We start from the raw sequence: 56,039 nt of genomic DNA, 5'->3' as shown, positions 1-56,039 counted from the left end.
GTTTACCTCGATGGCGCCAACATGAACGCCCAGGTCGGGATCACCACTCCAGGCTTTATCGGCGCGGACGTATCTCACCTGAACCTGCACAAAACCTTCTGCATTCCGCACGGCGGTGGCGGCCCGGGCATGGGCCCGATTGGTGTGAAAGCGCACCTGGCGCCGTTCGTACCGGGTCACAGCGTGGTGCAGATTGAAGGCATGCTCACCCGCCAGGGCGCAGTCTCTGCAGCACCGTTCGGCAGTGCCTCCATTTTGCCAATCAGCTGGATGTATATCCGCATGATGGGCGCAGAAGGGCTGAAGCAGGCAAGCCAGGTGGCGATCCTGAATGCCAACTATATCGCAACGCGTCTGAAGTCTGCCTATCCGGTGCTCTATACCGGCCGTGATGGCCGTGTGGCGCACGAGTGTATTCTGGATATTCGTCCGCTGAAAGAACAGACCGGCATCAGCGAGCTGGATATCGCTAAACGCCTGATCGACTACGGCTTCCACGCGCCGACCATGTCGTTCCCGGTGGCGGGTACGCTGATGGTGGAACCAACCGAGTCCGAAAGCAAAGCCGAACTGGACCGCTTTATCGACGCGATGCTGGCGATCCGCATGGAGATCGATCGCGTTCAGGATGGTGAATGGACGCTGGAAGATAACCCGCTGGTGAACGCGCCGCACACCCAGCACGAACTGGTGGCAGAGTGGAATCACGGTTACTCCCGCGAGCTGGCTGTCTTCCCGGCGGGTGTCGCTAACAAGTACTGGCCGACCGTGAAGCGTCTTGATGACGTTTATGGCGACCGCAATCTGTTCTGCTCCTGCGTGCCGATGAGCGAATACCAGTAATCCTTCTGCCATACTGTAGGCCGGGTAAGCGCAAGCGTCACCCGGCTTTTTTTTATCCGGAGGTAGTTAATGGCAATAGCATTAGTGACCGGCGCCAGCCGTGGGATCGGCAAAGCGACCGCGCTGCAGCTGGCGCGTGATGGTTACACCGTGGCGGTGAATTATCACCACAACATTAAAGCCGCAACCGATGTGATCAATCAGATTGTAGAAGAGGGCGGCAGAGCCTTTGCTGTACGCGCTGACATCAGCGACGAAGCACAGGTCATGGCGATGTTCGACAGCCTCGATCGCGAAGGCGAGCCCCTTACCGCACTGGTTAACAATGCCGGGATCCTGTTTGAGCAGAGTACCATCGAGAATCTCTCTGCCGAACGTATCAACCGCGTCCTGGCCACTAACGTGACCGGGTATTTCCTCTGCTGCCGCGAAGCGGTGAAACGTATGGCGCTGAAGCATGGCGGAAAAGGCGGAGCGATTGTGAATGTTTCGTCAGCGGCTTCGCGACTCGGCGCGCCGGGGGAGTATGTAGATTACGCGGCATCGAAAGGGGCGGTGGACTCTCTCACCACCGGGCTATCGCTGGAAGTGGCGGCGCAGGGTATTCGGGTGAACTGCGTACGCCCGGGGCTGATTTATACCGAAATTCATGCCTCCGGCGGTGAACCAGGACGGGTGGAACGGGTGAAGTCGATGCTGCCGATGCAGCGCGGCGGTCAGCCGGAAGAGGTGGCGCAGGCGATTGTCTGGCTGCTGAGCGAGAAAGCCTCGTACGTGACGGGCAGTTTTATTGAGTTAGCGGGCGGGAAGTAAGGCCCCCTCACCCCAGCCCTCTCCCCATAGGGGAGAGGGTGAAAAGACCGCACCGTGCCATCCCCTCTCCCCACAGGGGAGAGGGTGAAAAGACCGCACCGTGCCATCTCCTCTCCCCACAGGGGAGAGGGTGAAAAGACCGCACCGTGCCATCTCCTCTCCCCACAGGGGAGAGGGTGAAAAGACCGCACCGTGCCATCCCCTCTCCCCTGTGGGGAGAGGGTTAGGGTGAGGGGAAAATTACAGCGTCTCGCCGTTGCTGGCGATCACCGCTTTGTACCACTCAAAGCTCTTCTTGCGTGAACGGGACATGTCGCCGGTGCCGTCGTCGTGCTTGTTCACGTAGATAAAGCCGTAGCGTTTGCTGTACTGACCGGTAGTGAACGACACGCAGTCGATGCAGCCCCACGGGGTATAGCCCATCAGATCCACGCCGTCGTAAGTGACCGCTTTCATCATCTCTTCCACGTGTGCACGCAGGTAGTCGATGCGGTAGTCATCGTTGATGCTGCCGTCCTCTTCCACTTTGTCGTAGGCACCAAAGCCGTTTTCTACTATAAACAGCGGTTTCTGGTAGCGCTCATACAGCTCGCACAGGGAGTAACGCAGGCCCACCGGGTCAATCTGCCAGCCCCAGTCCGAGGCTTTAACGTGTGGGTTTGGCACGCTGCCTTCAAAGCCGGAGATGGCATCGCCGGTGCCGCCTTCGGCTTTCACTGCGTTGGTCATGTAATAGCTGAAGCCCAGATAATCGCAGGTGCCTTCGCGCAGGATCTGCTCGTCGCCCGCTTCCATCTTGATGGTGAATCCGCGGCGCTCCCACTCGTTCAGCACGTAGGACGGGTAGTAGCCCCGCAGCTGTACGTCGGTAAACACATAACGCTCACGCATCGATTCCTGGGCAAACATCACGTCTTCTGGTTTGCAGGAGAAAGGATAGAGCGCCACCATCGCCAGCATGCAGCCGACTTTCATCTCCGGATTAATACGACGGGCGGCTTTCACCGCCAGCGCGCTGGCCACGAACTGGTGATGCAGCACCTGGTACATGGTCTCTTCCGGATTCTGATGCTCGGTATAGACTACGCCAGAGCAGCAGTAGCCGAACAGCGGCGCGCGCCAGTTACGCTGGTTGTTGATTTCGTTGAAGGTCATCCAGTATTTGACTTTGCTCTTGTAGCGCTCAAACACCACTTCGGCGAAGTTAACGAAGAAATCCACCACCTTGCGGTTGGTCCAGCCGCCGTACTCCTGCACCAGGTGCAGCGGCATTTCGAAGTGGGAGAGGGTAATCACCGGCTCGATGTTGTACTTCAGCAGCTCATCGAACATATCGTCGTAGAATTTCAGCCCCTCTTCGTTAGGCTGGGTTTCATCCCCTTTAGGGAAGATACGGGTCCAGGCGATGGAGGTGCGGAAGCATTTGAAGCCCATCTCGGCAAACAGCCTGATGTCTTCTTTATAGTGGCCGTGGAAGTCGATGGCCTCGTGGTTCGGGTAGTATTTGCCGTCAACCACTTCCTGGGTGATTTCACGCGGTACACCGTGTGCGCCGCCCGTCAGCACGTCACAAATGCTCGGGCCTTTGCCGCCTTTGTTCCAGCCGCCTTCAACCTGATGCGCCGCAACCGCGCCGCCCCATAAAAAATCTTTTGGTAAGGTGAGTTTTTTCATCTTTGCTAATCTCATTTATTGCTACTGTATTTGAGTCTAACAAAGGGCAATAAAAAGTCACGATATAACAATTCTTGATAATTGTAATATGTCACAGCGAAAAAACAGGGTGTTTTATTCCGTTAATTTCTTCGCCAGTTTACGCCCCAGAGATTCAAGAATATAAATAACCGGGATTTGAGTGGTAATATCGTAAACGCCGCCAATGCGCGTTTGCGGTACGTGCCAGGAGAGATTAAAGTCCGCTAATTTAGCCAGCCGCGAATGCTCGTGACTGGTGATAGAGAGTACCTTGCAGTGGTGCAGGCTGAACTGGCTGGCGAAGCGCAGGATCTCTTCGGTCTCCCCCGAGACGGATAGCACAATAGCCAGTGCGTTTTTCGCCATATCATTGGTAACCGGAAAATAAGGGTCGTCGATATGGTTGCTGAATTTGCCAATATTTGAAAAGAAACGCGCGCCGTATTTTGCCAGCGAACCTGAAGTGCCCGCGCCGACAAATATAATGCGCTCTGAGGATAATATAATTTCTACCGCGTTATTTAGCAGTGCGTCGAATTCGTCGTTATTTACACTTTTGAAAAAACTGATAATCTCACTGGCGCCAAAATTAGCCTGCTGGGGTTCGTTTTGCTCAAGATATAATTTAAAACGCACGCGGAACTCCGAATAGCCATCGCAGTTCAGCTTGCGGCAAAAGCGCAGCACGGTAGTGGTAGAAACTCCAGCCGCATCCGCCAGTTCGCGAATGGTCATGTACATCACCCGATCGCGGTTTTTAATGACGGTGTTGTAGACCATCATCTCCAGGTTATTGAGACTGGCAATGGCGGAATGGGAGAACATGCTCACAGTGGCTAAACTCACTCATCAGACTTCATCTTCAGGGAATAATAACATGCAGCCAAACGACATTACTTTTTTTCAGCGTTTTCAGGATGACATTCTGGCCGGACGTAAAACCATCACCATCCGCGATGCAAGCGAAGCCCATTTCAGCGCTGGCGACGTTCTGCGGGTAGGGCGCTATGAGGACGACGGCTATTTTTGCACTATTGAGGTGACAGGAACCTCGACGGTAACGCTCGACACGCTGACTGAACAGCACGCCTGTCAGGAAAACATGACTCTCGACGAACTGAAGCGGGTGATTACCGAAATTTACCCTGGCCAGCACGAGTTTTATGTGATTGATTTTAAATGTCTTTAATTTTAACCGTGTACATCCGTTAGCTGAAAATATCATTTAATTATATGATTGTATTAAATAAATATTTATATGATATTTATTTTGGCTAACATGTGTTCACTGGAATCATTCTCAGTTAGCATAGTCAGCGAGGCATTATTCACTTTTGTTTTCCCGGAGTTCTCTATGGTTAGCAAGCCATTAACCACACAGGGATATTCGCTGGCTGAGGAAATAGCCAACAGTATTAGTCACGGAGTCGGCCTGGTATTTGGCATCGTCGGGCTGGTGTTGCTGCTGGTGCAGGCCGTCGACACCAACGCCAGCGCGCTGGCGATCACCAGTTACAGCCTGTACGGCGGAAGCATGATTTTGCTGTTCCTGGCGTCCACCCTGTACCACGCCATTCCGCATCAGCGGGCCAAGATCTGGCTGAAGAAATTTGACCACTGCGCGATCTATCTGCTGATTGCCGGCACCTATACGCCATTTTTGCTGGTCGGGCTGGATTCGCCGCTGGCGCGGGGGTTGATGATTGTTATCTGGAGCCTGGCCCTGCTGGGGATCCTGTTTAAACTGACCATCGCACACCGTTTTAAGATGCTGTCGCTGGTTACCTATCTGACGATGGGCTGGCTGTCGCTGATTGTGGTCTATCAGCTGGCGGTAAAACTGGCGGCGGGTGGCGTCACATTGCTGGCGGTCGGAGGCGTGGTCTATTCGCTGGGTGTCATTTTTTACGTCTGCAAGCGCATCCCCTATAACCACGCAATCTGGCACGGGTTTGTGCTGGGCGGCAGCCTGTGCCATTTCCTGGCGATTTATTTGTACGTTGGGCAGGTTTGATTAAGACTGGCGGAGGGATGTGCGGCCTGATGCTCTCACCCCGATCCTCTCCCACCGGGAGAGGGCACAAACACTAAAAACGGTAACCCCAGGGTTACCGTTTTGCTTTTACCTCCGCCACCCGGCATCCGGCACTAACAGCATTACTCTTCCAGCGAATACGGCAGCGGCTCGATGCTTAAGGTATTCGCATCCTCGCGCACGCGGAAAACGCTGTCTGGCTCCATATCGTTATTCATAACGGCCTGAACCAGCAGGCGGCCATCATCAAGCTGAACGGCAGCCAGCACGGTGCCGGTACGGCGCCAGTTGTCACCCATTTTCAGCTCCAGATCTTCACCGGCTGCGGGGACGCGGCTGGCTTTACCCGCCAGATACCACAGGGCGCGTTTGTTGGCGCCGCGGAACTTCGCACGGGCCACCATCTCCTGGCCGGTGTAACAGCCTTTTTTAAAGCTGATGCCGCCGAGCGCCTGCAGGTTGGTCGCCTGCGGAATAAACTGCCCGCTGTTAGCGGCGTCGATAACCGGGATGCCTGCTTCAATGTTCAGGGACAGCCACTGCTGGCTGTTATTCAGCTGCGCTTCGCCACGCAGGGCCTGAGTCACGCGTTCTGCGGTAGCGGCATCGGTTACCAGTAAGAAACGTTCCGCCGGATGTTCAAACCACAACAGCGAGGTAGCCCCGTCGTTTGTCACCTGCTTTTCAGCATCAGGCAGTTCGCTGAACAGATTTTTCAGCGCGGCCCGCGCCTGGAAGCCCGCCACACCCAGCAGCACCAGGTTGTCATCGGCCGCGATGGTTACTTTAGAGAACACCGCATACTTTTTCAGTTCGGTAAGCTGTGCGTCACGCAGGCTGCGGCGTTCGATCAGGGCAAAACCGTCCTGACGACGGAAGAGGCGCAGGTTGCTCCACATCTTGCCTTTCGGATCGCAGTGCGCAGCCAGCAGGTGCTGATGTTCGGTCATCTGACTGACATCAGCGGTCACCTGACCTTGCAGGTATTTTTCGCTGTCCACGCCGACGAGAGTTGCCAGCGCCCAGTCATCAAGGGTCATAAGCGTCAGCGGCAGACGCGCAGAGGCGACAGGCTGGCGCGGAGAAAAGGGTGTAAATGCCATATTGATGTCCTGAATTGCTTAACGCTTTGTTAATGCCTAATGGTAAAAGAGACTGTAGCCAATGCAAGCGGTTTCAACAGGCTATTCGTGCCCTCAGGCTAATCTGCGTAACGCTACGCAAAACAGATGAACACGCTTATTTATTGTGGTTTTTTGTGGAAGCCTGCTCCGGGAACCTAATATTCCAGTAAGGAAACAGCAAAAAACACGTTACACTAAGAGCCGTTTCTTCCCGGTAGCGCACCTTTCCGTGCCGATACGAGAACACTGCCTGAACTCAACGTTATGCAGGAACCAGACATGGATATTAATAACAAAGCCCGCATTCACTGGGCATGCCGTCGCGGCATGCGCGAACTCGATATCTCCATCATGCCGTTTTTCGAATACGAATATGACAGCCTGAGCGATGAGGATAAACATCTCTTCGTTCGCCTGCTGGAGAACGACGATCCTGATCTATTTAACTGGTTGATGAATCACGGCAAACCTGCCGACGCCGAACTGCAACGGATGGTGCTTTTAATTCAGAAACGGAATCAGGAACGTGGTCCTGTGGCAATCTGATTTACGCGTCTCGTGGCGCTCCCAGTGGATGTCTCTTTTGCTCCACGGCCTGGTCGCGGCTTTTATTCTGCTAATGCCGTGGCCGCTGAGCTATACCCCGTTATGGCTGATGCTGCTGTCGCTGGTGGTGTTTGACAGCGTGCGCAGCCAGCGGCGCATTAACGCCCGCCAGGGTGAAATCAAACTGTTCATGGATTCCCGATTGCACTGGCAGAACAGCGAGTGGGAAATTGTCGGTACGCCGTGGATGTTAAATTCCGGCATGATGTTCCGTTTACGCAAAGGCGCAGGACAACGCTGCCATCATTTTTGGCTGGCGGCAGACAGCATGGAAGAAGGGGAGTGGCGGGAGCTGCGTCGGATGATTTCGCACCAGCCGACGCAGGAGCGGTAGCGGTTTAACTAAACTGCTCTGCCATTTCGCCGAGGATTTGCTCGCACCAGTTTTGCAGGCGCTCTTCGCTGAGGTCGTACTGGTTGGTTTCATCGAGGGCCAGTCCGACAAACAGCTGGCCGTCGGCAATAATCGGTTTCTTGCTGGTAAATTCATAGCCTTCTGTCGGCCAGTAACCGATGAACGTTACTCCTTTCGGGGCCAGCTTGTCATGCAGCATCCCCAGCGCGTCGAGGAACCACTCGCCGTAGCCCAGCTGGTCGCCCATGCCGTACAGCGCGATAATTTTGCCTTCAAGCTGAAGGGAATCCAGCTGCTCCCAGATGGCTTCCCAGTCTTCCTGCAGTTCGCCAAAATCCCAGGTCGGGATGCCCAGAATGAGCACGTCATACTGCTCCATCATCGATGGGGCATCGTCTTTCAGGTTATGCAGGGTGACCAGTTCCGGGCCGATAATGTCGCGAATTTTCTCTGCGGCCATCTCGGTGTAGCAGGTGCTGGAACCATAAAACAGACCAATATTCATCGCTAAAATGTCTCAATACTTGCTATGACTTTGCGAGTAGTGTACCAGAAACAGGACCCATTCAGGCATAATGCCCCATTGCAGAACGAAAGAGGCGGACGTGGAAAAGGATCTCTCACTCATCGAACAGTTTCTCGATGCGCTCTGGCTGGAGAAGAATCTTGCCGGGAACACCCTTAGCGCCTACCGACGCGATCTGGCGATGCTGGTGGCGTGGTTACACCATCATGGCCTCTCCCTTGCTACGGCGCAAAGCGACAACTTACAGGCGCTGCTTGCGGAGCGAATGGAGGGGGGCTATAAGGCCACCAGCTCTGCGCGGCTGCTGAGCGCCATGCGGCGTCTGTTTCAGCATCTGTATCGTGAGAAATTACGCCCCGACGATCCCAGCGCGGCGCTGGCATCGCCAAAACTGCCCCAGCGTCTGCCTAAAGATCTCAGCGAAGCGCAAGTGGAGAGATTATTACAGTCGCCGGTGGTTGACCAACCGCTGGAGTTACGCGATAAAGCGATGCTTGAAGTGCTGTACGCCACAGGCTTGCGCGTATCCGAACTGGTCGGGCTGACGATGAGCGATATCAGCCTGCGTCAGGGCGTGGTGCGGGTGATCGGTAAAGGAAATAAAGAGCGCCTGGTGCCGCTGGGTGAAGAGGCGGTGTACTGGCTGGAGAACTATCTTCAGCATGGTCGCCCGTGGCTGCTGAACGGCGTCTCCATTGATGTACTGTTCCCCAGCCAGCGCGCGCAGCAAATGACGCGTCAAACCTTCTGGCATCGGATCAAACATTACGCCACACTGGCGGGTATCGACAGTGAAAAACTTTCGCCGCACGTTCTGCGCCATGCGTTTGCGACTCATCTTCTGAACCATGGCGCCGATCTGCGCGTGGTCCAGATGCTGCTTGGGCACAGTGACCTTTCAACAACGCAAATCTATACGCATGTCGCGACGGAACGCCTGCGGCAGCTACACCAACAGCATCACCCACGTGCGTGATGACTCGTAACAGGAACCAATATGAAAAAGTCTTTAGTGCTGTTCTCTCTGCTGGCAGCCTCATTATCTGGCCTGGCGCATGCTGACGATGCGGCCATCAAACAGTCTCTGGCGAAGCTCGGCGTCACCAGCAGCGAAATTCAGCCTGCGCCCGTAGCCGGCTTGAAAACGGTGCTGACCAACAGCGGCGTGCTGTATGTGACCGAAGACGGTAAGCACTTTATTCAGGGGCCATTATATGACGTGAGCGGCGCGCAGCCGGTCAACGTCACTAACCAGATGCTGATGAAAAACCTGAACGTGCTGGAAAAAGAGATGATCGTCTACAAAGCGGCGCAGGAAAAACATGTCATTACCGTCTTTACCGATATTACCTGCGGCTACTGCCATAAACTGCATGAAGAGATGAAGGACTACAACGCGCTGGGGATCACCGTGCGTTATCTCGCCTTCCCGCGTGCGGGCGTGCAGAGCCAGCCAGAGCAGGATATGAAGGCCATCTGGTGCGCGAAAGATCGCAACAAAGCCTTTGATGACGCCATGAGCGGCAAAGGCATTCAGCCAGCCTCCTGCGATATCGACATCGCCAATCACTACGCGCTTGGGGTGCAGTTTGGCGTGACCGGTACGCCCGCTATCGTGCTGAGCAACGGCTACGTTGTGCCGGGCTACCAGGGGCCGAAAGAGATGAAAGCCTTCCTCGACGCGCACCAGAAACAGTTTGGCGGTAAATAATTCGCGTGAAATCTTTGACACAACTTCGTCGTCGTGAAGTGGACGAGAGCGCCGCGCTACCTGAGACGCTCTCGCCCCTGTTGCGTCGGCTGTACGCCAGCCGTGGCGTGCGAAACGCAGACGATCTTGAACGCGGCGTAAAGGGCATGCTCTCCTGGCAGCAGCTGAGCGGCGTCGAACGCGCCACGGAGCTGCTGTACAACGCCCTGCGGGAAGGGACACGCATCATCGTGGTGGGGGATTTTGACGCCGATGGCGCCACCAGTACCGCATTGAGCGTGCTCAGCCTGCGGGCGATGGGATGCGATAACGTTTCGTATCTGGTGCCGAATCGCTTTGAGGATGGCTACGGCCTGAGCCCGGAAGTGGTGGATCAGGCGCACGCCCGCGGCGCGCAAATGATCCTGACCGTGGATAACGGGATCTCATCCCATACCGGTGTCGATCGGGCGCATGAGCTGGGGATCCCGGTGCTGGTTACCGATCACCACCTGCCTGGCGACACGCTGCCGGCGGCAGAGGCCATCATTAACCCCAACCTGCACGACTGTGACTTCCCATCAAAATCGCTTGCGGGCGTAGGGGTGGCATTCTATCTGATGCTGGCGCTGCGTACGCGGCTGCGTGATGAAGGCTGGTTTGAGGCGAAAGGCATTGCGGCACCTAATCTGGCTGAATTCCTCGATCTGGTGGCGCTGGGCACCGTTGCGGACGTGGTGCCGCTGGATGCCAACAACCGCATTCTGACCTGGCAGGGCTTAAACCGCATTCGTGCGGGAAAATGCCGGCCGGGCATTAAGGCGCTGCTGGAAATTTCCAACCGGGACCAGCAGCGGCTGGCGGCCAGCGATCTGGGCTTTGCTCTCGGACCGCGGTTGAACGCCGCAGGGCGACTGGACGATATGTCGGTGGGGGTGGCGCTGCTGCTGTGCGACAACATCGGCGAGGCGCGGGTGCTGGCCAACGAGCTGGACGCGCTGAATCAGACCCGTAAAGAGATCGAGCAGGGGATGCAGGCCGAAGCCCTGGCCCTGTGCGAAAAGCTCGAGCGCAGCGGCGATACGCTGCCCGGCGGGCTGGCGATGTATCATCCCGAGTGGCATCAGGGCGTGGTCGGGATCCTGGCCTCGCGCATCAAAGAGCGTTTTCACCGTCCGGTGATCGCCTTCGCCCCAGCCGGAGATGGCACGCTGAAAGGATCGGGGCGATCCATTCAGGGGCTGCATATGCGCGATGCGCTGGAGCGTCTCGATACGCTGCATCCGGGGCTGATGATCAAATTTGGCGGCCACGCCATGGCGGCAGGGCTGTCGCTGGAAGAGGCAAAATTCGACCAGTTCCAGCGTCTGTTCAGCGAGCTGGTCACTGACTGGCTGGATCCGGCTCTGCTGCAGGGCGAAGTGGTCACCGATGGTCCGTTAACCCCGGCTGACATGACCATGGAGGTGGCGCAGATGCTGCGCGACGCCGGTCCGTGGGGGCAGATGTTCCCGGAGCCATTGTTTGACGGGCGTTTCCGCCTGCTGCAGCAGCGGCTGGTGGGGGAGCGACATCTGAAAGTAATGGTAGAACCGGTTGGTGGCGGTCCGCTGCTGGACGGCATCGCTTTTAACGTGGATACCGCCATCTGGCCGGACAACGGCGTGCGCGAAGTCGAACTGGCCTACAAACTGGATATTAACGAGTTTCGCGGCAACCGCTCCCTGCAAATCATCATCGACCATATCTGGCCACTTTAGCATCACTATTCCGCTATAAAACAGGGCGTGAATCCGGTACAATTCCGCCCTTACACCGCATTTTTACTCGTCCATAAAAGAAAACAGACCATGTTTGAAATTAATCCGGTAAAAAACCGCATTCAGGACCTCACAGAGCGCTCTGACGTTCTTAGGGGGTATCTTTGACTACGATGCCAAGAAAGAGCGTCTTGAAGAAGTAAACGCCGAGCTGGAACAGCCGGACGTCTGGAACGAACCTGAACGCGCACAGGCGCTGGGTAAAGAGCGTTCCTCTCTCGAAGCTATCGTAGATACGCTGGATCAAATGGCGCAGGGTCTGGATGACGTTTCCGGGCTGCTGGAGCTGGCCGTTGAAGCCGACGACGAAGAGACCTTCAACGAAGCCGTCGCCGAGCTTGACGGGCTGGAAGAGAAGCTGGCGCAGCTGGAATTCCGTCGTATGTTCTCCGGCGAATACGACAGCGCCGATTGCTACCTGGATATCCAGGCCGGTTCCGGCGGTACAGAAGCCCAGGACTGGGCCAGTATGCTGACCCGTATGTATCTGCGTTGGGCTGAAGCCCGCGGTTTCAAAACAGAGATCATCGAAGAGTCTGAAGGCGAAGTGGCAGGCCTGAAATCTGTCACCATCAAGATTATCGGCGACTACGCTTACGGCTGGCTGCGTACCGAAACCGGCGTGCACCGTCTGGTACGTAAGAGCCCGTTTGACTCCGGCGGTCGTCGTCATACCTCGTTCAGCTCTGCGTTTGTCTACCCGGAAGTCGACGAAGATATCGACATCGACATCAACCCGGCGGACCTGCGTATCGACGTTTACCGCGCCTCTGGTGCGGGTGGCCAGCACGTTAACCGTACGGAATCGGCGGTGCGTATTACCCACATTCCTACCGGGCTGGTGACACAGTGCCAGAACGACCGTTCGCAGCATAAAAACAAAGACCAGGCCATGAAGCAGATGAAAGCGAAGCTTTATGAGCTGGAGATGCAAAAGAAAAATGCTGAGAAGCAGGCGATGGAAGACAACAAATCTGACATCGGCTGGGGCAGCCAGATCCGTTCTTACGTCCTTGATGACTCCCGTATCAAAGACCTGCGTACCGGTGTCGAAACCCGTAACACGCAGGCGGTGCTGGACGGCAGCCTGGACCAATTTATCGAAGCAAGTTTGAAAGCAGGGTTATGAGGAACCAACATGTCTGAACAACAAGCACAGGGCGCTGACGCGGTAGCCGATCTTAATAATGAACTGAAAACCCGCCGCGAGAAGCTGGCTGCACTGCGCGAGCAGGGCGTGCCGTTCCCGAACGATTTTCGTCGCGATCGTACCTCAGACCAACTGCACGCTGACTTCGACGCTAAAGAGAACGAAGAGCTGGAAGCGCTGAACATCGAAGTGGCCGTTGCAGGCCGCATGATGACCCGTCGTATCATGGGTAAAGCCTCCTTCATTACGCTGCAGGATGTGGGTGGCCGCATTCAGCTGTATGTTTCTCGTGACGATCTGCCGGAAGGCATCTACAACGAGCAGTTCAAAAAGTGGGACCTCGGCGATATCCTTGGCGCGAAAGGCAAACTGTTCAAAACCAAGACCGGCGAGCTCTCTATCCACTGCACCGAGCTGCGTCTGCTGACTAAAGCCCTGCGCCCGCTGCCGGACAAGTTCCACGGCCTGCAGGATCAGGAAGCGCGCTACCGTCAGCGCTACCTGGATCTCATCTCTAACGATGAATCTCGCAACACCTTCAAAATTCGCTCCCAGATCATGGCCGGTATTCGTCAGTTCATGGTGGGCCGCGACTTTATGGAAGTGGAAACCCCGATGATGCAGGTGATCCCGGGCGGTGCGTCTGCGCGTCCATTTATTACCCATCACAACGCCCTGGACCTGGACATGTACCTGCGTATCGCGCCGGAACTCTACCTGAAGCGTCTGGTGGTGGGCGGTTTTGACCGCGTATTCGAGATCAACCGTAACTTCCGTAACGAAGGTATCTCCGTGCGCCATAACCCAGAGTTCACCATGATGGAACTCTATATGGCCTACGCAGATTACAAAGATCTGATCGAACTGACCGAATCCCTGTTCCGTACCCTGGCGCAGAATATCCTCGGCACCACCGAAGTACCATACGGTGACGAAGTGTTCGACTTCGGTAAGCCTTTCGTTAAGCTGACCATGCGCGAAGCGATTAAGAAATACCGTCCGGAAACCGAGATGGCGGATCTGGATAACTTCGACTCGGCAAAAGCGATTGCAGAGAGCATCGGTATCAAGGTTGAGAAGAGCTGGGGTCTGGGCCGTATCGTGACCGAGATCTTCGAAGAAGTGGCCGAAGCGCACCTGATTCAGCCAACCTTCATCACCGAATACCCGGCTGAAGTTTCTCCGCTGGCGCGTCGTAACGATGTGAACCCGGAAATCACTGACCGCTTTGAATTCTTCATCGGTGGCCGCGAAATCGGCAACGGCTTTAGCGAGCTGAACGATGCTGAAGACCAGGCGCAGCGCTTCCAGGATCAGGTTGATGCGAAGGCGGCGGGCGACGACGAAGCGATGTTCTTCGACGAAGACTACGTGACTGCGCTGGAACACGGCCTGCCGCCGACGGCGGGCCTGGGCATTGGTATTGACCGTATGGTAATGCTGTTCACCAACAGCCACACCATCCGCGACGTGATCCTGTTCCCGGCGATGCGTCCGGTGAAATAAGTTATTGTTAGTAAAAAGCCCCGGCGTTTAACGCGTCGGGGCTTTTTTATTGCCTGGCAATTGCTGCAAAACGAAGTAAGGCGTCTTTTGCCGCCTGCGCTTCCATTACCATCCACGGGCTAAACGCCCAGGGCGTGGACTCCAGCGCGCTGAGCAGCGCGTCCAGCTTCACCCACTGATAATCCATCACTTCGTCGCGATTGATAACCACGGCGTTGACGGCATGCGCCGCAAAGACCGGGCAGATCTCATTTTCAACAATCCCGGAAGGGTCGGTTTCGCAGTAGCGGAATGAGGGCGCAATCGGGTGGATCCCGGCGATCTCTGCGCCCACCTCGTAGCGGCAGCGACGGATGATTGCCTGCTCCGGCGTTTCACCCTGTTGTGGGTGGCCGCACACCGAGTTGGTCCAGACGCCGGGCCAGGCTTTTTTGCTCATGGCGCGACGGGTGACCAGACACTCTCCCTTATCGTTGAATAACCAACATGAGAAGGCCAGATGAAGAGGGGTGTGCGAGGTGTGCGCGGCGTACTTCTCCTCTGTGCCAATAACCGTTCCGTGGTCGTTAACCAAAATGACGTGTTCGTGTGTACTCATTGCAACTCCCGTGCTGAAATCGCCGGGCGAGACTGACCTTTTAGCATTCCAGTAAGTTCAGCACGGCCTGGCACGGGTGATTATATCGTAATCGCCGCTAAACTGTTTGTCGCTTAGGGTGCTCTTGGGCATCCGGAATGAGGCTGTTATGATAGCCCGGCCATTCACGTTGACCGAGGAACTGTTTTGTTTGCAGGAAGCCCGACGAAAAACCCTGTTTCCGCTCTGTTTTGCCTGATCCTGGCCCTGTTGCTGGCAGGATGCTCGGGCACATCAGATTCGGGTTCCGTGTATACCGTTAAGCGCGGTGATACGCTGTACCGTATATCGCGTGCGACCGGCACCAGCGTGAAGGAACTGGCGCGCCTGAATAATATTTCGCCGCCTTATACTATCGAAGTGGGACAAAAGCTGAAGGTGAACGGCGCCAGCATCACGGGCAAAAAATCCTCCTCAAAGCGCAGCGGTAAAACCGCCGCGGTTACCCCATCTTACACCGTACCTAAATCCTCCTGGCCGCCTGTCGGGCAGCGCTGCTGGGTCTGGCCTGCCAGCGGTAAAGTGGTGATCCCGTACTCCACCGCGGAAGGGGGAAATAAAGGTATTGATATCGCGGGCAGCCGCGGTGCGCCGGTGTACGCCTCCGACGCGGGCAAGGTGGTCTACGTTGGCAATCAGCTGCGGGGTTATGGCAACCTGATCATGATTAAGCATGGCGAGGACTACATCACTGCCTATGCCCATAACGATACGACGCTGGTCAATAACGGTCAAAACGTGAAGGCGGGACAGAAGATCGCCACCATGGGCAGCACCGGATCCAATACCGTGGCGCTGCATTTCCAGATCCGTTACCGGGCGACGGCTATCGATCCGGTACGCTATTTACCGGCACCGGGTGGCAAACCGAAGTGCTAAGTGTCTATTTAATCGCCACTTAGCAAGCGGGTCTCTTGTCAGAAGGGGCGTAAGGTCTATAATGCTTTACGCACCTCAAAGCGGGCGTAGTTCAATGGTAGAACGAGAGCTTCCCAAGCTCTATACGAGGGTTCGATTCCCTTCGCCCGCTCCAGCTTTTCTCTCCCCAGCAGCAGCACGCTGTAACGTACAAATTTAAAAATAAACAACTTAAATTTTACCCGCCGTTTATTCATTGCTATATCTGAACACTGAATATCGGGAAGCGCAGGCCCCCACCGCGCAAGTTACAGGTTTTATTCTGGCTGCTATTCATCGTTATCAGGTCACACTATGCATATTATTTCACCCGTTCGTCCCGAAGAGGCCATGCAGCGTTTGTTTGCGGCGCTTGAGCCGATCGCGGAAAAAATCCAGGTCATCCCCCGTAAGAGAATGACCTGGACATACAAAGGCCGTCCCCAGCTCTACTTTTTTGTGGAGGGGGAGTTATCAATCCTGCGCGCCTCTGATGGGCTGCTGATTGTGACGGTTTATGATGCGCATCTGTTTGGCATTGCTGAGATGATCCAGCCGACGAAGGGTCATATTCTGCGCACCGAATCTGAATCGACACTGTTACGGATTGATGCAGGGCAGGCGGCTGAAATTATCGGGCAACAAGGGTTATGGCAGGATGCGGCAGCGGTGCTCTCGTATCATACCGCTTATCTGTTTTATCGAGATGCGTTAGTCGTGCAACAACGCACCTATTCGGTGATACGTAACCACCTGCTGGAGATGATCACGCTGCCGGAAGAGACCCGCATGCGTATATCCATTCTGGATTATATTCAGGACAGAACGCTGCTTTCCCGCAGCAGTGTGTTAAATGTCATTTCCGCCCTGAAACGTGGGGGATATATCAACTTTAAACGTGGTGGTTATCTTCTGGAATTAAAGCAACTGCCAGAGTCGTTTTGACTGAAAATTTAAATTTAAACAGAATGATAATTAACCTTGCAGGGGTTTTTCTATATCGTTTGCCTACTGAAATTAATAAAGCAATTTACCTCCAGTAAGTGTGAACGGGATTGTTATGAAAAAGACTGTTGTCGCGTTAATTATCGCAAATGCTTTCACAGCTAGCGCAGCTTTTGCCGCGGGTGATGCCGGCACCTGGTACAGCGGTGGGAAATTTGGTTGGTCGCACTATTTCGATACCAACACCGGTAGCAAAGCGCTGGATAATAACAGTGGCTCAAACCATTTTGATTTAGACCAGGATAATGTCGGTGGCGGCATTTATACCGGTTACCAGATCAACTCCTGGCTTGCTGTCGAAGGTGGCTACGACTATTTAGGTAATATGCAGCTAAACGGCCATCATGGTGGCTCAGGCGCCAGAATGAAGAGCCAGGGGATTCAGATGTCCCTGAAAGGCAGCTATGCCGTAACGCCGAAATGGGACCTGTATGGCCGGGCCGGGGCAATGGGATACCGGGCCGAATCCGATGTAAGCGGCCACCATCGCTTTGAAACCGGTGTTCGTCCGCTGGCTGCTGTCGGCACCGAGTATGCCTTTAACAAAAACTGGGCAGGCCGCCTTGAGTATCAGTGGGTTAGTAACGTTGGTAACGCCAATCAGATAGGGGTAAGCAGTGACGTGAGTTCGGTTACGGCCGGGCTGAGCTACCGTTTTGGCCAGCATGATGACGCGCCTGTTGCCGCTACCCCGGCGGCTGCCGTTGAACCGGCCCCGGAACCGCAGCGTTTTAACCTTAAATCCGATGTAATGTTCGGTTATGACTCTGCAACTCTTACCAGCGAAGGCCACGCGGCGATTCGCCAGCTGTATAACAGCCCGGGTCTGCAGCCTGCTAACGACAAATCAACAGTGGTTATTGGCTATAGCGATCGCATCGGTGCGCCTGACTACAATCAGCAGCTCTCCGTACGCCGTGCGCAAGCCGTTGCCGATGAACTGGTCTCTCTGGGCATTCCGGCGCAAAACATCTCCACAGAAGGCCGCGGCGCGAGTGAGTCCGTTACGGGAGCAAAATGTAATGGTCAGAGCGGCAATGAGCTGATTGGGTGCTTGTCTCCGGATCGCCGGGTGGTGGTAGAGATCACCAGTAAATAAAACCCTCTAATGTGTAAAGCCCGGCATTAACCTGCCGGGTTTTTTTGTGTCAACAATTAGCCGGTGATAACAGGTTGGAGCGCAATATGTATTTGCTGCAGCCCCATCTCATTCTTATCTTTAAGGTATTGCTGATTCATCATGTCTAATGCTTCCAGTCTCGAAAGAGACGCGTAGACTGGCTGCACATCGCTATCCATTTCGAATATCTCTTTTGGGTTTACATCCTGTAAATATTGCTTTTTTAGCGTATCGGTAAGCGTCGCAATATCCTGTTTATTGGTATTGTACAGCGAGGCGATATGGGATGTCTGAGCCGGTGGCGTTTTGGCGCCAGGGAGAACTAAAGGAATATGTAATCGGTTAATCTGTTCTACTTTGTCCGGTTTTGGGGTGCTACAGCCGGTGATTGAAACCATACTTAACACCAGTATGAGTGGTGATATCTTTCTCATTATCTGACCTGCATTACTAAAAAACAGCGTTAATTATCCAGTCTGGATAGTCAGATTGCAGATTAATGTTGTTTATTTTTAAACGAGCAGGTTGAATGGAGATGTCGCGCTATGCTTGATCCCAACCATAATAATACTGAGGCAATGTCATGGATAACGAACTCCTGGACGCCGGCTACCGGGCCTATACCGGTGAAAAAATCGACGTCTACTTCAATACCGGCATCTGCCAGCATGCGGGAAACTGTGTGCGCGGCAGCGCTGAACTCTTCAACCTGAAACGTAAACCCTGGATTATCCCCGATCGGGTGGATGTCGATACGGTTGTACGTGTCATTGATACCTGCCCAAGCGGCGCACTTAAATACCGCCACAAATAAGCGAGAAACTATGGAAATTCAGGAAGGCCATAACAAGTTTTATGTGAACGATGCCGACGGTAATCAGGTCGCAGAGATTGTCTTTGTTCCTACCGGTGAGCACCTCAGCATTATCGAGCATACCGATGTTGATCCCAGCCTGAAAGGTCAGGGCGTGGGCAAACAGCTGGTGGCGAAGGTGGTGGAAAAGATGCGTGCAGAAAACCGCAAAATCATTCCTCTGTGCCCCTTCGCGAAACACGAATTTGACAACACTCGCGAGTATGACGATATCCGCGCCTGACGCTGCACAGCACGCTGTTGCAAACCAGCGTGCTGCCTTTTAGTCAGGCAATAAACATCACCGACACGCACAGCATTCCGACAATCAGCGTCAGCACGTTGCCCACGGAGCGGTAAGGCTTCAGCGCCGGGATTAGGAAGGTCGACAGGGTCGGCATGATAAACAGGATCATGGCGATAAGCGGCCCGCTAATGGCGTAGATCATCGAGATAGCATTAGGATTAATGCAGCACACCGCAAAGGTGATCAGGGAGACCCCCAGCACCGACACGGCCCGGTTAAAGGCCCGGCTTTTCTTTACGCCAACCTGGTTTAACCCTGATTTCACCATCGCTGTAGCCCCCTCAATCACGCCAAAATAGGTGCCAAGAAACGACTTCGACATGGCGATAATAGCGACCACAATCCCGGAAATCCCAAGCCAGGCAGGGGAGGAGGGCATCATGGAGAGTGCGGAAAGAATAGTGACCCCTTCCTCTTTCGCCGCGACGATGTAAGAAGGCGGGATCGACAGCAGACAGCTAAAGACGAAGAACAGCACGCTCAGGCAGATAATCAGGTAGGCCACCTTCATGATGCGGGTACATTTGCCCATTGCGGCGTCGCCATATTTTTCCTGCCTATCGACAGCAAAGGTTGAAATAATGGGGGTATGGCTGAAGGCGAACACCATTACCGGAATGGAGATCCACACCTGATGCAGGGTATGTTGATCGAAGGACATCTGGCTGGTGAGCAGTGAAGGCTGCCAGCTGTGGGTGAGGTACAGCGACACCAGCAGGAAGTACGCAATCAGCGGAAAGACCAGAAAACCCATCACCCGGATGGTGACATGCCGCCCCATCAGAAAGATCAGGTTCAATGCCAGCACCACGCCCAGGCTCACCAGTACGCGTACCGTGGTATCCACCGTCATGCGTTTCGCCAGCTGTTCGGTCAGCGAGTTGGTGATCGCCACGGCATAGATCTGCACCACCACGAAAAAGGCGACAAAGTAGAGCGTGGTGATCAGATTGCCGATGGTTTTCCCGTAGTAGTGCGTCACCGCGCCGGTGATCCCTTCGCTACCTTTGGTTTTTGCAGAGAGAATGAACTGGCATAACGCTTTGTGAGGCCAGTAGGTGAGTGGATACGCCACAAGGGCGGTGATAAGCAGGACGACAGCGCCCGCAGACCCTAACTGGATGGGCAGAAACAGGGTTCCTGCGCCCACGGCAGTGCCGTAGAGGGCAAAGCTCCAGAGGGTCTCTTCTTTAGACCAGATTTTCGACATGAGATAAACGTATTAACTATAAAACCACAAAAAAGGAGACTATTTTACCATGATTATGGGGATGGGTCGCAGTTGATGCTGTCAGGAAAAGGCCGGAAAGCATTTCCGGCAAGTTTGATCAAATTATTTAGCCAGACAATATCCGCACCTGAACGGATCCGGGCTTTGCCTTCAATGTACTGTTTGTTGATGTGCCGGCCTGAGCCTGCACCGCAAGCTGCGACTCAGGAGGTAGATTCGATAATGCCTTCCCGACAGCAAGACCTGCCTCCGGAAATGCAGCCGATCGGCATCGCCAATCGCTTCGATGCGCTTGAGCGGATCGAAAATATCCGTAACTGGTTTGAGACCCATGAACCCAGTAGTCCGGCTATACCGTTGCTGCGCCAGGCCGAACGCATGGTGGGCAAGCGTTTTTCAGAGGTGGTCGAGGCTATACCGCTGGAACTTTTGAAGCAGTGGGACAGTATGGAGGCATGATCGTATTAAGGGATGTTGAATATCATATAAGAGGAAATCAGAACCCTTGAGGATGGCCCTCTGGCTGAGTGGGGCTCGTTCAGCCAGAGGGTGAGTGCTGCGGCGCAGTTTAGCAAAATCAGCTGGTTAAGGCCTTTCGCTGCTGGCGTCGCTTCATAATGCGATCGCGCAAAGTATCGTACGCCCAGTTATAGACCATGGTGTACGGCAGGAAGAAAATAAAGAAGCCAATCTCTAAGGTGAAGGCCTGAAGCAGGCTTACGCCCAGCACCAGCGACACGATGCCGACGCCGATAAAAATAAAGCCGACCTCAAAGCCAAGCGCGTGCAGGACGCGAACTTTAGCGGTGCGGGGCACCTTATGCCGCGGCCATAGCCTGTCAAACACAGCGTTAAAGATGATGTTCCAGATCATCGCCGTGGTGGCGAGGATGATGGTTAAGCCGCCCATCTCCAGTACCGGGCGCTGCATCAGCCACGCGGTGGTGGGGGCAAGGATCGCCGTGGCAATCCCCTCAAAACAGACGGCGTGGAAAATTCTTTCCGGCAGTTTTCTGCGTTGAACATCGGTGTGCTGCATTACGTCTTACCTCATTAATATGCCAGGACGGGCAAATATTCCGGCTATTTTATCGTTAAAACTGATATATAAAAGTTAGATACCATCGATAAAGTAGATACATCATGCGCTACTCACCCGAAGCCTTAACAGCATTTGTCGAGACGGTGGCGGCGGGCTCTTTCTCCGCCGCGGCCCGGCGACTGCGTAAAAGCCAGTCCACCATCAGCACCGCCATTGCCCATCTGGAAGATGACCTGGGCTTTGCCCTGTTCGATCGCAGCGCCCGCCAGCCGGTGCTTACCGCCCAGGGCAAGCAGGTGCTGGGCTATGTTCAGTCGATTCTGGCGGCCAGCGCGCGTCTTGACGAACTGGCGGTCTCCCTTAGCGAAGAGACCGAAGCGCGGCTGACCTTTGTCCTCTCCGATACCCTGCATCCCGACGTGCTGGAGGATATGCTGTTCCGTTTTGATGAGCGCTTTCCCCATACCGAATTTGAGTGTCTGGTAGGCGAGGAGGAGGACGTGATCGACCTGCTGCAAAAAGCGCGAGCGCAGATTGGCCTTATCGAGGCGCGGGAAAGCTATCCCACCGACATTGCTGCCATTCGCCTGCCGATGCAGACCCATATGGCGATTTATACCTCAGCCAGTCATCCCCTGGCCGCGCAGACGCGAACGGAGCCCGATGAACTGCACGGTTGGCGGGAGCTGAGGCTAAACACCTATCTGGAACGTGAACCCGTGCTGGCGCAGGGGCCGGTGTGGTCGGCGCCCAACTACCTGATGCTCCTCAGCATGGCGGTCCAGGGCTTTGGCTGGTGCGCGCTGCCCTGTGCGCTGGTGGAAGAGTTTGCGCCGTCCAACGCGCTGATGCCGCTCAACGTGCCGGGCTGGCCGCGCTCGGTGGCGATCGATCTGGTGTGGAATAAGCGCTCCCCGCCGGGCACGGCGGGCAACTGGCTGCGCCACTACCTGCAGCACAAAGCGGATCCGTTGTGATGACTATCCTCGTCAGCGTTGAACGGTGCCGAAATCAAGACGCTCTATAATTAACGGAGTGTATTGATCGACTGAGAAGACTCATGGCCGCTAAAAATACGATGTCACCCCAGGCGCTGATGCTCTCCGCCAGGGACTGGGTGCCTAATAATCCCCATTTGCCGGTGCTGATTTATAAAGGGGTGATAACGGATGGCGATATTGCCAGCCAGTTTGAACAACGCTTTGCCGACAACGGCTGGCCGCCCCAGTGGCGCGACGGGATTTTCGATTATCACCATTACCACTCTAATGCGCACGAAGCCTTAGGCATCGCCCGGGGCGCTGCGCGCCTGATGATTGGCGGTCCGGGAGGAGAAGAGATTGCGGTAGAAGCAGGGGACGCGCTGCTGCTGCCTGCAGGCACCGGGCATTGCCGCCTGTCAGCAACCGACGATTTTCTGGTGGTGGGAGCCTATCCGCCGGAGACGGATTTCGATCTGTGCAAGCAAGCGGCGACGCCGGCGGTTCTGGCGCGCATCGTAGCGCTGCCGTTTCCCGAGCAGGACCCGTTAACTGGCCGCTCGCCCGCCTTAACCAAATACTGGAAAACTCCGCCCGACAGTCGCTGAAGGGCGGAAGGGCGTTACTTGCCGGTGTAAATATCGAAGCTGAAGTATTTTGCGGCGAGCTTTTTGTAGGTACCGTCGGCAAGGATCGCCGCGATGGCGCCGTTCAGATCCTGACGCAGCTGCTCATCCTCTTTACGCAGGCCGATCGCGGCCCCGGCGCCGAACAGGGCATCGTCCTGTAGCGCCCCGCCGACAAAGGCGAACCCGTTGCCCTGGGGCTGGCTGAGGAAGCTGTACTCCGCCATCACTCCGGAGAGCACCGCCCCGTCGATACGCCCGGACTCCAGGTCGCGAATCACCTGGTCCGCACCCTGGTAGGCCACCACGTTCACGCCTTCGCCGCGCCATTTCTCATTGGCGTAGGTCTCCTGGGCAGAGCCCTGCTCCACGCCGATGGTTTTCCCCTTCAGCTTATCCACGCTGTTGCCGGGAAGCGTGTTTTTACGCGCCACCAGGAACGCCGGGCCGCTGTAAATTTTATCGCTGAAGGCAATCTGCTCTTTGCGTTTGTCGGTGATGTACATTCCCGACAGGATGGCATCGAATTTACGCGCTTTCAGAGAGGGGATAATGCCGTCGAAGTTGCTTTCAACCCAGACGCATTTCGCCTGTAGCTGCTGACAGATGGCATTGCCCAGATCGATATCAAAACCGACCACTTCCCCTTGCGGGTTTTTGGATTCAAACGGAGCAAACGTCGGATCCACGCCAAAACGCAGCTCTTTAGTTTCAGCCGCGAAAGCGGATGACGCAGCCAGCAGTGCCACCAGCGGTAAAAGGTATTTTTTCATTATCTGTCCCTGTTTTAACGGCAATAGTTTTCAACCAGACGGGCAAAGAAGGAGGCTCCGGTGGTAATGATCTCGTCATTGAAGTCGTAGCCGGGGTTGTGCACCATGCAGCCCCCTTTTTCCCCTTTCTCACCGTTACCGAGCAGGAAATAGCTTCCCGGACGTTGCTGGAGCATAAAGGCAAAATCCTCGCTGCCGTTGGACGGGGAGACGCTGTCGAGTACCGTGTCCTCGCCAAAGAATTCCACGGCCAGCTGACGGGCAAAGGCGGTCTGTTGCGCATCGTTCACCAGCACCGGGTAGGAGTCATAGATCTCCACCTCGCTGGTAGCGCCATAGCTGCGGGCGGTGAAATCGGTGATCTCCTGAATACGGCGGATCAGCAGGTCGCGGATCTCCGGCTTCATTGAACGCACCGTCAGCTCCATCACCGCGCTGTCCGGGATCACGTTGGAGGCAATGCCCGCCTGGAAGGTGCCGACGGTGACGACCGCGGTTTCACCCGGCGGCACGTTCCGCGCCACGATGCTCTGCAGGGACATGATCAGGGCCGCCCCGGTCACAATCGGATCCACGGTACGTTCCGGATGTGCGCCATGGCCGCCATACCCGCGCAGGGTGATTTTCACGGTATCGGCAGAGGCCATAAAATTGCCCTCATAGAAGCCAAATTTACCGGTCGGCAGGTAAGGCATATTGTGCAGGGCAAAAATACGGTCGCAGGGGAAACGCTCGAACAGGCCGTCCTTGATCATCAGATCCGCGCCGCCAATGGCCTCTTCGGCTGGCTGGAAGATAAGATGCACGGTGCCGTTGAAGCGGCAGGCGTCCGAGGCGATATATTTCGCGGCAGCCAGTAAAATTGCCGTGTGCCCGTCATGACCGCAGGCGTGCATTTTGCCCGGCACGGTGCTGGCCCAGGGTAAACCGGTGGCTTCGAGGATAGGCAGGGCATCCATATCGGCGCGCAGGCCGATGGATTTCGTCCCCTGACCTTTGGTGATCGAGCCGACCACGCCGGTTTTGCCAATCTCCCGCGTCACCTTATAGCCCCAACCCTCCAGCTGGCGGGCGACCAGATTACTGGTATTAAACTCTTCCAGGCTCAGTTCAGGATTAGCATGTAAATGACGGCGGATAGCGATAATTTCGTCTTCTGATTCTTTTATTTCTGGAATGATACAGTCGGACATTTGTTACTCCAGTGTTACGCGTGTTTGCATTTCTAACTTATCCTCACGCCGTCATAATGCAAACGAGTTCTCTAATAATTACCGTGAAAATTATCAGTTACGTGAATGTATGCGCTGCGTTGTGCGCAGGCTTTCTAATCCTTTGTGATAAAACTCACTTTTTTTAAACAATTACATCATTAGTTGATAACAATCCTCTACTATGAGCGGTGTCATTTTGCGCAGAGGTAGAGATGAAAGACGTCGTGATAGTGGGTGCGTTGCGCACAGCAATCGGCTGTTTCCAGGGTGCGCTCTCACGCCACTCGGCGGTTGAGTTAGGCAGCGTGGTGGTTCGCGCGCTGGTGGAGCGCAGCGGCATTGAGGCTCACGAGATCGACGAAGTGATCCTCGGCCAGGTGCTGACCGCAGGCGCCGGACAAAACCCTGCCCGCCAGGCCGCGCTGAAGGGGGGGTTACCTAACACCGTCTCGGCCATTACTATCAACGACGTGTGTGGCTCCGGGCTCAAGGCGCTGCATCTGGCGACCCAGGCGATCCAGTGCGGTGAAGCCGACGTGGTGATTGCCGGTGGCCAGGAGAATATGAGCCGCGCGCCGCACGTGCTCACCGACAGCCGCACCGGGGCGCAGCTGGGCAACAGCCAGCTTATCGACAGCCTGGTGCACGACGGGTTGTGGGATGCCTTCAACGATTACCATATGGGCGTCACGGCAGAAAACCTGGCGCGTGAATATGGCATCACCCGTGAACTGCAGGACGCCTACGCGCTCAGCTCGCAGCATAAAGCCCGCGCGGCCATTGACGCTGGCCGCTTCCGGGATGAAATTGTGCCGGTCTTCACCCAAAAGCAGGGCGGAGAGAACCATCTGGTGGATACCGACGAGCAGCCGCGTACCGACGCCAGCGCAGAAGGGCTGGCCCTGCTCAATCCTGCTTTTGAACTCACCGGTTCGGTCACTGCCGGGAATGCTTCCTCTATTAACGACGGGGCTGCCGCGGTAATGATGATGAGCGAGAGTAAAGCCGAAGCGCTGAACCTGCCGGTGCTGGCGCGCATCAAAGCCTTTGCCAGCGTCGGCGTGGATCCTGCCTTAATGGGGATCGCCCCGGTGCACGCCACGCGCCGCTGCCTTGAACGGGCGGGCTGGCAGCTGGCGGATGTGGATTTGATCGAAGTGAACGAAGCCTTTGCGGCTCAGGCGCTGTCGGTGGGCAAAATGCTGGAATGGGATGAACGCCGGGTTAATGTCAACGGGGGGGCCATCGCGCTGGGGCACCCTATTGGCGCCTCGGGTTGCCGAATTCTGGTCTCGCTGGTGCATGAAATGGTGAAACGTGATGTGCGCAAAGGGCTGGCCACGCTGTGCATCGGCGGCGGGCAGGGCGTGGCATTAGCTATAGAAAGATAATTCGCGTTGATATATATCAACCAAAATAAGCCTCCGACCCCGGAGGCTTATTCGTTTGTGAGCCCCGTCATATTTTTAGCCTCTGTAAGTAAATTCTCAATCATCCACAAAATAAATAACGTGTTCACTGAATTATTAATAACGATTTAGTGTGATCGCGATCCGTTAAATTCCGCTTAAAAGCCCCCTTTTGTTGATATTGCTCACGGCTGGCTTTGCCAAAAAAAATGAAACAAATAATTACGATCATGATCACTAAAATTACGTATTTAAAAAAATAAAATGCAATTCCATAAAAACGAAACATCATTTTAAATGAGGGTTCATCCATGTTTAAGAAATCTCTGGTCCTTGCTTCACTTATTGGCGCTTCTTTCGCAGCTCAGGCTGTCACCGTAGATCTGCGTCACGAATATATTGATAGCGGCTCGAACGCCGACCGTGTCGCGGTTTCGCACCGTTTTGAAAATGGTTTTGGTTTTTCTGTTGAAGCAAAATGGAAATCAGGCGGCGATAAAGCTGACCAGCCATTTGCGGATGTAGTAGGTAATGGTCATGAAGATCAGATCAGCTGGCGCTGGAAAGCGAACCAGAACATTGCGTTAACACCAGGGTTTACGCTTGAAAGTAAAGACAGTTTCACCATTTATAAACCGTATTTGCACGCACAATATAGCTTTGATAATGGCTTCTATGTAGCCGCCCGTTATCGCTATGACTACACCCGCTATCCGTCAAACGCGAATAAAGACGACGATAAAGTAAACCGTGGTGATGCGTGGGTGGGTTGGGTAATGGGCGACTGGCGTACCGAGCTGAACTACGTATACGCGAAAAGTTCTGAAGGTACTATTCGTAATAACAACAAAGATTACTCCCAGGAATATAACGTCAAGCTGGCGTACAAAATCGATAAAAACTGGGCGCCGTATGGCGAAGTGGGTAACGTCGGGGTGAAAGAGACCGATGAGCGTCAGACCCGTCTGCGTGTCGGCGTAGCTTATTCGTTCTGATAACAAGCAGTACCTCCGGGATAAACCGGCTCTGATGAGCCGGTTTTTTTATGCCTGTATTTTATTTACGTTTAGCTTATTAGCGGATAAAAAAAGCCCTCCATAAAGGAGGGCAAGGCCAGTTACAGGAACACAAACACAAACATTTATTCTCGCAACAGTTCAGGTTGCTCAGGAAGTTTCGCAATATAGAGGGCCGGTTTGCCGTCTTTATCAGAACTAAACAGAACCGCTTTATCATCCGGAGTAAAGGATGGATGCGGGTGAGTGACCTGGCGGCTGTTCGCCACGGTTGCCCAGGATGTATCGTGACGCGCGATGCGGAAGTAAGCCTTTTTCGCCACGTCGAAAGCGTAGAGATACGGGTCGTTATCGATGGTGTAGCCGCTGGTATCTTTTACATCCACCGGCGTACCGGAACCGTCGCCCACCAGCAGCGTGCCGTCAAAGTTACTCATCAGGTGCGAACAGGCTGGCATCTTCATAATCGCGCTGTTCTCGCCGGTATCCGGGTTGAAGCTATATACGGTGCGCCCTTGCTCGCCTTTCAGGTAAGAGACATACACCAGCGCCGAGCCGTCTGGTACCCAGAACTCATGGGTGCAGCTCTCGCCTTCGGCGTGCTCTTTCACCTTACGCACGTTGCTGCCGTCTTCGTTGACCATCCACATACGGGCATCCACCAGATCGTGCGGACCTTCGTGGCAGAACGCGACAGTATTGTCATCGAACGGACGGTAAATCGGGTGGCCAAGCCAGTTCTTCTCTTCGTGGATCACGCTGCTTGCACCGGTCTGCAGATCGACACGCAGCAGGCGACAGTGTGGGCCTTTATGGAAGAAGTCGTGGAAGATTTTCCAGTCGTTCAGCGGGGTCCAGTCGCTTTTCGCGATTTCAATACCCACCAGTTTGGTGCAGTCGCTGTTGGCGACCCAGGTACCATAGCCGACCCAGTCGTCGCTGACGCGATACACTTCGCGCTCCTCAAGGGTGGTCAGATTGACTTCCCGCAGAGTGCGATCATTCTTAACGTAATAGAGGGATTTGTCATCCGGCGACAGGAAGCCGCCAAAAGTGTTATCGCCTTCGCCTTCGGTTAACTGCACCGCTTCGGCGTTTTTCAGATCCAGCAGATAGTAGTTCCAGTGGCCATCGAATTCACCGGCGAACAGCAGGTGGCTACCATCGTTAAAAAAGCACTTTTGGTAGAAGTAGTTACGATGACAGGTAACTTCAGGGGGGGTCAGGCGGGTCACTTCCACGCCTGTATCCGGATCGCGGCTGACCTCATAGTTCAGTTTGACCCGCATACCTTTTGCCATGATGCACTCCTTGAATTCGACGGCAGGATCGCGCCTGCGGTCCGATCGGTAAAATATGAGTTTAAAAACTGGGTGTTAAAATATCAAAACATCGTTTCACTATGTGTGACTGGTGGCGCACTTCTGAAGGAAAAGCAGGCAAACTTATCAATATCTTTAAATCTATTCAGTTTTTTCTCATGATGTCGTCAAATTTTTAAAATTTCATAACGTGTTGTTTATCATAAAAATTAACTTAGTTAATTTAAAAATAAGATTCAAGAAAGCGCTGTCAACTCCCTGACAATCGTGATCGGAACAGCAATTCTGAGATTAACTTACAGAAAAAGTGAAACATCGTTTTAAATGTAATTGAAAACCCATTTCACAGCAGATAATATGTGCCCATCATGAAAACGGAACACCGTTTTGTTAATTATCCAGGCCAATGCGGCCGATAAATTCTGGAGGTTAATGTGGAAGTCAGACAAAGCATCCACAGCGCGCATGCAAAAACGCTGGATACCCAGGGTCTGCGTGATGAATTTTTAGTCGAGAAAGTGTTTGTCGCTGATGAATACACCATGGTGTACAGCCACATTGACCGCATCATCGTCGGCGGGATCATGCCGGTTGCCAAAACGGTTTCTGTCGGGGGCGAAGTGGGCAAACAGCTGGGCGTCAGCTTCTTCCTGGAGCGCCGCGAGCTGGGTGTGATTAATATCGGCGGCCCGGGCACCATCACCGTTGACGGTCAGTGCTATGAAATCGGCCATCGCGATGCCCTGTACGTGGGTAAAGGCGCACAGGAAGTGGTGTTTGCCAGCGTTGATAGCGGCAAACCGGCGAAGTTCTACTATAACTGCGCCCCGGCACACACTACCTATCCAACCAAAAAAGTGACCCCTTCAGAGGTTGCGCCGGTCACGCTGGGTGACAACCTCACCAGCAACCGCCGCACCATCAACAAATACTTCGTTCCTGATGTGCTGGAAACCTGCCAGCTCAGCATGGGTCTGACCGAGCTTGAGCCGGGCAACCTGTGGAACACCATGCCGTGCCATACCCACGAGCGCCGCATGGAAGTGTACTTCTACTTCAATATGGAAGAAGACGCCTGTGTATTCCATATGATGGGTCAGCCGCAGGAGACGCGCCATATCGTTATGCATAACGAGCAGGCGGTCATCTCTCCAAGCTGGTCTATTCACTCCGGCGTAGGCACACGTGCCTATACCTTCATCTGGGGCATGGTGGGTGAAAACCAGGTCTTCGATGATATGGACCACGTTGCCGTTAAGGATCTGCGCTAGTCGCGGACAGTTAAGCATAAACTTGCCTGTTCGTTCAGGCGCTGAAAGATAAGGATTAAAAATGATTCTGGATGCATTTTCTCTGCAAGGTAAAGTGGCTGTTGTGACCGGTTGCGACACCGGCCTGGGCCAGGGTATGGCTGTAGGTCTGGCGGAAGCGGGCTGCGACATCGTCGGTATCAACATCGTTGAGCCAAAAGAGACCATCGAGCGTGTTACCGCGCTGGGCCGTCGTTTCCTGAGCCTGACCGCTGACCTGCGTAAAATTGACGCGATTCCTGAGCTGCTGGATCGTGCGGTTGCTGAATTCGGTAAAATCGACATTCTGGTGAACAACGCCGGTCTGATCCGTCGTGAAGACGCGATCAATTTCAGCGAGCAGGACTGGGACGACGTCATGAACCTGAACATTAAGAGCGTATTCTTTATGTCTCAGGCGGCGGCGAAGCACTTCATCGCACAGGGCAACGGCGGCAAAATCATCAACATCGCCTCCATGCTCTCCTTCCAGGGTGGCATCCGTGTTCCTTCCTACACCGCCTCTAAAAGCGGCGTAATGGGCGTAACCCGCCTGCTGGCGAACGAATGGGCGCAGCACAACATCAACGTGAATGCCATCGCGCCAGGCTACATGGCGACCAACAACACCCAGCAGCTGCGTGCAGACGAAGAGCGCAGCGCGGCAATCCTCGAGCGTATCCCTGCGGGTCGTTGGGGTCTGCCAAGCGATCTGATGGGTCCGGTTGTGTTCCTGGCCTCCAGCGCTTCTGACTACATCAACGGCTACACCGTCGCGGTTGATGGCGGCTGGCTGGCGCGTTAATTCTCGCCCCTGTCGAAAGACCTCTGCCCCAGGGCGGAGGTTTTTTTTGACCTGAATAAGTCATTGTCCATATTGGAAAAAGAGGAAAATCCATAATCATTTTACCAGGATGACATGCATCACATATTTATTTACTAAATATCAAATGATTAACAAAAAGTGGGAAATATTAACCCTTATTTTAAAGTGTAATGTCCATCACAGATTCAAACCTGCCAGCTGATAAATCCATATTTTCACGTTATACGACCTGACACTTTTTCAGGGTTTCTCGTAATTTCGATTAACGTCTTACGCTGTTCAGGCAGGAAAATATGACATCTATAAATGACTCTACCTATATGCCCCGCGCCCTTCGCGATTCCCGAAGGATGAACCTGTTTGTTTCTGTTTCCGCGGCGGTGGCCGGCTTACTGTTTGGGTTGGATATCGGCGTCATTGCCGGTGCGTTACCCTTTATCACCGATCACTTTACGCTCAGCAATCGCCTGCAGGAGTGGGTGGTGAGCAGTATGATGCTGGGCGCAGCCGTGGGAGCCTTGTTCAACGGCTGGCTCTCGTTCCGCCTGGGCCGAAAATACAGCCTGATGGTGGGCGCCATTCTGTTTGTGGCAGGCTCACTGGGCTCCGCATTTGCCACAGGCGTTGAGGCATTATTGCTTTCTCGCGTGCTGCTGGGCGTGGCCGTGGGGATCGCCTCCTATACCGCCCCCCTGTATCTTTCAGAGATGGCGAGTGAAGACGTGCGTGGCAAAATGATCAGCATGTACCAGCTGATGGTAACGCTCGGTATTGTGCTGGCCTTCCTTTCTGATACGTATTTCAGCTACAGCGGCAACTGGCGCGCAATGCTGGGTGTGCTGGCATTACCGGCGATATTGCTGATTGTGCTGGTGATATTTTTGCCCAACAGTCCACGCTGGCTGGCGCAAAAAGGGCGACACGTCGAGGCGGAAGAAGTGCTGCGGATGCTGCGCGATACCTCCGAGAAAGCGCGTGAAGAGCTGAACGAGATCCGCGAAAGCCTCAAGCTTAAACAGGGGGGCTGGTCGCTGTTCAAAGTAAACCGCAACGTGCGCCGTGCGGTATTTCTCGGCATGCTGCTGCAGGCGATGCAGCAGTTTACCGGCATGAATATCATCATGTATTACGCACCACGTATTTTCAAAATGGCCGGATTCACCACTACCGAACAGCAGATGATCGCCACGCTGGTGGTGGGGCTGACCTTCATGTTTGCCACCTTTATTGCGGTATTTACCGTCGATAAGGCGGGCCGTAAGCCTGCCCTTAAAATTGGTTTTAGCGTGATGGCGCTGGGGACGCTGATCCTGGGCTATTGCCTGATGCAGTTTGATAACGGTACCGCGTCCAGCAGCTTATCCTGGCTGTCCGTCGGTATGACGATGATGTGCATTGCGGGCTACGCGATGAGTGCCGCGCCTGTGGTGTGGATCCTGTGTTCTGAAATTCAGCCGTTAAAATGCCGCGACTTTGGCATCACCTGTTCCACGACCACTAACTGGGTGTCGAACATGATCATTGGCGCCACCTTCCTGACCCTGCTGGATGCTATCGGCGCGGCGGGAACCTTCTGGCTTTATACGGTACTGAACGTGGCATTTATTGGGATTACCTTCTGGCTGATCCCGGAAACCAAAGGCATAACCCTGGAGCATATCGAGCGCAAGCTGATGGCAGGGGAGAAGTTACGTAATATCGGTGTGTAAGGTTAATGCCCGGCGGCGCTTCGCTTGCCGGGCCTGCGGTTTTCTCCCTCTCCCTGTGGGAAAGGGGGGAAGGCATCAGACCGCACATAAGTACAGCGCGGGCATCCCTTCTTCATCGGAGGTATAGAGCACCCATTTGTTATCCGGTGAAAACGACGGATGCGGGTGGGTCACCTGACGGTCGCCGTCCAGCACTTTCCAGCTGGTGTTGTGCTGGCAAACGGCGGTTTGCGTGCCTTTATTAATATCGAACACCCAGATAAAGGGATCGTTCAGGCTGATGTCGCCGGTATTGTGCGGCGCACCGTCGCCGACAATCAGCGAGCCGTCATGGTTACTCATCAGATGAGAGCAGGGCGGGATCGCCATCAGCTGGTGATTTTCCAGGGTCACTGGGTCGGCGCTAAAGAGATAGCGCTGCGGATCGTTCTCTTTGTGCGCCACATAACAGAGCGCCGATCCGTCCGGCACCCAGAACTCATGGGTAAAGCTCTCTCCGGCGGCATGCTGGCGCACCTTGCGCAGATTGCTGCCATCTTCATTAATCAGCCACATGCGGGCATCGATCGCGTCGCGCGGCCCTTCGTGACAAAACGCAACGGTATTGTCGTCAAACGGACGGTAGATCGGGTGCCCGAGCCAGCGTTTCTCCTGCAAAATCACGCGCCGTTCGCCGGTTTGCAGATCGATGTTGATCAGGCGACATTCCGGACTGGTGAAGTAAAACGCACGGAATTTGCTCCAGTCGGTGAGCGGCTGCCAGTCGCTTTTTTTGATTTCGATGCCGACCAGTTTCGTGCAGTCACTGTTCGCCACCCAGGTACCGTAAGCCACCCAGTCGTTATCAACCTCATACACCACATACTCTTCCAGGGTGTCGAGATCGACGCGCCGTAGCTGGCTGCTGTTTTTCACATACCACAGGGCGCGATCGTCCTCAGAGAGGAAGCCGCCAAAGGTATTGTCCCCGGCGCCGTCGGTGAGTTGAGTCGCCTGCTGCTCTGCAATATCCAGCAGGTAGTAGTTCCAGTGACCTTCGAAGGCGCCGCCAAAAATGAGCTTGCTGCCGTCACGGGTAAAACATTTTTGATAGAAGTAGTTACGGTGACAAATAATGTGCGGGGGCGTAAGGCGGATCACCTCATGTCCGGTTTCACTGTCCTGACGGGTACGAAAACGCAGGGGAATGATTTTTCCTTTCATTGTATGTTCCTTCAGATAAAAAAATACCCCACCGCAGAAGCGGTAGGGTATTGATAACGTAAGGGAATTAGCGCATTGCGCGTTTCAGGATACGTTCAGCCTGACGCTGGAAGTCAGCGGCGGTCTCTTCGACGGTTTTCTGACCATAGTCGATGTACTGCAGAGAGGTACCGAACTGAGCCACGATCTGCGGGTCGTCAAAGTATGGCGATACCGAGAGTTTAGCTGGCAGAGACTGCGCGAGGCGCAGACCCGCTACCGCCGGATCGTCCTCTTTGATGGTGCCGTTTTCGGTCAGGTATTGCACCGCCACTTTGCTCAGCGGCACGCCACGCTCCAGACCCAGCGTCTCAACGCCTTCTTTGTTGTTCAGCAGGAAGTTGATGACTTTCGCTGCTGCTTCCGGATTTTTGGTGGATTTGCCGATAGAGAGCATCTGGGCCGGTTTAAAGAACAGGCCGGCATCGGTTGCACCCGGCAGCATTGGGTAGCTGCCCAGCTCCAGTTTTGCTGGCGGCTTCAGGTTGTCGGAATATTTTTTGATGGTGGAGTTCCACATATAGGTGCCGCCCCATTCACCTTCGATCCACGGCTTCATCTCATACATGTTGCTCTTACCGAACGACGCGTAGTACTTGGTGTCCGGCATCACGTGGCTGTCGATCAGCTTCTTATAGGTCTGGAAGAACTCAACCCATTGCTCTTTGGTGTAGGAGAATTTCTTCGCCTTCTCGTCCACCGCCGGGATGTTGTACTTCTGGATCATGTAGGAGTTCAGCAGCGCCAGGGTATCCTGGTGCTCCAGAATCACCGGGTAGTACTGTTTGCCCAGTTTGCTCTCAAAAGCTTTACCGGCCGCCATCAGCTCGTCCCAGGTTTTCGGGTACTCTACGCCCGCTTTTTTCCATGTCTCATCGTTGAAGTAGAAGACGCGGGCGGTAACGGAGATTGGGATCCCGTTCAGCTTGCCGTTCACCGTGGTTGACTGCAGCTCTTTTGGATCGAACTGAGACAGGTCGATCACGTCCTTCATTTTGTTCAGATCGTAGAAGCCGTCGCCGGTTTTAGAGAAGATTGGCAGCCAGTTCCAGTTGGTCTGCATCACGTCCGGCTCGGTGCCGCCCGCAATCTGGGTGGTCAGACGGGACAGGTGTCCATCCCAGCCGGTGTACTCTGATTTAACGTTAATATCCGGGTTCTGTTTGTGGAACTCTTCCAGCGCTTTCAACGTAACCTGGTGACGGCCATTGCCGCCCCACCAGGACATACGCAGATCGGTGCTGTCCGCAGCAAAAGTGGGTAGGGCACTCATTCCAAAGGTAGCGGAGATAACGGCGCTTAAAAGCACTTTTTTCATTTTTATAACTCCATTAAAGAGAGATGTTCTGTTCAGTTTTTGCGTCAAAAATATGACACTTATTCATATCAAACTTAAAGTACACCTTACGGTGAAGGCCCTTGTTGATCATAGGTTTAGCTTCATCGGAAGGAATTCGGGCTGTCAGTTCGTATTCGCCAACTTTCAGATACACAAAGAATTCATGTCCCATGTTTTCGGCGCGGACCATCTCCCCGGTGCAGCCACCTTCAGCGAACGGCTCGTCGGAGAGAGAGACGAAATCAGGGCGGATGCCGTAGAAAATGTCTTTATCAGCGTGGCTGGCGACTTTCTCTTTCAGCTCTGCGCTTAACGGCATGGTCTGGTTGCCAATGGTCAGGGCCAGTTGACCGTCCTGCTGTACCAGTCTGCTGGCGCGGATGTTCATCTCCGGTGAGCCGATAAAGCCCGCCACGAACATGTTTTTCGGTTTGTGGTACAGGTTGTCCGGAGTATCCACCTGCATGATGTGGCCGAGCTTCATCACGCAGATGCGGTCGCCCATGGTCATCGCTTCGGTCTGATCGTGGGTTACGTAAACCGTGGTCGCTGGTTTGCCGGAGGCCTTCAGCTGCTTGTGCAGGTCGGAGATACGGATACGCATCGAGGCACGCAGTTTGGCATCGAGGTTGGACAGCGGTTCGTCGAACAGGAACACGTCCGGCTTTTTCACGATCGCGCGGCCTACGGCCACACGCTGCGCCTGGCCACCGGAGAGCTGGCGCGGCAGGCGGTCCAGCAGCTCTTCCAGCTCCAGAATTTTGGCTGCTTCGTTAACCTGGGTTTCAATCTGCGCTTTGGGCAGCTTGCTCAGCTTCAGGCCAAAGGCCAGGTTTTCGCGCACGGTCATGTGCGGGTAGAGCGCATAGTTCTGGAACACCATCGCAATCCCGCGCTCTTTTGGCGCGAGGTTGTTAACGATCTTATCGCCGATACGCACTTCGCCGCCGCTGATGGTCTCAAGACCGGCCAGCATACGCAGGGTGGTGGATTTCGCGCAGCCGGATGGCCCGACGATCACCATGAATTCACCTTCAGCGATTGAAAGGTCGATAGCATGTACCGCTTTGAAGCCGTTGGAGTAGACCTTTTCCAGTTTGTTGAAAATAACTTCAGCCATGATATTTCCCTCTTAACCTTTAATTCCGCTGCTGGTTACGCCCTGTACGAAGTAGCGCTGTGCCAGGAAGAAGACAATGATGGATGGCAGAATGGAGATGCTCGCCATTGCCAGAATTTCGTTCCACGGCGCACCTTCGGTGACGTCGATGGACATTTTCAGAGCCAGTGCAATCGGGTATTTATCCACGCTGTAGACATAAATCAGCGGCCCGATAAAGTCGTTCATTGACCACATGAACTGGAACAGTGCCACGGAGATAATGGCTGGCTTCAGGATTGGCACGACCACGTACCACAGCACCTGAATAGAGTTACAGCCATCAATCTGCGCTGCCTCTTCCATGTCACGCGGTACACCGCGCAGGAACTGGATCAGCATGAAGACGAAGAACCCTTGCGTGGCGAAGGCCAGCGGCAGGTACAGCGGCATATAGCTGTTCAGCATGCCCATTTCACGGAACATCAGGTACTGCGGGATCAGCAGTACGGTGCTTGGCAGCAACATGGTGGTAATCAGCGTCGCAAACCAGAACTTCTTCCACGGGATCTCGAAGCGGGCAAAGCCGTACGCCACGATGGTGGAGGAGATAATGGTCAGGATCACTTTCGGGATCACATACTTAAAGGTGTTCAGCATGTAATGACCGAAGTTGTACTCGGTACCGGTTTTCCAGCCGTTCACAAAGCCGTCCCAGGTGGCGTGTGCCGGCCACAGGCTGAGGGTGGTGAAGATCTCGTGGTTCGGTTTGAACGACGCCGAGAACATCCACACCAGCGGATAGAGCATCAGCAGGCCAACAAACAGCAGGATCACATAGCGAATGGTGGCGCTAATTTTTTCACGACGCTGGGTACGCGCCACTTCACGTTCTGCGATGCTTCTCGCCGTGGAGAGTTGTTGAATATCAGCCATTTTTGCCTCCCTTATCGGCGGAGTAGAAGACCCAGTATTTCGAAGACTTAAAGGCGATAGCGGCAAAGACAGCAACCACCAGGAACAGGATCCAGGCCAGTGCGGCGCCGTATCCCATGTCAAAGTACTTGAATGCGGTGTCGTAGATGTACAGTGAGAACAGGTAGGTAGAGTAGGTTGGTCCACCGCCGGTAATCACATACGGACCGGTAAATTCCTGGAACGCCTGCGTGGTCTGCATGATGAAGTTGAAGAAGATAACCGGCGTGATCAGCGGCACGGTGACTTTCATGAACATCTGCCATTTCGAGGCACCGTCAATCATCGCGGCTTCGTACTGCGACTGCGGCACGTTCTGCAGGGCGGCGAGGAAGATCACCATCGCAGAACCGAACTGCCAGACGCGCAGCAGGGTAACGGACATCAGCGCCAGAGAGGGTTCGCCCAGCCAGTTCACCGCGTCAAAACCAAAGACGCCAATAAAGCTGTTCAACAGGCCATCAATGGCGAACAGGGCGCGCCACAGAACGGCAATGGCGACGGAGCTGCCGAGGATCGACGGAATATAATAAGCGGTACGGAAGAAACCGATGCCGCGCAGTTTAAAGTTCAGAACAAACGCAATACCCAGCGCAAAGGCCAGCTTTAACGGGATGGTTAAAAATACATACGCAAAGGTCACGCCCATGGATTTCCAGAAGAGGGTATCTTCTGTAAACATGTAGCGATAGTTCTCTACGCCGTTAAAGACGGGCGGGCTCATCAAATCGTACTCAGTAAAACTGAGGAAGAAAGATGAAACAAAGGGGAAGGCGGTGAAGAGTATCAACCCAATTATGTAGGGTGATATCCAGGCCAGCCCCAGCATCTTGTTTTCATTCATACATACCTACCTGGTAATTAATGGTTTAAAACGGAATCTGCCCGGCTCTGCCCGCTTAACAGGAAGCGAACAGCGGAATGCGTCTGGTGCGAAAGTTCACTGTGGTATCTCCTTCTACCTGTTCGTGAGTGCCTGTAAATTCGGGCGCATCCTGCCCGGTTTCGCAATTTTTTAAAACTTATGAACCACTGTTTTCAATTTGTAAAACGTCGTTTTAATTTATTTTATTGTGATTTAAATCCACGTCATTCGATAAATAGTGGAAATGTGATCAAGGTCGAAACAGCGTTTCAATAAGGTGAGATGAGTGGCATTTTTATCGGTTTGCGCGGAAAAACGGAGGGATAGAACCGGCTAAACAGAGGACTTTGCTCACATATTTTGGGAATTATTGGCAGCGGATACAAACTACTAATATTTGTAGCAAAAATGTAACATTGGAATGAAAGTAGCGAGGATATAATTAACTTGTTGAATGATTATTTGCTGAAATAACGCGAAATTGCGCTTAAGCAAAAAAAAGCGATGCCCAAGCATCGCCTTTTTCTTTATTTGAGGAAATCTTCACGCACCGGGGTAAAGGTGTCCAGCAGAGTGCCCGGTTTCAGACAAACGCAGCCGTGCATAATATGCGGCTGCTTATAAAGGGTATCTCCGGCGGTCACTACGTGTTTCTCTTCGCCGATGGTAAATTCAAACTCGCCGGACAAAACATAGGTCAGCTGCTCATGAGGGTGGTTATGCATTGGGCCCACGGCGCCTTGCTCAAAATTCACCTCTACCGCCATCATTTTGCCGTCGTGCGCCAGAATACGACGCGTAACGCCATTACCCAGATCTTCAAGCTGCGTCTCTTTGTGGAAAATAAACATGCTCATGTCCTGTTATATAGTGAAACATCGTTTCATTTAATTTATCCCAGAGAGGGCTAAAAGGAAATGTCGAACCAGAGAACTGGAAACTCGATCACAAGTTTGCTTCACTGGATGAAACCGGAAAGGAGAGCAAGATGAAAACCATTGGCCTGTTGGGAGGAATGAGCTGGGAGTCCACCATTCCGTATTATCGTCTGATCAACGAAGGGGTAAAACAGCGTCTCGGAGGATTACACTCTGCGAGCCTGCTGCTGCACAGCGTCGATTTCCACGAGATCGAAGCCTGCCAGTCCAGCGGCGACTGGGAAAAGGCCGGGGAGATCCTCGCGACGGCGGCGCTGGGCCTGCAGGGGGCGGGGGCGCAGGCCATTCTGCTCTGCACCAACACCATGCACAAAGTCGCTGAGCAGATTGAAACGCGCTGTTCCCTGCCGTTCCTGCATATCGCCGATGCCACGGGCCGGGCGATTACCGCGGCGGGCATGAACCGGGTAGCGCTGCTTGGCACCCGCTACACTATGGAGCAGGATTTCTACCGCGGGCGGCTGACGGCGCAGTACGGCATCGAGAGCCTGATCCCGGACGAGACGGATCGGGCGCGCATTAATCAGATTATCTTCGACGAGCTCTGTCTCGGCACCTTTAGCGAGGCGTCACGCCGCTACTATCTTGAGGTGATCCAGAAACTTGCCGAACGAGGAGCACAGGGGGTGATCTTCGGCTGCACCGAGATTGGCCTGTTGGTCCCGGCAGATGCAAGCCCAATTCCGGTGTTTGATACCGCCGCGATCCACGCTGCCGATGCGGTGGAGTTTATGCTTTCGTAACGGGCGACGCTAACAGCCGCTCCAGCGGGCCGGTGAGGGTAGCCAGCCCCTGTTGCAGATGCGCGCTAAAGGCGTCCACCAGCGCCGAGGCCGGGCGGTGCAGGGGGCGGATCAGGCTCACCGTAAACGGCACTGGGATACTGAAGCGGCGAATAACAATCCCGCTGTCGGCATAGTCCAGCGCCGTCAGCGGATTCACCACTGAAATCCCCACGCCCGCCCGCACCATCGCACAGATTGAGGCAGCGCTGTGCGTCTCCACCACCATTCGTCGCTTCACCTGATGCTCGGCGAATAGCTGGTCCAGCAGCTGCCGGTAACTGTCGGTGCGCGACAGGCTGATGTAGTTCTCACCCTGAAAATCCGCCGGCGTCAGCACCGCTTTTTCCGCAAGCGGATGTCCGGCAGGCAACACACATACTTCATCTAATGAGAGCAGCTCGTGGCGCGTGGTGCCCGCCGGGGTGGCGAGGGTTTCGGTCAGGCCCAGATCGTGGCGCTGGGCCGAGAGCCACTCCTCCAGTAGGGGTGACTCCTGCGGCACGATGGTGAGATTGACGTCCGGGTAACGGGCGAGAAACGGCTGCAGCAGGGCAGGTAAAAACGACTGGGAAAAGACCGGCAGGCAGACGATGGAAAGCTCGCCCTGACGAAACTCGCGCAGGCTGTCGGCGGCGCTGACGATGCGGTCCAGCCCGTACCAGGATCGCTGCACTTCCTCGAACAGCCGCAGCCCCTGCACGGTAGGGTGCAGCCGCCCGCGGGTGCGTTCAAACAACGTCAGTCCGATCACTTTTTCAAAACGTGCCAGCTCGCGGCTCACCGTCGGTTGCGAGGTGTGAAGTAGCCGCGCGGCTTCGGTCAGATTCCCCGTCGTCATCACGGCGTGGAAAATCTCAATATGGCGTAAATTCACTGCGGGCATAGTGGCGACCTGGTTGCGCGTAATCCATATCATTTTTGCATAGACTGGCGATAAAACGATATTTTTTATTCTCTTCGCGCTGTGGCGTAATGGTAAAAAATTGAATTCCCGGAGATCACCATGCCACGCCCGCTGAACAACACCGATACCGATCTGAATGCCGACAATTTACTGCGCCTGCCCGCGGAGTTTGGCTGCCCCGTCTGGGTCTATGACGCGCAGATTATCCGCGACAAAATTGCGGCGCTGCATCAGTTTGACGTGGTGCGCTTTGCCCAGAAAGCCTGCTCTAACATTCACATTCTGCGCCTGATGCGCGAGCAGGGCGTCAAGGTTGACTCCGTGTCGCTGGGTGAAATCGAGCGTGCGCTGGCGGCGGGCTACGATCCAAAAGCCGACAGCGATGCGATTGTCTTTACCGCTGACCTGATCGACAGCGCGACGCTTGCCCGGGTGCGTGAGCTGCAGATCCCGGTCAACGCCGGTTCGGTGGATATGCTTGAGCAGCTGGGTCAGGTTTCGCCGGGCCACCGCGTCTGGCTGCGCGTCAACCCGGGGTTTGGTCACGGCCACAGCCAGAAGACCAACACCGGCGGCGAAAACAGCAAACACGGCATCTGGTACAGCGATCTGCCCGCGGCACTGGAAGTACTGCAGCGCTATAACCTGAAGCTGGTGGGCATTCATATGCACATCGGTTCCGGCGTGGACTACGGTCACCTTGAACAGGTGTGCGGCGCCATGGTGCGCCAGGTGATTGAGTTTGGTCAGGATCTGGAGGCGATCTCCGCCGGTGGCGGGCTGTCGATCCCGTATCGCGAAGGAGAAGAGGCGATCGATACCGATCACTACTACGGCCTGTGGAACGGCGCGCGGGATAAAATCGCCGCCCATCTGGGTCATGCAGTGAAACTGGAGATCGAGCCGGGCCGTTTCCTCGTCGCCGAGTCAGGCGTGCTGGTGTCTCAGGTGCGCAGCGTGAAGGCGATGGGGAGCCGTCATTTTGTGCTCATCGACGCGGGCTTCAACGATCTGATGCGCCCGGCAATGTACGGCAGCTATCACCACATCACGGCGCTGGCCGCCGACGGCCGCGATTTAACCCAGTCTGAATGGGTGGAAACGGTCGTCGCCGGGCCGCTGTGCGAATCCGGCGACGTGTTTACCCAGCAGGAGGGCGGGAAAGTAGAAACCCGCACCCTGCCAGCGGTTGTGCCGGGAGATTATCTGGTGTTGCACGATACCGGCGCGTATGGCGCCTCTATGTCATCCAACTACAATAGCCGTCCGCTGTTGCCGGAAGTGCTGTTCGATAACGGCGCGGCGCGTCTGATCCGCCGCCGTCAGACCATTCAGGAGTTGCTCGCGCTCGAACTGTTCTGATCGAACCAGGGTCCCGTCGCCACCGAATCGCGTAACACCAGCGTACCGGTAAAGGGCGGGATCGCTTCTATCGGCTCGTTCTTTACCAGCCGGATCGCCTGATCGATAGCGGTGGTAATCATGTTGTCGATGGGCAGATAGACGGTAGAGAGCGCGGGTTCCAGCCACTTCGCGCACGGCGCGTCATCGAAGCCGAACAGCGATACATCCTCTGGAATGCGCAGCCCGGCCTGATGCAGCGCTTTCGACGAGCCCAGCGCCATATCGTCATTGCAGGCAAACAGGGCGCTGAACGATACCTTCTCGTTCAGCAGCTCCTGGCACAGCTCATACCCGCGCGTCATCCCCGAATCGCCATACTTCACCCGGCTCTCATCCCAGGGAATGCCGTGCTTTTCCAGCGCGTTGCGATAGCCCGTCAGTCGCGCCTTGCCGGTAGGGGTGTGGATCGGCACGGTCATGCAGGCGATCTCCCGATGTCCCTGGCTTATCAGATACTCTACCGCGCTAAAGGCCGCCTCCTGCTGCTCGAAGAACACGCAGCGTTCCCGCGCCTGGCTGACGTCACGGTTGATCACGATAAGCGGCATCTTCACGCTGTTGATGAGCTTCATGATCGCTTTTTCGCTCATATAGCGGGTGTAAAGCACGATGGCATCGCACTGGCGATCGGCCAGCATCTGCACCGCTTCTTCTTCCCGCTCCGGGGTATCGTGACCGTCGGTGACAATCAGCTGTTTCCCGTGCGTTTCGGTCTGTCGGGAGGCCTGCTGCAACAGGCGACCAAAGTAAAAACCGTCAAAGGTGGAGACCACCAGACCAATGCTGTTGCTGGTCCGGTTCGCCAGCGATCGCGCCAGAAAATTGGGGCGATAGCCCAGCTCTTCCATCGCGTTAAAAACCTGCTGACGGGTGCTCTCTTTTACCTGACCTGTGCCGTTCAGCACGCGCGACACCGTGGCTTTCGACACGCCCGCGCGCAGTGAGACATCCAGCATTGTTGCCATTCGTTATTCCTGCTTCCACGTTATGCACGGAAGTTTATCACAGACGTTCAGGGGCATAAGCCGGGCGGGAGGAGGAAAACCCCCATCAGGATCACGCTTTCTGGCAACAGGTCAGAACGTCAGTAAAAGTGGCATACCAAAGTGGCGATAAATCGTACTCCGGAATACCTGTTGCGGCGTTGAGAGCTTAATCACAGAACAAATCTTCACCAGAAGCTATTTTTGGTATGCCAATAGAAGCCGGATGAACACCTTATCCCAATAAAGGCCCTTTTACTGAGGTATTACCCTATGGCATTACAGGAAAAACTGATCAATTCTCTGGGCAGTTTCGCCACAAAGTTCAACAGTTATCGCTATATCATGGCGATAAAATCCGCCTTCATCACCTTAATGCCGGTCATCATTGTTGGCGCATTTTCGGTGCTGATCTCCAACATGGTACTGGATCCGAAAAACGGCTTAGCCAGCTTTGAGTCGCTGTCTTTTCTCGCCACGCTGAAACCGATCACCAGTGCCCTGAACTACGCCACATTGAACTTCCTCAATATCGGGGCCGTGTTCCTGATCGGCATTGAGCTCGGGCGCATCAACGGCATTAAGTCGTTGTTCCCCGGACTGCTGGCGGTGATCTGCTTTATCTGCGTTACCCCAACCACTGTCGAGATGATGGTCGATGGCGAAATGCACATGGTAAAAGACGTGCTGCTGCGCCAGTTCTCGGATACCCGTAGCCTGTTCCTCGGTATGTTTATCGCTATTCTGTCGGTGGAGATCTACTGCTGGCTGGAAGGACGCCCGGGGCTGAAAATCAGGATGCCGGACACCGTGCCGCCAAACGTCTCGGCCTCGTTCTCGGCGCTGATCCCGGCGATCATCACCACTGCCACCATCGCCACCTTTGGCTTTGTGTTCCATCAGATCACCGGCATGTACCTCTACGATGCGGTATACCAGGTGGTGCAGCAGCCGCTGGAGCGCGTGGTGCAAAGCCTGCCGGGGATCCTGCTGCTGATGTTCGTGGCCCAGCTGTTCTGGGTTATTGGTATCCACGGCAACCAGATGATTAAACCGATCCGCGAGCCGCTGCTGCTGGGGGCGATCACCGTCAATATGAGCGCCTTTGAGCAGGGGAAAGAGATCCCGAACATCATCACCATGCCGTTCTGGGATGTCTACATGAGCATCGGCGGCTCGGGCTTGACCATCGGCCTGCTGATTGCCGTGATGATCGGCACCAAACGCAAAGAGATGAAAGAGATCGCCAAGCTCTCTATCGGCCCGGGGATTTTTAACATCAACGAGCCAGTGATCTTCGGTATGCCAATCATGCTCAACCCGATCCTGGCGATCCCGTTCATCATCACCCCATTGGTGACCGGCTCTATTGGCTACTTCGCCACCATCACCGGTTTTGCCGGAAAAGCCGTGGTAATGGTGCCCTGGACCACGCCGCCGCTGATCAACGCCTGGCTCTCTACCGCCGGTTCAATGGGGGCGGTGGTGACCCAGCTTGTCTGCATCATTACCGCCGTACTTATTTATCTGCCGTTTGTGAAGATCGCGTCCCGCCGCGCTGAGCAGGCCGCGCAGCAAGCGGCAAACCAGGAGGCGACGAATAACGCATGAGCATTAAACAGATGACTATCCCTGAGGGGTTTATCCTTGGGGCCGCGGCCTCCGCCTGGCAAACCGAGGGCTGGAGCGGGAAAAAAGCCGGGCAGGACTCCTGGATCGACCTGTGGTACAAAAACGATCGTCAGGTCTGGCATAACGGCTACGGCCCGGCGGTGGCGACCGATTTCATCAACCGTTTCCGTGAAGACGTGGCGCTGATGAAGCAGACCGGGCTGACCCATTACCGTACCTCCATCAACTGGTCGCGCTTTCTTACCGACTACGAAAACGCCACGGTGGACGAAGAGTACGCCGCATATTACGACGCCCTGTTCGCCGAGATGCGCCGTCAGGGCATTGAGCCGATGATCTGCCTTGAGCACTACGAGCTACCGGGCACGCTGCTGGAAACCTACGGCGGCTGGGCGTCGAAACACGTGGTGGAGCTGTTCACCCGCTACGCCGAACAGGTTTTTGCCCGCTATCATCAGGTGGTGACGCGCTGGTTTACCTTCAATGAGCCGATTGTGGTGCAGACCCGGGTTTATCTCGATGCCCTGCGCTGGCCCTATGAGCAAAACACCCACACCTGGATGCAGTGGAACCACCATAAGGTGCTGGCCACGGCGAAGGTGGTGAAGCTGTTCCGCGAGAAGGGCTACGCTGGCAGCGTGGGCTGTATCCTCAACCCGGAAGTCACTTATCCCCGTTCCCGGGCTGCGCACGACGTCAAGGCCGCGGAGATCTACGATCTGTTCTACAACCGGGTATTCCTCGACCCGCTGGTGCATGGGCGTTACCCCGAGGCGCTATTCACCCTGCTGGAAAAACACCAGGTGCGGTGGGAGTACAGCGCCGACGAGCTGGCCCTGATTGCGGAAAACACCGTCGACGAGCTGGGAATTAACCTCTATTACCCCCACCGGGTAAAGGCCCCGTCCCGGGCCTGGCACCCCGATACGCCGTTCCATCCGGCGTACTACTACGAGCCGTTTGAACTGCCGGGACGAAGGATGAACACTTCCCGCGGGTGGGAGATCGCCCCGCGCATCATCTACGACATGGCGATGCGGATCAAAAACGACTATCGCAATATCGACTGGTTTGTTGCCGAAAGCGGAATGGGCGTGGAAAACGAAGGCCAGTACCGCAATGGTGACGGGGAAATTGAGGACAACTATCGCATTAACTTTATCAGCGAGCACCTTTATTACACGCTGCTGGCACGGGAAGAGGGGGCAAACTGCCACGGCTATATGCTGTGGGCTTTCACCGATAACGTCTCGCCGATGAACGCCTTTAAAAACCGCTATGGGCTGATTGAGATCGACCTTGCGGACAACCGCGCCCGACGGGCGAAAAAGTCGGCCAGCTGGTTCCGACAACTGCGCGATGAGCGCGTTCTGACCCTGAACATCGACGATGAATGGAAGTAGGCGACGATCGCGACGGTTCTGGTAACATAGTGCACAAACTGGCCGGGAAGATGCCCGGCCCGCGCATTAACTCACAGTACAGGTGATAACGTGGATAAGGCTGTCGTCCCGGCGGAAAAGAAGCAGTACCAGGAGATTGGCGAGGATTTACGCGCCCAGATCGTCCAGGGGCACTATCCCGTAGGCTCACGCCTGCCGCCGGAGCGCAATATTGCGGAAACTTACGGCGTCAGCCGCACAATTGTGCGTGAGGCGCTGCTGATGCTGGAGCTGCAGGGCACCGTGGATATTCGTCAGGGTTCCGGCGTCTACGTGATGCGCATCCCCGAAGAGCATGAGCATGAAGAGGAGCGCTTCTTTCACAGCGACGTCGGCCCGTTCGAGATCCTGCAGGCGCGCCAGCTGCTCGAAAGCAACATTGCCGCCTTTGCCGCTAAAATGGCGACCCGGGCGGATATCGACAACCTGCGTCGCATCATCGAGCAGGAGCAGCGGGCGATCGCTGCTAACGACAACAGCCAGGACAACAACAAGATGTTTCATCTGGTGCTGGCGGGGGCGACGCAGAATCAGATGCTGCTGGCCACCGTGGAGAGCGTCTGGCACCACATGGACAGCAGCCCGCTCTGGCAGCAGTTCAACATCCACATCGCCAGCCGGGCGTATCGCCTGAAGTGGCTGGGCGACCGACAGACCATCCTCGCCGCCCTGCGCCGCCGCGACGTGATGGGAGCCTGGCAGGCCATGTTCCAGCATCTGGAAAATGTCAAAAAGAGCCTGCTTGAGCTTTCTGACGAGGACGCCCCGGACTTTGACGGCTATCTGTTTGAATCCGTGCCCATTTTTCAGGGAAAGCTGATGTGAATATTCAACCCTTGTACGCCGCCCCACAGCACGCAAAGCAGGTGATCGACTGGCTGTGGCAGGCCTTTGGCGACGGCGTGCCGCGCGCGTTTTTCGAAAGCGTGGTGACCCACAGCCAGACCCCCGACGCGCTGCCGCTGACCTTTATCGCCACCGAGGGTGAGCGCCTGCTCGGCACGGTAGGATTATGGCGCTGCGATCTGATTACCCGCCAGGATCTGTATCCCTGGCTGGCGGCGCTGTACGTTGATGATGCGGCGCGCGGGCAGGGGCTGGCGGGGAAATTACAGCAGCACGTTCAAAGTCATGCTGCAAAGATGGGCCATCGCGAACTGCATCTCTGGTCTGCCTGTCGCGATTTCTACGAGCGCTACGGCTGGCACTACATCGGTGACGGGCTGGAATATCCGGACAAAACCGTGCATCTCTACCGTTATTCGCTGGCGGACTCTGCCGGTGGCACAACGGAGTGACGTCGCACCAGCGTCGGGCTGAACAGGTGGGTGATCTCCGGCGGCTGGCGTTTATCCGCCAGTGACAGCGCCAGCTCTGCCGCCTGCGTCGCCATGGTGACGATAGGATAGCGCACCGTGGTGAGGCGCGGTCGCACGTAGCGCGAGATCAGGATGTCATCGAAGCCGATCAGCGAAATATCCCCCGGGACATCAATCCCGTTATCGTTCAGCACCCCCATCGCCCCGGCGGCCATCGAGTCGTTATAACAGGCGATCGCCGTAAAATTACGTCCGCGTCCCAGCAGCTCGGTCATCGCCTGCTCGCCGCCGCGCTCGTCGGGTTCACCGTAAGTGACCAGACGATCGTTGCAGGGCAGGTCGTTCTCGCGCAGCGCATCGTAGTAGCCCTGCAGCCGGTCTTCGGCGTCGGAAATGGAGTGGTTAGAGCAGAGGTAACCGATACGGGTATGCCCCTGCTGGATCAGGTGGCGGGTGGCAAGCCAGGCGCCGTAGCGATCGTCCAGCGCCACGCAGCGATGCGCGTAGCCGGGAATAATGCGGTTCACAATCACCATGCCGGGGATCTGCTTCATCAGATGCACCAGCTCCTCATCCTGCAGCTTTTTGGCGTGCACTACCAGCGCCGCGCAGCGATGGCGGATAAGCTGCTCGATCGCCTGTCGCTCTTTCTGCTCGTTGTGGTAGCCATTGCCGATCAGCAGGAAGTTGCCGGTCTGGTAGGCGACCTGCTCGACGGCTTTGACCATCGCGCCGAAAAAGGGATCGGAGACATCGCCCACCACCAGCCCGACGGTATCGGTGGATTGCTGAGCCAGCGCGCGGGCGTTAGCGTTGGGGTGATAGTTCAGGGATTCCATGGCGGCCAGCACGGCCTGGCGGGAAGTTTCACTGGCTTTGGGGGAGCTGTTTATTACGCGTGAAACCGTGGCGACGGAAACACCCGCCATTCGGGCCACATCCTTAATAGTCGCCATTCTCTACCTTCTTATTGGGGTAAGCGTTTACACACCAGATAGTGTTGCGGAAAAGTGAGGCGTATTCAAGCGCAGGGCGGTGAGGCAATTCACAAAGGTGAGAAACGTTAGCGGAAACGGTGTAATCGTTACACAGCGAAGCGTGACAAACGTGGGTGAATTTGAATCTTTGGTTACACTTTGCCTCAGGCTGTTGCGATTGTCTGCTGGCAGGCATTTGGGGCGCATTGCTACATTTGAGATCCCAGAGGTATTGATAGGTGAAGTTGACCCCCGGTTAACTGACACGCTTTACACCAGCCTGCGTTCTTACGCAGGTTTTTTTTGCTTGTTGTTCAATATGTAACAGTCATGGATAAAATTCACACCTGGTTGCACTTCGGCTCATTCCCTTGCTTTTTAACGCTGGTGAAGTTGCTGGCCCGGCGCCACAATCAAGATCCCAGAGGTATTGATTGGTGAGAATTCTTAGTACGTACTGCGTACTCATCTCTTGCACCAACCTGCGCAGATGCGCAGGTTTTTTTTTGTCTCTATCCGGCTGTCGCTCCCTCCGCACTTCTCGTGTAATCTGCCACAATTTACCGTAACCCGGCTAATTGAAAGGCAAAGGGAGTTGAGATGCTATTTGGGTTTTTCCGCACGCTGTTTCGTATCCTTTTTCGCGTCCGTCTGACTGGCGACACCCAGGCATTGCATGCTGAACGCGTTCTTATTACCCCTAACCACGTCTCTTTTATTGACGGCATTCTGCTGGCGCTGTTTTTACCCGTGCGCCCGGTGTTTGCGGTCTACACCTCCGTCAGCCAGCAGTGGTACATGCGCTGGCTGTCGAAGCTGATTGATTTTGTCCCGCTCGATCCCACCAAACCAATGATGATCAAACATCTGGTGCGTCTGATTGGGCAGGGGCGTCCGGTGGTGATCTTTCCGGAAGGACGTATCTCCATCACCGGCTCGCTGATGAAAATTTATGACGGCGCGGGCTTCGTGGCGGCGAAATCCGGGGCGACGGTGGTGCCTGTACGCATTGAAGGCGCTGAGCTCACCTTTTTCAGCCGCCTGAAAGGGCTGGTGAAACAGCGCCTGTTCCCGCGCATCATCCTGCATCTGCTGCCGCCAACCAGCCTGCCTATGCCCGACGCGCCGCGCGCCCGCGACCGGCGTAAAATTGCCGGGGAGATGCTGCATCAGATAATGATGGAAGCCCGCATGGCGGTGCGCCCGCGCGAAACGCTGTATGAATCGCTGCTGTCGGCCATGTACCGTTATGGCGCGAAGAAAAACTGCATCGACGACATTAATTTTGCCCCTGATACTTATCGCAAACTGCTGACCAAAACGCTGTTTGTCGGACGTATTCTGGAGAAATATAGCCAGCAGGGGGAGAAGATTGGCCTGATGCTGCCGAACGCCGGGATCAGCGCCGCGGTGATCTTTGGCGCCGTCTCCCGCGGACGTGTCCCGGCCATGCTCAACTACACCGCGGGGGTGAAAGGGCTGGGCAGCGCCTTCACCGCGGCACAAATCAACACCGTCTTCACCTCACGTACCTTCCTTGATAAAGGCAAACTGTGGCATCTGCCGGAGCAACTCACTCAGGTGCGCTGGGTCTTCCTGGAGGATCTTAAGGCGGAGGTGACAACCGGTGACAAGCTGTGGATTTTTGCTCACCTGCTGGCGCCGCACCTGGCGCAGGTGAAGCAGCAACCTGAAGACGCGGCCGTGATCCTGTTTACCTCCGGCTCGGAAGGGAACCCGAAAGGGGTGGTTCACAGCCATAAGAGCCTGCTGGCAAACGTCGAGCAGATTAAAACTATCGCCGATTTCACCGCCCGGGATCGCTTTATGTCGGCGCTGCCGCTGTTCCACTCCTTTGGTCTGACGGTGGGGCTGTTCACGCCGCTGCTGACCGGCGCCGAAGTATTTCTCTACCCCAGCCCGCTGCACTATCGGGTGGTGCCGGAGCTGACCTATGACCGAAACTGCACGGTGATCTTTGGTACCTCGACCTTCCTCGGCAATTACGCCCGCTTTGCCAATCCGTACGATTTTCATCGCGTGCGTTACGTGGTGGCCGGGGCGGAAAAACTGCAGGAGAGCACCCGCCAGCTGTGGCAGGACAAGTTTGGCCTGCGCATCCTGGAGGGCTACGGCGTAACCGAGTGTGCGCCGGTAGTCTCCATTAACGTGCCGATGGCGGCGAAACCCGGCACTGTCGGACGCATTTTACCGGGGATGGATGCGCGTCTGCTCGCCGTGCCAGGTATCGACGAGGGCGGGCGTCTGCAATTAAAAGGGCCGAACGTGATGAACGGCTATCTGCGGGTGGAAAATCCCGGCGTGCTGGAAGCGCCGACGGCGGAAAACGCCAACGGCGAGGTGGAAACCGGCTGGTACGACACCGGCGATATCGTGCGCTTTGATGACCAGGGCTACGTGCAAATCCAGGGCCGCGCAAAACGCTTCGCCAAAATCGCCGGTGAAATGGTGTCGCTGGAGATGGTCGAACAGCTGGCACTGAACGTATCGCCTGACAAAATGCACGCCACCGCGGTAAAAGCCGACGCCAGTAAAGGCGAAGCGCTGGTGCTCTTTACCACCGACAGCGAGCTGAAGCGCGAGCAACTGCTCCAGCATGCGCGTGAACATGGCATCCCTGAGCTGGCCGTGCCGCGTAATATTCGTTATCTCAAGCAACTTCCGGTGCTGGGCAGCGGCAAACCGGATTTTGTCACCCTCAAAGGTATGGTTGAACAGGCGGAGCCGCATAATGAGTGAGTCAGTACCCACTAACACTTCCGTCTGGTCGAAAGGGATGATGGCGGTGACCGCCGCCCAGTTCCTCTCTGCCTTCGGTGACAACGCGCTGCTGTTTGCCACCCTGGCGCTGCTCAAATCCCAGTTTTACCCCGACTGGAGCCAGCCGATCCTGCAGATGGTGTTTGTGGGCGCTTACATCATTTTTGCCCCTTTCGTCGGTCAGATAGCGGACAGCTTTGCCAAAGGGCGGGTAATGATGTTTGCCAACAGCCTGAAACTGCTGGGTGCCGCCAGCATCTGTTTTGGCGTGAATCCGTTTGTTGGCTATACGCTGGTGGGCATCGGGGCGGCATCTTACTCACCGGCCAAGTACGGCATTCTGGGTGAACTCACCACCGGCGATAAGCTGGTAAAAGCCAACGGGCTGATGGAGGCCTCGACCATTGCGGCAATTCTGCTGGGCTCCGTCGCAGGCGGCGTGCTGGCGGACTGGCACGTGCTGGCAGCGCTGGGCGTCTGTGCCGTGGTGTATGGCGGGGCGGTGATTGCCAACCTCTTTATCCCCAAACTGCCCGCGGCGCGCCCCGGGCAGTCCTGGCGCTTTACGCCGATGACGGCGAGCTTCTTTAACGCCTGTCGGGTGCTGTGGCGTAACGGCGAAACCCGTTTTTCGCTGATGGGAACCAGCATGTTCTGGGGGGCGGGGGTGACGCTGCGTTTCCTGCTGGTGCTGTGGGTGCCGACGGCGCTGGGCATCACCGATAACGCCACGCCAACCTACCTTAACGCCATGGTGGCGGTGGGGATCGTGCTGGGGGCGGGGGCAGCCGCAAAGCTTGTAACGCTGCAAACCGTTGCCCGCTGCATGCCTGCCGGGATCCTGATTGGCATAGTGGTGCTGATCTTTGCGCTGCAGCATGCGCTGTTACCTGCCTATGCGCTGCTGTTCCTGATGGGGATCTGCGGAGGCTTCTTCGTGGTGCCGCTGAATGCGCTGCTACAGGAGCGGGGGAAGCATACCGTCGGCGCAGGGAATGCCATTGCGGTGCAAAACCTCGGCGAAAACGCCGCCATGCTGCTGATGCTCGGGCTTTACTCGCTGGCAGTGAAGGTGGGGGTACCCGTGGTGGGCATTGGCGTCGGGTTTGGTGGCCTGTTTGCGCTGGCGATTGCGGCGCTGTGGGTATGGCAGCGTCGGCAGTGATACAGTGCCGGGGGGCGGCTACGTCTTACCCGACCTGCGAAATCAAAAAGGCAACTTACGTTGCCTTTTTGCTTTTATTACGGTGCCGGGTAGGTATACACCTGATGCACCGCTTCAATCTCCGCTAACACCTCTTCGCTCAACTCCAGATGGAAGCTTTCGACGTTGGTTTTCAGCTGCTCCATCGTGGTTGCGCCCAGCAAGGTGCTGGCAACAAACGGCTGACGGCGTACAAATGCCAGCGCCATCTGGGCCGGATCGAGCCCGTGACGTCTGGCGATATCCACATACGCCGCCACCGCTTTTTGCGTCTGCTCACCGCTGTAACGGGTAAAGCGACTGAAAAGGGTATTACGCGCGCCCGCCGGTTTTGCGCCGTTAAGGTACTTACCGGTCAGCGTGCCAAAGCCCAGGCAGGAGTAAGCCAGCAGCTCAACGCCTTCATATTGGCTCACCTCCGCCAGACCCACTTCGTAGCTGCGGTTAAGCAGGCTGTAAGGGTTCTGAATGGTGACGATACGTGGCAGGTCGTGCTTGTCTGCGAGATGCAGATAACGCATCACGCCAAAAGCCGTTTCGTTAGAAACGCCGATATAGCGAATTTTGCCCGCACGCTGGCATTCGGTTAAGGCTTCCAGAGTTTCCAGCAGCGTGACGACGGGCGCGCTGTCGCTCCAGCTGTAGCCCAGCTTGCCAAAGCAGTTTGTCGCGCGCTGCGGCCAGTGAACCTGATAAAGATCGAGGTAATCGGTCTGCAGGCGCGTCAGGCTGGCGTCCAGCGCCGTGCGAATGTTTTTACGATCGAGGCTCTGGTTCGGGCGGATGCCGCTGTCGTTATTGCGCGACGGGCCGCTGACTTTGGAGGCGACGACGAGCTTTTCGCGGTTGCTGCGCTTTGCCAGCCAGTTGCCGACATAGGTTTCAGTTAACCCCTGGGTTTCCGGACGCGGGGGAACCGGATACATTTCCGCCACATCAATCAGGTTGATGCCCTGGCTGACGGCGTAATCGAGTTGGGCATGGGCATCGGCTTCGCTATTTTGTTCACCAAATGTCATCGTGCCCAACCCCAGTTGGCTAATCTCAAGAGCGCTGTGGGGGATACGGTGATAATGCATAGCCGGCTTCCTTAGTTGACATGTTTTCTGCGTCAGGAAACTCCCGACAAAGGATTGTACCCTAAATAATTCGAGTTGCAGGAAGGCGGCAAAAGAGCGAACCCCAGGAGCATAGATAATTATGTAACCGGGGTGAGCGAGCGCAGCCAACGCACCTGCAACCTGAAGTATGACGGGTATATAAACATGGCAGAGGGAAAGCAAAAGAGGAAGAGAAAAATCAAAAGGCCAGCAAGCTGCTGACCTTTAATATTATCTTTCGATAATCTGTGAAACGTCGTCGCGGTTAATCTGCATATTGTTGCCCTGCTGATCGCGGTAGCTGACCAGACCGGTATCGTCGTCGACTTCGGGTTTGCCGTCGGTCAGAATCATTCGACCATCTTTGGTCGCCATGACGTAATCGCTGCTACAACCAGAAACGGCAAACGCTAAACCAACAGCCGAGATTATTACTGCCCATTTTTTCATCCTTATTACCTCCACCTGGCTCGGGTTACATCTTAGTGTAGTAATAACTCCGCAGTTAGTTTTCTGGAAGCGGTGAAATCTGAAAAAACAGGCAAATATGTGATAAAAGGCAAGATTCTGGTTAAAAAGTCAGGTATTCAAAAGAAAGTGACGTGCCAGCAATGCGCCCGTGAAGTTCTTTTTCAAATAAAAACCCCGGGGCAGCGTCAGGATCGGTTCACCGCGAGCGCCGATGGCCTCGGTAAGCGCTTTGCTGTTTGCCGCCTTAGGTCGCAGCTGGAGCACCTCGCCGTGGCGGGCGGTGATACGCTCAACCTGGCCCAGCACGATCATGTCCATCAGCTCTTCCCAGTCCAGCCGTAGCTGACGATCTTCCTCCTCATCCGGGCTCCAGATCAAGGGTGCCCCGACGCGACGGGCCGCCAGCGGAATCGCGCGATCGCCTTCAACCGGTATCCACAGCACGCGTTTCAGCTTATGTCGTACGTGGCTGCTCTCCCATGTGATCCCCGTATTGCCCGTTAACGGCGCCACGCAGACAAAGGTGGTTTCCAGCGGGCGACCCGCGCTGTCGATGGGAATGGTCTTCAGCTCCACCCCCAGCGCGGCAAAATCCTGTTCAGGTTTACTGCCCGCACTGGCACCCAGCCAGAGTTCCAGTAGTACGCCCGTCCAGCCTTTATCACGCTTAAGATCGGGCGGAATGGGCAAGCCTGCCAGGGCGGCGAGTTCTCCCAGCGAATAACCTGCCAGGCGCTGCGCCTGGTGCAGTAACACCGCTTCCGTGGCGGGGGGCGAAGTCAGGGGAGTGAGGGGAAGCATGATAATTGCCTTTTGGTTAAAAAATGAACAGCAGTTTTCCACCGCACTGAGAGAGTTTATCTTTTTCTTTTGGTATGTGCCAGGTTAATGATTTATATGTACTTTTATGCGATTTTTCCATTATGCCGCCAGGCGGTTATTCAGGTTGTTCAAATCTGGTCACTGACAATAAACAGGATCTTACACCCAGTTATCCACAGAAAAATGGGATAAGTGGGAATAACCCCTACTACTGTTTCCATTTACAGCCTTGACGCGCGACGAAAATCGAAAAATCAGACAAAATATGCCTAACTTATTGGCACAATCTGTGGATAAAACCAACGTTGTTCGATCTTTCATCAGCCCGAAGATCTTTCGGGTGACCTGCATCACACTATGCTGTGTAACCCACAATATTTATAATTTAACTGCATGAATTATAGAGAGTTGTAAAATACATCAATCTCTGCAATATTCAGAGTGGTCCGGGTTGTCCATCGGTAATTCCACACTTCTTCACAACTCTATCCACAGAAAAAGTGAATAAAATTGCCCTTTCGATCGGTTATCTGTTTATAACTCTGATGAAAATTGTGAGTTATTCAAATGTTATTCGGCTCCAGGTCAGAAAGAGAGTGGTTTACCGCCTCACTGGAGTGTGAAACAATCATTTATATATAAGGTTTAGTTTTGGGGTAGTCCGGTGATTGATGACGATGGCTACCGCCCGAATGTAGGTATCGTAATTTGTAATCGCCAGGGGCAGGTTATGTGGGCCCGGCGATATGGTCAGCACTCCTGGCAATTTCCCCAAGGGGGGATTAACCCCGGAGAGTCCGCAGAGCAAGCGATGTATCGGGAGCTGTTCGAAGAAGTTGGCTTAAGCCGCAAGGATGTTCGCATTCTGGCTTCGACCCGCAACTGGTTGCGTTACAAGTTACCGAAGCGTTTGGTGCGTTGGGACACAAAGCCGGTATGTATCGGCCAGAAACAGAAATGGTTTCTTCTGCAATTGGTGAGCAGCGATGCGGATATCAATATGCAAACCAGCAGCACGCCGGAGTTTGATGGCTGGCGCTGGGTCAGCTACTGGTATCCCGTTCGTCAGGTCGTGTCGTTTAAACGCGACGTTTACCGCAGGGTGATGAAAGAGTTTGCAAGTGCTGTAATGATGCTTCAGGAGACCCCTCCTAAGCCGCAGAGCGCACCTGCCTGGCGACGTAAAAGAGGTTAAGCTACGCACATTATGCTCACCCGCCTGCGCGAAATAGTCGAGAAGGTGGCCAGCGCCCCACGGCTCAACGAGGCGCTGGATATCCTGGTCACTGATATCTGCCTCGCGATGGAAACCGAGGTATGCTCGGTCTATCTGGCCGA

57 protein-coding genes and 1 tRNA gene (2 of these 58 running past the window's edge) are annotated in these 56,039 nt (G+C 55.1%); 35 read left to right on the top strand and 23 right to left on the bottom strand.

Annotation, left to right across the window (positions count from 1 at the left end; genetic code table 11):
* Positions 1-843, top strand: the final stretch of a protein-coding gene (gene gcvP, locus MXM41_RS15475; protein ID WP_325932896.1) for an aminomethyl-transferring glycine dehydrogenase. Its footprint begins 2,031 nt before the window's first position; 843 of the gene's 2,874 nt are visible here — the last part of the coding sequence; its start codon lies beyond the left edge, outside the window; it ends in the stop codon at positions 841-843.
* A gap of 69 nt (positions 844-912) precedes the next feature.
* Complete coding sequence (locus tag MXM41_RS15470; protein ID WP_325932895.1) at positions 913-1,656, top strand: SDR family oxidoreductase; 744 nt, start codon at positions 913-915, stop codon at positions 1,654-1,656.
* A 240-nt stretch (positions 1,657-1,896) separates the two neighbouring features.
* Here the strand turns inward: MXM41_RS15470 and MXM41_RS15465 are convergent, their stop codons facing one another.
* Together MXM41_RS15465 and MXM41_RS15460 are read right to left on the bottom strand one after the other, a co-directional pair.
* Positions 1,897-3,330: a 6-phospho-beta-glucosidase gene (locus MXM41_RS15465; protein WP_325932894.1), complete on the bottom strand. Its 1,434-nt coding sequence runs from the start codon at positions 3,328-3,330 to the stop codon at positions 1,897-1,899.
* Positions 3,331-3,444: 114 nt separating this feature from the next.
* Complete coding sequence (locus MXM41_RS15460; RefSeq protein WP_325932991.1) at positions 3,445-4,176, bottom strand: MurR/RpiR family transcriptional regulator; 732 nt, start codon at positions 4,174-4,176, stop codon at positions 3,445-3,447.
* A 52-nt stretch (positions 4,177-4,228) separates the two neighbouring features.
* Between MXM41_RS15460 and yqfB the strand changes: the two genes are divergently transcribed.
* Both yqfB and trhA read left to right on the top strand, forming a co-directional pair.
* Positions 4,229-4,540 carry a N(4)-acetylcytidine aminohydrolase gene (yqfB, locus tag MXM41_RS15455; protein ID WP_325932892.1) on the top strand — a complete coding sequence of 104 codons (312 nt, stop codon included), beginning with the start codon at positions 4,229-4,231 and terminating at the stop codon, positions 4,538-4,540.
* 165 nt (positions 4,541-4,705) lie between these two features.
* A complete protein-coding gene (gene trhA, locus MXM41_RS15450) occupies positions 4,706-5,365 on the top strand; it encodes a PAQR family membrane homeostasis protein TrhA (protein WP_325932890.1) in 660 nt (219 codons plus the stop codon).
* Between the two features lie 143 nt (positions 5,366-5,508).
* On the opposite strand, the gene ygfZ is transcribed toward trhA, so the two are convergent.
* Complete coding sequence (ygfZ, locus tag MXM41_RS15445) at positions 5,509-6,489, bottom strand: tRNA-modifying protein YgfZ (RefSeq protein ID WP_325932888.1); 981 nt, start codon at positions 6,487-6,489, stop codon at positions 5,509-5,511.
* A 300-nt stretch (positions 6,490-6,789) separates the two neighbouring features.
* Between ygfZ and sdhE the strand changes: the two genes are divergently transcribed.
* On the top strand, positions 6,790-7,056 hold the full coding sequence (gene sdhE, locus MXM41_RS15440) for an FAD assembly factor SdhE (RefSeq protein ID WP_325932887.1): 267 nt from the start codon (positions 6,790-6,792) through the stop codon (positions 7,054-7,056).
* On the top strand, positions 7,037-7,450 hold the full coding sequence (locus MXM41_RS15435) for a protein YgfX (protein ID WP_325932886.1): 414 nt from the start codon (positions 7,037-7,039) through the stop codon (positions 7,448-7,450). Before sdhE ends, MXM41_RS15435 begins: the two co-directional genes overlap by 20 nt.
* 4 nt (positions 7,451-7,454) lie before the next feature.
* Here the strand turns inward: MXM41_RS15435 and fldB are convergent, their stop codons facing one another.
* Positions 7,455-7,976 carry a flavodoxin FldB gene (gene fldB / locus MXM41_RS15430; protein WP_325932885.1) on the bottom strand — a complete coding sequence of 174 codons (522 nt, stop codon included), beginning with the start codon at positions 7,974-7,976 and terminating at the stop codon, positions 7,455-7,457.
* Between the two features lie 70 nt (positions 7,977-8,046).
* Between fldB and xerD the strand changes: the two genes are divergently transcribed.
* From xerD to lysS, 5 genes are all read left to right on the top strand, one after another.
* Positions 8,047-8,973, top strand: coding sequence for a site-specific tyrosine recombinase XerD (xerD, locus tag MXM41_RS15425; protein WP_418936790.1), 927 nt, complete (start codon positions 8,047-8,049; stop codon positions 8,971-8,973).
* A 21-nt stretch (positions 8,974-8,994) separates the two neighbouring features.
* Positions 8,995-9,708, top strand: coding sequence for a bifunctional protein-disulfide isomerase/oxidoreductase DsbC (gene dsbC, locus MXM41_RS15420; RefSeq protein ID WP_325932883.1), 714 nt, complete (start codon positions 8,995-8,997; stop codon positions 9,706-9,708).
* Positions 9,709-9,713: 5 nt separating this feature from the next.
* Positions 9,714-11,447, top strand: a complete 1,734-nt coding sequence (gene recJ, locus MXM41_RS15415; protein WP_325932882.1) for a single-stranded-DNA-specific exonuclease RecJ — start codon at positions 9,714-9,716, stop codon at positions 11,445-11,447.
* 90 nt (positions 11,448-11,537) lie between these two features.
* Positions 11,538-12,636, top strand: a protein-coding gene (gene prfB, locus MXM41_RS15410) for a peptide chain release factor 2 (RefSeq protein WP_250585773.1) whose coding sequence is annotated in 2 segments (ribosomal slippage) — positions 11,538-11,612 and positions 11,614-12,636 — 1,098 coding nt in all. Because the reading frame shifts where the segments join, the coding sequence is not laid out codon by codon here.
* A 9-nt stretch (positions 12,637-12,645) separates the two neighbouring features.
* Positions 12,646-14,163, top strand: a complete 1,518-nt coding sequence (lysS, locus tag MXM41_RS15405) for a lysine--tRNA ligase (RefSeq protein WP_325932880.1) — start codon at positions 12,646-12,648, stop codon at positions 14,161-14,163.
* A gap of 46 nt (positions 14,164-14,209) precedes the next feature.
* On the opposite strand, the gene idi is transcribed toward lysS, so the two are convergent.
* Positions 14,210-14,761 carry an isopentenyl-diphosphate Delta-isomerase gene (gene idi / locus MXM41_RS15400; protein WP_325932879.1) on the bottom strand — a complete coding sequence of 184 codons (552 nt, stop codon included), beginning with the start codon at positions 14,759-14,761 and terminating at the stop codon, positions 14,210-14,212.
* A gap of 162 nt (positions 14,762-14,923) precedes the next feature.
* Between idi and actS the strand changes: the two genes are divergently transcribed.
* The 4 genes from actS (at position 14,924) to ompA (ending at position 17,801) form a co-directional block, all read left to right on the top strand.
* On the top strand, positions 14,924-15,679 hold the full coding sequence (gene actS, locus MXM41_RS15395; RefSeq protein ID WP_418936794.1) for an amidase activator ActS: 756 nt from the start codon (positions 14,924-14,926) through the stop codon (positions 15,677-15,679).
* 80 nt (positions 15,680-15,759) lie between these two features.
* A tRNA-Gly gene (locus tag MXM41_RS15390) sits at positions 15,760-15,833 on the top strand.
* 179 nt (positions 15,834-16,012) lie between these two features.
* Entirely contained in the window at positions 16,013-16,642 is a 630-nt protein-coding gene (locus tag MXM41_RS15385) for a helix-turn-helix domain-containing protein (RefSeq protein WP_325932876.1), read from the top strand.
* 115 nt (positions 16,643-16,757) lie between these two features.
* Positions 16,758-17,801, top strand: a complete 1,044-nt coding sequence (gene ompA / locus MXM41_RS15380; RefSeq protein WP_325932874.1) for a porin OmpA — start codon at positions 16,758-16,760, stop codon at positions 17,799-17,801.
* A 56-nt stretch (positions 17,802-17,857) separates the two neighbouring features.
* Here the strand turns inward: ompA and MXM41_RS15375 are convergent, their stop codons facing one another.
* A complete protein-coding gene (locus MXM41_RS15375; protein WP_325932873.1) occupies positions 17,858-18,220 on the bottom strand; it encodes a hypothetical protein in 363 nt (120 codons plus the stop codon).
* Between the two features lie 185 nt (positions 18,221-18,405).
* Here MXM41_RS15375 and yjdI point away from each other — a divergent pair, with 185 nt between their 5' ends.
* Both yjdI and MXM41_RS15365 read left to right on the top strand, forming a co-directional pair.
* On the top strand, positions 18,406-18,636 hold the full coding sequence (yjdI, locus tag MXM41_RS15370; protein WP_325932872.1) for a 4Fe-4S mono-cluster protein YjdI: 231 nt from the start codon (positions 18,406-18,408) through the stop codon (positions 18,634-18,636).
* Between the two features lie 10 nt (positions 18,637-18,646).
* Positions 18,647-18,919, top strand: coding sequence for a GNAT family N-acetyltransferase (locus MXM41_RS15365; RefSeq protein WP_142486998.1), 273 nt, complete (start codon positions 18,647-18,649; stop codon positions 18,917-18,919).
* A gap of 43 nt (positions 18,920-18,962) precedes the next feature.
* Here the strand turns inward: MXM41_RS15365 and MXM41_RS15360 are convergent, their stop codons facing one another.
* On the bottom strand, positions 18,963-20,192 hold the full coding sequence (locus MXM41_RS15360) for an amino acid permease (protein WP_325932870.1): 1,230 nt from the start codon (positions 20,190-20,192) through the stop codon (positions 18,963-18,965).
* A 243-nt stretch (positions 20,193-20,435) separates the two neighbouring features.
* On the opposite strand from MXM41_RS15360, the gene MXM41_RS15355 reads away from it, so the two are divergent.
* A complete protein-coding gene (locus MXM41_RS15355; RefSeq protein WP_418936789.1) occupies positions 20,436-20,672 on the top strand; it encodes a hypothetical protein in 237 nt (78 codons plus the stop codon).
* A gap of 118 nt (positions 20,673-20,790) precedes the next feature.
* Here the strand turns inward: MXM41_RS15355 and MXM41_RS15350 are convergent, their stop codons facing one another.
* Positions 20,791-21,252, bottom strand: coding sequence for a multidrug/biocide efflux PACE transporter (locus tag MXM41_RS15350; protein WP_325932869.1), 462 nt, complete (start codon positions 21,250-21,252; stop codon positions 20,791-20,793).
* A 104-nt stretch (positions 21,253-21,356) separates the two neighbouring features.
* Between MXM41_RS15350 and MXM41_RS15345 the strand changes: the two genes are divergently transcribed.
* Together MXM41_RS15345 and MXM41_RS15340 are read left to right on the top strand one after the other, a co-directional pair.
* Positions 21,357-22,232 (top strand): LysR family transcriptional regulator, encoded by an 876-nt coding sequence (locus MXM41_RS15345; RefSeq protein ID WP_325932868.1) that lies wholly within the window; start codon positions 21,357-21,359, stop codon positions 22,230-22,232.
* Positions 22,233-22,315: 83 nt separating this feature from the next.
* The gene (locus MXM41_RS15340; RefSeq protein WP_325932867.1) at positions 22,316-22,843 is read left to right on the top strand and encodes a cupin; all 528 of its coding nucleotides are present in this window, start codon (positions 22,316-22,318) and stop codon (positions 22,841-22,843) included.
* A 14-nt stretch (positions 22,844-22,857) separates the two neighbouring features.
* On the opposite strand, the gene MXM41_RS15335 is transcribed toward MXM41_RS15340, so the two are convergent.
* Together MXM41_RS15335 and MXM41_RS15330 are read right to left on the bottom strand one after the other, a co-directional pair.
* Positions 22,858-23,634, bottom strand: coding sequence for a lysine/arginine/ornithine ABC transporter substrate-binding protein (locus MXM41_RS15335; RefSeq protein WP_325932866.1), 777 nt, complete (start codon positions 23,632-23,634; stop codon positions 22,858-22,860).
* Between the two features lie 14 nt (positions 23,635-23,648).
* Entirely contained in the window at positions 23,649-24,827 is a 1,179-nt protein-coding gene (locus tag MXM41_RS15330; protein WP_325932865.1) for a M20 aminoacylase family protein, read from the bottom strand.
* Positions 24,828-25,060: 233 nt separating this feature from the next.
* Here MXM41_RS15330 and MXM41_RS15325 point away from each other — a divergent pair, with 233 nt between their 5' ends.
* Together MXM41_RS15325 and MXM41_RS15320 are read left to right on the top strand one after the other, a co-directional pair.
* Entirely contained in the window at positions 25,061-26,239 is a 1,179-nt protein-coding gene (locus MXM41_RS15325) for an acetyl-CoA C-acetyltransferase (RefSeq protein ID WP_325932864.1), read from the top strand.
* A gap of 329 nt (positions 26,240-26,568) precedes the next feature.
* The gene (locus MXM41_RS15320) at positions 26,569-27,252 is read left to right on the top strand and encodes a porin (RefSeq protein WP_325932863.1); all 684 of its coding nucleotides are present in this window, start codon (positions 26,569-26,571) and stop codon (positions 27,250-27,252) included.
* Between the two features lie 146 nt (positions 27,253-27,398).
* Here MXM41_RS15320 and MXM41_RS15315 read toward each other — a convergent pair whose 3' ends face one another.
* Complete coding sequence (locus MXM41_RS15315; RefSeq protein ID WP_325932862.1) at positions 27,399-28,574, bottom strand: oligogalacturonate lyase family protein; 1,176 nt, start codon at positions 28,572-28,574, stop codon at positions 27,399-27,401.
* A 455-nt stretch (positions 28,575-29,029) separates the two neighbouring features.
* Here MXM41_RS15315 and kduI point away from each other — a divergent pair, with 455 nt between their 5' ends.
* The 3 genes from kduI (at position 29,030) to MXM41_RS15300 (ending at position 32,419) form a co-directional block, all read left to right on the top strand.
* Complete coding sequence (gene kduI, locus MXM41_RS15310) at positions 29,030-29,866, top strand: 5-dehydro-4-deoxy-D-glucuronate isomerase (protein ID WP_325932859.1); 837 nt, start codon at positions 29,030-29,032, stop codon at positions 29,864-29,866.
* A gap of 61 nt (positions 29,867-29,927) precedes the next feature.
* A complete protein-coding gene (gene kduD / locus MXM41_RS15305; protein WP_325932857.1) occupies positions 29,928-30,689 on the top strand; it encodes a 2-dehydro-3-deoxy-D-gluconate 5-dehydrogenase KduD in 762 nt (253 codons plus the stop codon).
* Positions 30,690-30,985: 296 nt separating this feature from the next.
* A complete protein-coding gene (locus tag MXM41_RS15300; protein WP_325932989.1) occupies positions 30,986-32,419 on the top strand; it encodes a sugar porter family MFS transporter in 1,434 nt (477 codons plus the stop codon).
* A gap of 75 nt (positions 32,420-32,494) precedes the next feature.
* On the opposite strand, the gene MXM41_RS15295 is transcribed toward MXM41_RS15300, so the two are convergent.
* The 6 genes from MXM41_RS15295 to MXM41_RS15270 all read right to left on the bottom strand — a co-directional run bounded on the left by MXM41_RS15295 (position 32,495) and on the right by MXM41_RS15270 (position 38,790).
* The gene (locus MXM41_RS15295) at positions 32,495-33,622 is read right to left on the bottom strand and encodes an oligogalacturonate lyase family protein (RefSeq protein WP_325932856.1); all 1,128 of its coding nucleotides are present in this window, start codon (positions 33,620-33,622) and stop codon (positions 32,495-32,497) included.
* Between the two features lie 67 nt (positions 33,623-33,689).
* The gene (locus MXM41_RS15290; protein ID WP_325932855.1) at positions 33,690-34,979 is read right to left on the bottom strand and encodes an ABC transporter substrate-binding protein; all 1,290 of its coding nucleotides are present in this window, start codon (positions 34,977-34,979) and stop codon (positions 33,690-33,692) included.
* A gap of 13 nt (positions 34,980-34,992) precedes the next feature.
* On the bottom strand, positions 34,993-36,120 hold the full coding sequence (locus MXM41_RS15285; RefSeq protein ID WP_325932854.1) for an ABC transporter ATP-binding protein: 1,128 nt from the start codon (positions 36,118-36,120) through the stop codon (positions 34,993-34,995).
* A gap of 12 nt (positions 36,121-36,132) precedes the next feature.
* Entirely contained in the window at positions 36,133-37,035 is a 903-nt protein-coding gene (locus MXM41_RS15280) for a carbohydrate ABC transporter permease (protein ID WP_103176849.1), read from the bottom strand.
* Entirely contained in the window at positions 37,028-37,918 is an 891-nt protein-coding gene (locus MXM41_RS15275; protein WP_103822749.1) for a carbohydrate ABC transporter permease, read from the bottom strand. The genes MXM41_RS15280 and MXM41_RS15275 overlap by 8 nt, the downstream gene beginning before the upstream one ends.
* A 548-nt stretch (positions 37,919-38,466) precedes the next feature.
* Positions 38,467-38,790 (bottom strand): cupin domain-containing protein, encoded by a 324-nt coding sequence (locus MXM41_RS15270; RefSeq protein WP_039029883.1) that lies wholly within the window; start codon positions 38,788-38,790, stop codon positions 38,467-38,469.
* A 137-nt stretch (positions 38,791-38,927) separates the two neighbouring features.
* Between MXM41_RS15270 and MXM41_RS15265 the strand changes: the two genes are divergently transcribed.
* The gene (locus tag MXM41_RS15265) at positions 38,928-39,620 is read left to right on the top strand and encodes an aspartate/glutamate racemase (protein WP_325932850.1); all 693 of its coding nucleotides are present in this window, start codon (positions 38,928-38,930) and stop codon (positions 39,618-39,620) included.
* Here MXM41_RS15265 and MXM41_RS15260 read toward each other — a convergent pair.
* Positions 39,607-40,545, bottom strand: a complete 939-nt coding sequence (locus MXM41_RS15260) for a LysR family transcriptional regulator (protein ID WP_325932849.1) — start codon at positions 40,543-40,545, stop codon at positions 39,607-39,609. The two genes, MXM41_RS15265 and MXM41_RS15260, sit on opposite strands and share 14 nt — an antisense overlap.
* A 120-nt stretch (positions 40,546-40,665) precedes the next feature.
* Between MXM41_RS15260 and lysA the strand changes: the two genes are divergently transcribed.
* A complete protein-coding gene (lysA, locus tag MXM41_RS15255; protein ID WP_325932848.1) occupies positions 40,666-41,928 on the top strand; it encodes a diaminopimelate decarboxylase in 1,263 nt (420 codons plus the stop codon).
* Here lysA and MXM41_RS15250 read toward each other — a convergent pair.
* Positions 41,898-42,935, bottom strand: a complete 1,038-nt coding sequence (locus MXM41_RS15250; protein WP_325932847.1) for a LacI family DNA-binding transcriptional regulator — start codon at positions 42,933-42,935, stop codon at positions 41,898-41,900. The genes lysA and MXM41_RS15250 overlap by 31 nt on opposite strands.
* Before the next feature lie 291 nt (positions 42,936-43,226).
* Here MXM41_RS15250 and MXM41_RS15245 point away from each other — a divergent pair, with 291 nt between their 5' ends.
* From MXM41_RS15245 to MXM41_RS15230, 4 genes are all read left to right on the top strand, one after another.
* Positions 43,227-44,564, top strand: coding sequence for a PTS sugar transporter subunit IIC (locus MXM41_RS15245; protein ID WP_325932845.1), 1,338 nt, complete (start codon positions 43,227-43,229; stop codon positions 44,562-44,564).
* On the top strand, positions 44,561-45,988 hold the full coding sequence (locus tag MXM41_RS15240; RefSeq protein ID WP_325932844.1) for a glycoside hydrolase family 1 protein: 1,428 nt from the start codon (positions 44,561-44,563) through the stop codon (positions 45,986-45,988). Before MXM41_RS15245 ends, MXM41_RS15240 begins: the two co-directional genes overlap by 4 nt.
* Positions 45,989-46,078: 90 nt before the next feature.
* Positions 46,079-46,852, top strand: a complete 774-nt coding sequence (locus tag MXM41_RS15235; RefSeq protein WP_325932843.1) for a GntR family transcriptional regulator — start codon at positions 46,079-46,081, stop codon at positions 46,850-46,852.
* Positions 46,849-47,325, top strand: a complete 477-nt coding sequence (locus MXM41_RS15230) for a GNAT family N-acetyltransferase (RefSeq protein WP_325932842.1) — start codon at positions 46,849-46,851, stop codon at positions 47,323-47,325. Before MXM41_RS15235 ends, MXM41_RS15230 begins: the two co-directional genes overlap by 4 nt.
* Here the strand turns inward: MXM41_RS15230 and galR are convergent.
* Positions 47,286-48,302: an HTH-type transcriptional regulator GalR gene (gene galR / locus MXM41_RS15225; protein ID WP_325932841.1), complete on the bottom strand. Its 1,017-nt coding sequence runs from the start codon at positions 48,300-48,302 to the stop codon at positions 47,286-47,288. The two genes, MXM41_RS15230 and galR, sit on opposite strands and share 40 nt — an antisense overlap.
* A gap of 621 nt (positions 48,303-48,923) precedes the next feature.
* Here galR and aas point away from each other — a divergent pair.
* Positions 48,924-51,083: a bifunctional acyl-ACP--phospholipid O-acyltransferase/long-chain-fatty-acid--ACP ligase gene (gene aas, locus MXM41_RS15220; RefSeq protein ID WP_325932839.1), complete on the top strand. Its 2,160-nt coding sequence runs from the start codon at positions 48,924-48,926 to the stop codon at positions 51,081-51,083.
* Complete coding sequence (lplT, locus tag MXM41_RS15215) at positions 51,076-52,269, top strand: lysophospholipid transporter LplT (protein WP_325932836.1); 1,194 nt, start codon at positions 51,076-51,078, stop codon at positions 52,267-52,269. Before aas ends, lplT begins: the two co-directional genes overlap by 8 nt.
* 77 nt (positions 52,270-52,346) lie before the next feature.
* Here the strand turns inward: lplT and MXM41_RS15210 are convergent, their stop codons facing one another.
* The 3 genes from MXM41_RS15210 to mutH form a co-directional block, all read right to left on the bottom strand.
* Positions 52,347-53,387: an NADP(H)-dependent aldo-keto reductase gene (locus MXM41_RS15210; RefSeq protein WP_325932833.1), complete on the bottom strand. Its 1,041-nt coding sequence runs from the start codon at positions 53,385-53,387 to the stop codon at positions 52,347-52,349.
* 252 nt (positions 53,388-53,639) lie between these two features.
* Complete coding sequence (ygdR, locus tag MXM41_RS15205) at positions 53,640-53,858, bottom strand: lipoprotein YgdR (RefSeq protein ID WP_032613767.1); 219 nt, start codon at positions 53,856-53,858, stop codon at positions 53,640-53,642.
* Positions 53,859-53,987: 129 nt separating this feature from the next.
* Positions 53,988-54,680, bottom strand: a complete 693-nt coding sequence (gene mutH, locus MXM41_RS15200; RefSeq protein WP_325932829.1) for a DNA mismatch repair endonuclease MutH — start codon at positions 54,678-54,680, stop codon at positions 53,988-53,990.
* A gap of 685 nt (positions 54,681-55,365) precedes the next feature.
* Between mutH and rppH the strand changes: the two genes are divergently transcribed.
* Together rppH and ptsP are read left to right on the top strand one after the other, a co-directional pair.
* Positions 55,366-55,896 (top strand): RNA pyrophosphohydrolase, encoded by a 531-nt coding sequence (rppH, locus tag MXM41_RS15195; RefSeq protein ID WP_325932828.1) that lies wholly within the window; start codon positions 55,366-55,368, stop codon positions 55,894-55,896.
* 12 nt (positions 55,897-55,908) lie between these two features.
* Positions 55,909-56,039 carry the 5' end (the start) of a phosphoenolpyruvate--protein phosphotransferase gene (ptsP, locus tag MXM41_RS15190; protein WP_325932827.1) on the top strand. The gene runs 2,116 nt beyond the window's last position, so the window shows 131 of its 2,247 coding nt (coding positions 1-131); the start codon lies at positions 55,909-55,911; its stop codon lies beyond the right edge, outside the window.

The sequence above is a fragment of the Leclercia adecarboxylata genome (genome assembly GCF_035787115.1).
Taxonomy (GTDB): Bacteria; Pseudomonadota; Gammaproteobacteria; order Enterobacterales; family Enterobacteriaceae; genus Enterobacter; species Enterobacter adecarboxylatus_E.
This window is presented reverse-complemented; position numbering and strand designations above follow the sequence as displayed.

Bases quoted from the DNA above. Each gene is read 5' to 3' on its own strand.
- MXM41_RS15350 (WP_325932869.1), bottom strand. From the start codon at position 21,252: ATGCAGCACACCGATGTTCAACGCAGAAAACTGCCGGAAAGAATTTTC.
- fldB (WP_325932885.1), bottom strand. From the start codon at position 7,976: ATGAATATTGGTCTGTTTTATGGTTCCAGCACCTGCTACACCGAGATG.
- ompA (WP_325932874.1), top strand. From the start codon at position 16,758: ATGAAAAAGACTGTTGTCGCGTTAATTATCGCAAATGCTTTCACAGCT.
- lysS (WP_325932880.1), top strand. From the start codon at position 12,646: ATGTCTGAACAACAAGCACAGGGCGCTGACGCGGTAGCCGATCTTAAT.
- MXM41_RS15360 (WP_325932870.1), bottom strand. From the start codon at position 20,192: ATGTCGAAAATCTGGTCTAAAGAAGAGACCCTCTGGAGCTTTGCCCTC.
- MXM41_RS15365 (WP_142486998.1), top strand. From the start codon at position 18,647: ATGGAAATTCAGGAAGGCCATAACAAGTTTTATGTGAACGATGCCGAC.
- idi (WP_325932879.1), bottom strand. From the start codon at position 14,761: ATGAGTACACACGAACACGTCATTTTGGTTAACGACCACGGAACGGTT.
- MXM41_RS15335 (WP_325932866.1), bottom strand. From the start codon at position 23,634: ATGAAAAAATACCTTTTACCGCTGGTGGCACTGCTGGCTGCGTCATCC.
- MXM41_RS15460 (WP_325932991.1), bottom strand. From the start codon at position 4,176: ATGTTCTCCCATTCCGCCATTGCCAGTCTCAATAACCTGGAGATGATG.
- MXM41_RS15210 (WP_325932833.1), bottom strand. From the start codon at position 53,387: ATGCATTATCACCGTATCCCCCACAGCGCTCTTGAGATTAGCCAACTG.
- sdhE (WP_325932887.1), top strand. From the start codon at position 6,790: ATGGATATTAATAACAAAGCCCGCATTCACTGGGCATGCCGTCGCGGC.
- yjdI (WP_325932872.1), top strand. From the start codon at position 18,406: ATGGATAACGAACTCCTGGACGCCGGCTACCGGGCCTATACCGGTGAA.
- lplT (WP_325932836.1), top strand. From the start codon at position 51,076: ATGAGTGAGTCAGTACCCACTAACACTTCCGTCTGGTCGAAAGGGATG.
- MXM41_RS15330 (WP_325932865.1), bottom strand. From the start codon at position 24,827: ATGTCCGACTGTATCATTCCAGAAATAAAAGAATCAGAAGACGAAATT.
- ygdR (WP_032613767.1), bottom strand. From the start codon at position 53,858: ATGAAAAAATGGGCAGTAATAATCTCGGCTGTTGGTTTAGCGTTTGCC.
- MXM41_RS15315 (WP_325932862.1), bottom strand. From the start codon at position 28,574: ATGGCAAAAGGTATGCGGGTCAAACTGAACTATGAGGTCAGCCGCGAT.
- MXM41_RS15250 (WP_325932847.1), bottom strand. From the start codon at position 42,935: ATGGCAACAATGCTGGATGTCTCACTGCGCGCGGGCGTGTCGAAAGCC.
- MXM41_RS15465 (WP_325932894.1), bottom strand. From the start codon at position 3,330: ATGAAAAAACTCACCTTACCAAAAGATTTTTTATGGGGCGGCGCGGTT.
- aas (WP_325932839.1), top strand. From the start codon at position 48,924: ATGCTATTTGGGTTTTTCCGCACGCTGTTTCGTATCCTTTTTCGCGTC.
- MXM41_RS15385 (WP_325932876.1), top strand. From the start codon at position 16,013: ATGCATATTATTTCACCCGTTCGTCCCGAAGAGGCCATGCAGCGTTTG.
- MXM41_RS15280 (WP_103176849.1), bottom strand. From the start codon at position 37,035: ATGGCTGATATTCAACAACTCTCCACGGCGAGAAGCATCGCAGAACGT.
- galR (WP_325932841.1), bottom strand. From the start codon at position 48,302: ATGGCGACTATTAAGGATGTGGCCCGAATGGCGGGTGTTTCCGTCGCC.
- MXM41_RS15240 (WP_325932844.1), top strand. From the start codon at position 44,561: ATGAGCATTAAACAGATGACTATCCCTGAGGGGTTTATCCTTGGGGCC.
- mutH (WP_325932829.1), bottom strand. From the start codon at position 54,680: ATGCTTCCCCTCACTCCCCTGACTTCGCCCCCCGCCACGGAAGCGGTG.
- MXM41_RS15285 (WP_325932854.1), bottom strand. From the start codon at position 36,120: ATGGCTGAAGTTATTTTCAACAAACTGGAAAAGGTCTACTCCAACGGC.
- lysA (WP_325932848.1), top strand. From the start codon at position 40,666: ATGCCACGCCCGCTGAACAACACCGATACCGATCTGAATGCCGACAAT.
- MXM41_RS15275 (WP_103822749.1), bottom strand. From the start codon at position 37,918: ATGAATGAAAACAAGATGCTGGGGCTGGCCTGGATATCACCCTACATA.
- MXM41_RS15295 (WP_325932856.1), bottom strand. From the start codon at position 33,622: ATGAAAGGAAAAATCATTCCCCTGCGTTTTCGTACCCGTCAGGACAGT.
- MXM41_RS15260 (WP_325932849.1), bottom strand. From the start codon at position 40,545: ATGCCCGCAGTGAATTTACGCCATATTGAGATTTTCCACGCCGTGATG.
- MXM41_RS15375 (WP_325932873.1), bottom strand. From the start codon at position 18,220: ATGGTTTCAATCACCGGCTGTAGCACCCCAAAACCGGACAAAGTAGAA.
- MXM41_RS15345 (WP_325932868.1), top strand. From the start codon at position 21,357: ATGCGCTACTCACCCGAAGCCTTAACAGCATTTGTCGAGACGGTGGCG.
- kduD (WP_325932857.1), top strand. From the start codon at position 29,928: ATGATTCTGGATGCATTTTCTCTGCAAGGTAAAGTGGCTGTTGTGACC.
- MXM41_RS15470 (WP_325932895.1), top strand. From the start codon at position 913: ATGGCAATAGCATTAGTGACCGGCGCCAGCCGTGGGATCGGCAAAGCG.
- MXM41_RS15325 (WP_325932864.1), top strand. From the start codon at position 25,061: ATGAAAGACGTCGTGATAGTGGGTGCGTTGCGCACAGCAATCGGCTGT.
- MXM41_RS15290 (WP_325932855.1), bottom strand. From the start codon at position 34,979: ATGAAAAAAGTGCTTTTAAGCGCCGTTATCTCCGCTACCTTTGGAATG.
- MXM41_RS15340 (WP_325932867.1), top strand. From the start codon at position 22,316: ATGGCCGCTAAAAATACGATGTCACCCCAGGCGCTGATGCTCTCCGCC.
- MXM41_RS15265 (WP_325932850.1), top strand. From the start codon at position 38,928: ATGAAAACCATTGGCCTGTTGGGAGGAATGAGCTGGGAGTCCACCATT.
- yqfB (WP_325932892.1), top strand. From the start codon at position 4,229: ATGCAGCCAAACGACATTACTTTTTTTCAGCGTTTTCAGGATGACATT.
- ygfZ (WP_325932888.1), bottom strand. From the start codon at position 6,489: ATGGCATTTACACCCTTTTCTCCGCGCCAGCCTGTCGCCTCTGCGCGT.
- dsbC (WP_325932883.1), top strand. From the start codon at position 8,995: ATGAAAAAGTCTTTAGTGCTGTTCTCTCTGCTGGCAGCCTCATTATCT.
- MXM41_RS15355 (WP_418936789.1), top strand. From the start codon at position 20,436: ATGCCTTCCCGACAGCAAGACCTGCCTCCGGAAATGCAGCCGATCGGC.
- xerD (WP_418936790.1), top strand. From the start codon at position 8,047: ATGCCCCATTGCAGAACGAAAGAGGCGGACGTGGAAAAGGATCTCTCA.
- MXM41_RS15245 (WP_325932845.1), top strand. From the start codon at position 43,227: ATGGCATTACAGGAAAAACTGATCAATTCTCTGGGCAGTTTCGCCACA.
- trhA (WP_325932890.1), top strand. From the start codon at position 4,706: ATGGTTAGCAAGCCATTAACCACACAGGGATATTCGCTGGCTGAGGAA.
- MXM41_RS15270 (WP_039029883.1), bottom strand. From the start codon at position 38,790: ATGTTTATTTTCCACAAAGAGACGCAGCTTGAAGATCTGGGTAATGGC.
- MXM41_RS15320 (WP_325932863.1), top strand. From the start codon at position 26,569: ATGTTTAAGAAATCTCTGGTCCTTGCTTCACTTATTGGCGCTTCTTTC.